Raw genomic sequence first — 56,794 nt, forward strand, 5'->3', positions numbered from 1 at the left:
GGGCGGACGCGGGGTGGGGCTCCCGGCAGGGCGGGCGAGATCGCACGAACCGTCGCTCGACAGGCGCTCTTGAGTGCCAGACCGCCTCGGTTGCACCACGCAACTTTCGTGCGTGACGCGCCGCTCGATTCCGGCGGAATCATGCATCACGCGGCGGGCCCGTGCATTACAGCGGTGTAAACAAATCGCCCCCGGTTCGTTCTGTTCCGTGACAGGGTGATACCAATGAGCGTTCCTGGCCGGGCACACAGACGTTCCACCCTCCGGCTCAGGACTCTTGCAATCATGACCAGAGAGGCAGCGGACATGGCATCCGTGACCAAGTGGGGCAAGCGCGGCATCGCGCTCGGCGCCGGTGCAGCAGCGACGGCGCTGGTGCTGACCGGCTGCGCGAGCAGCAGCGTGAGTGACACCGAACTGAACGGCCTGAGCATCGGGACGACGGACAAGATCACGTCCCTCGACCCGGCCGGTTCCTACGACAACGGCTCCTTCGCCGTGCAGAACCAGGTGTTCCCGTTCCTGATGAACACGCCCGTGGGGAGCCCGGACGTCGAGCCGGACATCGCCACGAAGGCGGAGTTCACGAACCCGACCACCTACGAGGTCACCCTCAAGGACGGGCTCGAGTTCGCGAACGGCAACAAGCTCACGTCGAGCGACGTGAAGTTCTCGTTCGACCGCGAGCTGAAGATCAACAACGAGAACGGTCCGCAGTCGCTGCTGGCCAACCTCAAGAGCATCGACACCCCGGACGACACCACCGTGGTGTTCAACCTCGACCACGCCGACCAGACCTGGCCGCAGGTGCTCTCGAGCCCCGCGGGTCCGATCGTCGACGAGGACGTCTTCAGCGCGACGAAGCTCACCAGCGCCGACGACATCGTCAAGGGCAAGGCGTTCGCCGGGCAGTACCAGATCAGCTCCTACAAGGAGAACGACACGATCCAGTACAAGACGAACCCGAAGTACGACGGCCTCCTCGGCAAGGCGAAGACCGACGAGGTCACCGCCAGCTACTACACCAAGGAGACCGACCTCAAGCTCGCCGTGCAGAAGGGCGACGTCGACGTGGCGTACCGCTCCCTGACGCCGACCGACATCTCGGACCTGCGCAAGGACGACTCCCTCAAGGTCACCGACGGCCCCGGCGGCGAGATCCGCTACGTGGTCTTCAACTTCAAGACGCAGCCGTTCGGCACCGGGCAGGACGACGCCGACGAGGCGAAGGCCCTGGCCGTGCGTCAGGCCGCGGCCGACGTGGTCGACCGCGCCCAGCTCGCGAAGGAGGTCTACAACGACACCTTCACCCCGCTGTACTCGATGGTGCCGGACGGCCTGACCGGCGCGGTCCAGCCGTTCAAGGAGATGTACGGCGACGGTGACGGCGGCGCGGACGTGTCCAAGGCGAAGAAGACGCTGTCGGACGCCGGCGTCACGGGCAAGGTGCAGCTCGACATCCAGTACGCGCCCGACCACTACGGTTCGGCCTCGGACGACGAGTACGCGCTGCTCAAGCAGCAGCTCGAGGACTCCGGTCTGTTCACCGTCAACATCCAGTCGACGGTCTACACGACCTACGCGCAGGAGCGCACCAAGGACGCCTACCCCGTGTACCAGCTCGGCTGGTTCCCGGACTTCTCCGACGCCGACAACTACCTGTCGCCGTTCTTCACCAAGGAGAACTTCGTCCAGAACCACTACGACGACCCGGAGATCCAGGACCTCATCGCGAAGGAGCAGGCCGAGTCCGACCCGGACAAGCGTGCTGACCTGATCGAGCAGGCCCAGGAGCGCGAGGCCACCCAGATCTCGACGCTGCCGCTGCTGCAGGGCAAGTCCGTCGCGGTCGCCGGCAAGGACGTCAAGGGCCTGACCCTCGACGCCTCGTTCAAGTTCCGGTACGCCACCCTGAGCAAGTAGCACCAAGCCCCACGTGCAGGCCGCGGGCGTTCCCACGAGGGACGCCCGCGTGCCTGTGCAACGGCGACGAAAGGCACACACCCCGTGACCCTCAGCACTCCCGAGGCGACGCAGGACGTGAACGGCACCGATCCCACCAAGCCACAGGCACAACGCAGTGCCAAGAACAGTGGTGGCGGACTCGGCCGGTACATCCTCGTCAGGTTCCTCCTCATCATCCCGACCGTCTTCATCCTGGTGACGCTCGTGTTCTTCCTGATGCGCGTCATCGGGAACCCGATCACCGCATCGGTCGGCGGTCGACTCACGCCGAGCCAGCTGCAGGAACGCCTGCACGCCGCCGGGTACGACCGGCCGGTGCTCGTGCAGTACTTCGAGTACCTCGGCAACATCCTGCGCGGCGACTTCGGCACCTCGTCGACGGACAACCGTCCGATCACCGACATCATCGTCACGTACGGCGGTGCGACCGCGGAGCTCGTGTTCTACGCGCTCATCGTCGCGCTGGTGCTCGGCATCCCGCTCGGCATGCTCGCCGCGTACACGCGTGACAAGTGGCCGGACGTGCTGCTGCGTGCGCTCGCGATCCTGACCTACGCCACGCCGGTGTTCTTCGGCGGTCTGCTGCTCAAGCTCGTCTTCTCGGTGTGGCTCGGCTGGCTGCCCCTCGGCGACCGGGCCTCGACCCGGGTGTCGCTCATCCTCGACGGCATCCCCGGCGCGAGCGGCATCTACATCATCGACGCGCTCCGCACCGGCAACGCCCAGGTCATCGGCGACGTGCTCCAGCACGCCGTCCTGCCCGCGCTGACGCTCGGCCTGCTCACCGCCGGCATCTTCCTGCGCCTGGTGCGCGCGAACATGATCGGGTCGCTCGGCTCCGAGTACGTCGACGCCGCCCGGTCCCGCGGTGTGCGCGAGTCGCGGTTGGTGCGCACCCACGCGTTCCGTCCGGCCCTCGTGCCGATCATCACCGTGATGGGGTTGCAGATCGCGATGCTCCTGGGCGGCTCGGTGCTCACCGAGACGACCTTCGGGTGGCGCGGTCTGGGCTTCGAGCTCAACCAGTACCTGTCGGCCCGTGACTTCGTCGCGGTGCAGGGCATCGTCGCGATGCTGGCGGTGATCGTCGCGGTGACCAACTTCATCGTCGACGTCGTCGCCGCCCTGATCGACCCGAGAGTGAGGTTCTGACGATGGCCGACACCACCCTCGTCGACCGCCACGAGCCGCTCTGGAAGCGGCTCCCCGTGGTGGTCCAGCTGCGCCGGAGCACCGGCTGGCAGCGCGCCATGCTCATCGTCGGCGTGGTCATCTGCGCCCTCTACCTGCTCGTCGCGGTGTTCGCCCCGCTCCTCGCCCCGTACGGCTTCGGCCAGCTGCAGGGCGCGGACGGGCAGAGCTTCCCGCGCACCGGTGCACCGAGTGCCGAGCACATCTGGGGCACGACGGTCGGCGGCTTCGACGTGTTCAGTCGCGTGCTCTACGGCGCCCGCACGGCCGTGCTCGTCGTCATCGTCGCCGTGATCGTCTCGATCATCGTCGGTGTCCTGCTCGGCATGGTCTCCGGGTACCTGGGCGGCTGGCTCGACCGCGTCCTGGTGGTCGTGGCCGACGCCATCTACGCGTTCCCGTCGCTGCTGCTCGCGATCATCGTGTCGATCGTCATCTCCGGCGGCAACTCGAGCTACTCGGGCGGCATCATCGCGGCGGCGATCTCGATCACCGTCGTCTACGTGCCGCAGTACTTCCGCGTGGTCCGTGCCGAGGCCGTCCGGCTGAAGAACGACGCGTTCGTCGAGTCGGCGCGCGTGATGGGCACGAACCCGTGGCGCATCATGACGCGGCACGTCCTGCGGAACTCGACCCGTTCCCTGCCGCTCATCCTGACGCTCAACGCGAGCGACGCGATCCTGACCCTGGCCGGCCTCGGCTTCCTCGGGTTCGGCATCGGTCCGACGTCCGGTGCCGAGTGGGGCTACGACCTGAGCCGCGCGCTCTCGGACGTCGCGAGCGGCGTCTGGTGGACCGGTGTCTACCCGGGTGTCGCGATCGTGGTGCTCGTGCTCGGCGTGACCTTCATCGGCGAGAGCCTGAACGACATCTCCGATCCCCGCCTGCGTGCACGCCGACGCCTGAAGCAGCTCGTGTCCACGCGCGAGACGCGCGAGACGCGCGAGACGCGCGACGCCGGCACACCCCGCGACACGCGCAACCCCGAGGCACCGCGCACCGCCGGGAACGACACGGAAGGGACGGGCGCATGACCCCGACCACCCGCCTGCAACCGGGTGACACCACCACCGAGCCGGTCGTCGTCGTCGACGACCTGACCGTCACCTTCGCGACCGACGGCGGCGCCGTCGACGCGGTCAAGGGCGTCAGCCTCGACGTCCGCCCCGGCGAGGTCCTCGCCCTGGTCGGCGAGTCCGGCTCGGGCAAGTCCGTCACGGCCCGCAGCATGCTGCGGCTCATGCCGGAGACGGCGACACTCGGCGGTGCGGTGCTGCTCGACGGCACCGACGTCGTGTCGGTCGGCTCGCAGAAGCTCCGCGAGCTCCGCGGGACCGCCGGCGCGATGGTGTTCCAGGAGCCGTCGACCGCGCTCAACCCGGTCTTCACCGTCGGGTGGCAGATCGCCGAGGGGCTCCGTGCCCACGGCGGCGTGTCCAAGAAGCAAGCACGGGCGAAGGCCATCGACTACCTCGGTCGCGTCGGCATCCCCGACCCCGAGACCCGCGTCGACCACTACCCGCACCAGTTCTCCGGCGGGCAGAAGCAGCGCGTGGTCATCGCGAGCGCACTGGCCCTCGAGCCGAGCGTCATCATCGCGGACGAACCGACGACGGCACTCGACGTGACGGTGCAGGCCGAGATCCTCGACCTGCTGCGCCGCTGCCGCGACGAGTTCGGCACCGCGATCGTCGTCATCACGCACAACATGGGCGTCGTCGCCGACCTGGCCGACCGCGTCGCCGTGATGTACCAGGGCGAGATCGTCGAAGAGGCCACGGCGACGGCACTGTTCGCGACGCCGCAGGCCGACTACACCAAGCGGCTGCTCGCGGCGGTGCCCCGGCTCGAGGCGTCCACCGGGGTGGCCCGGCGCGCCGCGATCTCCGAGGACGTCACCCCGCTGGTGGAGGCGAAGGGGCTCGAGATCGAGTACCCCGGGCGGCTCGGTTCGCCGGCGTTCAAGGCGGTCAAGGGCGTCGACCTGGCGATCCGTCCGGGCGAGGTCCTCGGTCTGGTGGGGGAGTCCGGCTCGGGCAAGACCACCATCGGCCGGGCCATGGCGGGCCTGACGAAGGTCACCGGCGGCTCGCTCAAGGTGCTCGGCGCCGAGATGCTCGGGTACCGCGAACGCGACTTCAAGCACCTGCGCAAGGACATCGGGTTCGTGTTCCAGGACCCGGCGACCTCGTTCAACCCGCTGCTGACGATCGCCGAGTGCGTCGCCGAGCCGCTGGTCGTGCACAAGGAGGTCTCGAGCCCCCGTGCCGCGCGCAAGCGGGTGGACGAGCTGCTCGAGGCCGTGCAGCTGCCGGCCGCGTACGGCGACCGCTACCCGCACGAGCTCTCCGGCGGGCAGCGCCAGCGTGCATCGCTCGCCCGGTCGCTCGCGCTCCGGCCGAAGCTGCTCATCGCCGACGAGCCGACGAGTGCGTTGGACGTCTCCGTGCAGGCCCGGGTGCTCGAGCTCTTCCTCGAGCTGCAGCAGGACCTCGGCTTCGCCTCGCTGTTCATCAGCCACGACCTCGCGGTCGTCGGCGCGCTGTCCGACCGGATCGCGGTGCTGTACCGCGGTGACCTGGTCGAGACGGGCACGACGGCGCAGGTCCTCGGCGCGCCGCAGCACCCCTACACGCAGCGGCTCCTCGCGTCGCTGCCGGTGCCGGACCCAGCCGAGCAGGCGGAGCGACGGCGTACGCTGGAGCGACTGGAGAACGTCGGGTCCTGACCCGAGGTGACCCGCCCTGGAGGCCCGGCCAGCGTCGTCGACGCACGCCGGGCCTCCAGGGCGGTCGTCTCCACTGCTGCACGCACGACGGACCTGCCAGGGCGGCCCGTCGCGAACCGCCGCCAGGGGGCGGCGTGGAAGGGGACCCATGATCGCGGTCAACGGACCGGCGGTCGTCGCGGACGACGTGTCGATCGAGTACCGGGGCGGACGCGGGGGCGAGTCCATCCGGGCCGTCGACGGCGTGAGCCTCACGGTCCGGCAGGGGGAGATCCTCGCCCTGCTCGGTGAGTCGGGATCGGGCAAGTCGACCTTCGCCGCCGCCATCGCTGGCCAGCTCGGATCCCACGGCGAGGGCGAGGGCGCCCTCCGTCGGCACATCGTCGGCGGCGAGCTGACCGTGCTCGGCCAGAAGACCCGGGGCCTCCGTCCCTCGTCGCGCAAGCTCGAACGGCTGAGCGGCCGGATCGGGTACCTGCCGCAGGACGGCGCCGACCGGCTCAGCCCGGACCTGACCGTCGGCGAGGCCGTCGCCGAACCGATCTACGCCCGCGACCGCCGGTTCGACCGGCGCGAGGCCGGGCTCATCGTCGCCCGGCTGCTCGACGCGGTGCACCTGCCGCTCGGGGCGATGCGCCTGAACACCTGGGAGCTCTCGAGCGGGCAGCGTCAGCGTGTCGCCCTGGCGAAGGCGCTCGTGCTCGAGCCCCAGCTGCTGGTCGCGGACGAACCGGCGCGTGGCGTCGACGTACTCGTGCGGCAGTCCGTGCTCGAGGCCCTGGCGACCCTGCAGCGCGGCCGGCAGTTCTCGGCCGTCGTCGTGTCCAGCGACCTGCGCGAGGCCCGCGCCCTCGCCGACCGCGTCGCCGTGATGGCCGACGCCCGGCTCGTCGGGCTCGGCACCTTCGACGAGGTCCTCGACAACCCCGTCGACCCCTACGTCAAGACCCTCGCCTCGACCGCGGCCCGCGGCGTGAAGCGTCGTCCGGCACCGACCGCGGCCCGCCGTTCGTCGGCGCCGCGTCGTCCGCTCGCCGCCGGCACCGGCCCGCGCACCGACCGTCAGGAGAACGCGTGAGCGCCACAACCAAGGGCCCCCGCGGCCACCGCGCCGTCGTCCCCACGTCGGGTGCACCGCTGCCGATCGACGCCCCGCAGCCCGGGCCGGTCGCCGTGCTGCCGGAACCGACGGACCTGCACGTGGACGCCGTGACCGAGGCCGGCGGCACCGTCGCGCCGCTCGACGCCGACACCCGCGGGATCGTCTGGCTCGACCCCCGCGACCCGGCCGGACTCGCCGACGCGCTGTCGTCGGCACCGGGTGTGGGCTGGGTGCAGCTGCCGTTCGCCGGCGTCGACGCCTTCGCGCACCTGATCCAGGAGCACGGCGACCGCGTGCTGTTCACCTCGGCCAAGGGCGCCTACGCGGAGCCGGTCGCCGAGCACGCGCTCGCGTTGACCCTCGGCACGCTCCGGGTCCTGCAGAAGCGCGCTCGTGCGTCGTCGTGGGCGACCGAGCCCGAGGGTGTCTCGCTGTACGGGCGGAACGTCGTCGTGATCGGTGCGGGCGGGATCGCCCTCGAGTACCTCCGGCTGCTCGCGCCGTTCGACGTCGACGTCACGGTCGTGCGCCGCTCGCCCGAGCCCGTGCCGGGAGCCGCGCGGACCGTCACCACCGACGAGCTCGACCGGGTCCTGCCCGACGCCGACGTCGTGATGATCGCGGCGGCGATGACCTCGGGCACAGCGAAGCTCTTCGGTGAGCAGCAGTTCCGGATCATGAAGCCGTCCGCCCGGCTCGTGAACATCGCCCGCGGCGGACTCGTGGACACCGACGCACTGGTCGCCGCCCTGCGCGCGGGGGAGATCGCCGCGGTCGGCCTCGACGTCACCGACCCCGAGCCGCTGCCCGACGGGCACCCGCTCTGGTCGGAGCCCGGCGCGGTCATCACCCCGCACCAGGCCGACACCCCGGAGATGGTCGCACCGCTGCTCGCCGAGCGCGTCTGGCTCAACGCCGCGGCGTTCCTCGGGGGCGACGGCGAGGGCTTCGTCGGCGTCGTCGACCCGGTCGCCGGGTACTGACACGGGGGCCTCGAAGCGCGGCGCGCCCGGGCGGCGTGTCCGATGCGGTGGAGGGCCTCGGCGTCCTGCTATGCTGTTACCCGTTGTTCGCACGTCATTCGCCAGCGGACAGTGATCCTCGATAGCTCAATTGGCAGAGCAGCCGGCTGTTAACCGGCAGGTTGTTGGTTCGAGTCCAACTCGGGGAGCGACAGGTCCTCATCCCTTCGGGGTGGGGACCTTTTGCGTTGCTGTCGTCGTGCGCGTTCGGTGCTCCCTGTACGATCGTTCCGTCATGACGAACACTCGGGAGTCCCGCCGCGGACGTTCGGAGCGAACGGAGCGGCGGTCCGTCGTGCAGGCGGTGGACGTCGCACTGTCGTCACGAGCGTCGTTCGTGGTGGTGCTGACGGTCTTCGTCGTCATGGGGTTCGCCTTCGCCGGGTGGTTCCACGTCCACGTGGCCGCGGCCCCGGACGAGCGAGGGCACGTCTGGAACATCCTGCTCTACGCCGAGCGCCCCGTGCTCGCGGGCCCCTACCTGCAGCAGGTCGACCCGTCGCAGCTCTGGATGGGCGAGGTCGTCCGGTCGCCGCTGTACCTGTACCACTACCTGATGTCGTTCCCCGCGCGCGGAGCACTCGCAATCGGGCTCGACTACGAGCAAGTCGTCTTCGTTCTCCGTGCCGTGAACGTGCTGTGGGCAGCTTCGGGGCTCATCGCGCTCCGGTCGCTGTTCCAGCACGCTCGCGTCCCCGCGTCGATCGGGCTGCTCGCGATCGTGGCGACGGCGTTCACGGGGCGGTTCACCTGGCAGGCCGCGTCGGTGAGCTACGACGCCCCGGCCATGGCAGCGCTCTTCGTGTTCGCCGCCGTCGCGGTCCGTTTCGTCCGCGGTGGGGGACTGCGCACGCTGGCCTGGATGGCCGTCGCAGCGCTGTTCGCCCTCCTGATGAAGTACTCGCAGGCACCGTTCGTGCTCGCGGGAGGGTTCTTCGCCATCCTGCTGCGGTACCGCGCCGCCGGCTGGTCGTGGTTGCGGCACCCGGTGCAGCGAGCCGTCGGGGGACTCCGCGCGCGACCCGGACAGTCGATCGTGCTGCTCGTGATCGGCGGTGTGCTGACCGCTCTCGCGATCGAGCGCTTCGGTCTGAACCTGTTGCAGTTCCACGCGGTGAACCCCGCCTGTACTGCCCTGCACAGTCGTGCCGATTGCATGGACTACGCGATCTTCCGCCGGAACTACGCGGCTTCCCGTGCCCACGACCTGGCCGAGGTGAACGGAACGCTGCCGGCATTCGCGCCGCTGTCCTTCCTGTGGTCATGGGTGACGATCTACTTCCAGTCACTGTTCTTCTTCTGGGGCGCCTCGTTCCCGTGGCGTCCGAACCCGTCGGTCGTCGTGTTCGGAGCCTCGAGCGCCGTCGTCGGCATCGGGATCGCGCTGACGCAGGCCCGACGGATCCTGCACGATGCGGCGCTCACCTGGTGCGCCGCGGTCGCGGCGACCTACACGTTCGCCGTCCTCTGCTTCAACGCCGCCACGATGGTCAACTTGGGGGAGTCGTACGCGTTCTCCGGTCGCTACCTGCTGCCAGCGATGCCGTTGGCCGTGGTCGTCGTCCTGGTCGGTGTCCGGACGTGGCTCCGACGTCTCCGACCGCGAACGCGTTCCGTCGCGACGGCCGTGGTCGGCGTGGTGCTCGCCGCGCTCTTCGTGTTGTACAACCCTCTGAGCGCGTTCTTCCCCTACGCACACTCCGCCGCGTGGTACTCCGATTGGGGGCTCGACGTCCTGCCGAGATGGCTGACCGGGGTCGAGTCGTGAGCGCGTCCCGTCGCGCCCGTGGGGTGAGCGTCGGAGTCGCCTCAGCTGCCTTCGTCGTGGTGATCGGTGTCGCAGCCTTCCTCAGGCCGGGCGACGATGGGGGTACGAGTCACGATGTCGACGGTTGTGCGGTGGTGTCCGAGCCGGGGCCGGCCACGGCGACGGCGTGCCCCGGAGCCGACCTGTCATCGGTCGATCTCTCGACGGCCGACCTCCGGCTCGCAGACCTGCGTGGTGCTGACCTCCATGACGCAGACCTCTCCGAGACCGTGTTCTTCGGAGCCGACCTGCGCTCGACCGACCTGCGCGGCGCGGACCTCCGGGAGGCTGATCTGCACGCCGCCGATCTGCGCGGTGCTGATCTGCGCGGAGCCCGGCTCGCGGACGCTGATCTTTCCTCCGCCCGGATCGACGGTGCAGACGTCTCCGGTGCCGACCTGTCGGGCGCTCGGATCGAGCAGATGAGCGTCCGGGGCACAGCACTGGAACCCGGAGCGCTCTCGGTCCGGAGCACCGACGGCACAGCAGTCCGCGTCGTGCTCCGACTGGAACTGCCACTCGGACTGACTTCTCCGAACTGCAGTGACCGTGTGGTCACCGCGCCGGTCGGCACGACGACCGTCCGGTGCCAGATCCGCACGGACGCACGACACGGCGGTCGTCTCGAGGCGCCGGTGGACGTCGTCGTCGCCGGACAGGACAGCTGAACCTCGATCGCGGTCAGCGAGCGTCGGGCTCGACCCTGAGCGTGCCGTCCCGGTTGTTGTCCTCGATGATCCCCTGTCGGGGCACGTAGACGTCGAGGTAGTCGAGCCGGAAGTGCTGGAGTTCTGCAGCGTGTTCGTCGAGGAACGTCCGGACCTGCTCGGGCATGGTCCGCCGGGTGTCCGAGCCGACGACGACGGCGTCGAACGGTCCGTTCTCCGGGCGCATGGAGCCACGGTCCCCGAAGTAGATGCGCCAGGTGTTGGCGCTGAACTGGCTGAAGAGGACGCCTTCGGAGTCGTGTCCGCGGACCTTCAGAGCATCCGAGAGCAGAGCGATCCCGCTCGGACGGGTCTGCACGACGGCGACGCCGAGCCGGGCGACGGGGATGAGCAGCGCGGCGACGAGCACTGCCGCCGTGATGCGTCCGACGGGCGGCCGGACGGTCGCCAGTCGCCCGTACCCGATCGCCGCCAAGGCGATGATGAACGGCATCCACGCGTCGTAGTAGTACGGCAGCGAGACGTTGGCGACGATGACGTAGAAGACGAGGAAGACACCGAGGGCGATGCCGAGGTACGCGACCAGGCGGTCCGGTCGGACGACGAGGGCGGCGACCACACCGATGGTCAGGACGGTGAGCAGCAACCAGCCCGTGCCGTCGGCGAGGAAGGCGAAGTTCGCCCACCACGGTGCCGCCGGGTAGATCGTCCCGAGGATGGTCGTCGGGTGCCCGTGGGCGTTCTGCTGCGCCTGGAACCGGAGCATCTGCCCGATGGCCCCGAAGAGCCCGACCGGCAGGTAGACGACCACGAACACGACCACGAACGCGATGCCGCCGTACAGCGCACCGACCCCCAGGTCGCGCCACCGACGGAACAGCAGGGGGAGTGCTCCCGCGGCGAGGACGAGCACTGCCGTCGACACCTTCGAGGTCACGGACAGTGCGAGCAGCGCACCCGATGCGGCCACCCACCACCGGTTGCCGGTCCGCATCCAGCGCCAGGCCGCGGCGAGCGAGGCGACGGCGAAGAAGACCATGAGGGGTTCGAGCATCGCGAACCGGTCGATGCGGACACCGATGACCGACCCGGCTTCCGCCCAGGACGAGCCCGAGCCACGCGGCGTCAGCCACCACGTCGCCGCCGCGGTCAGGCCGGTCCAGAAGCCGACCTCGCGTCGCAGCCAGAGGAACAGGACGACACCCGTGCCGAGCATCGCGGTCGCAGCCACCAGCCTCGGCCCGAGCGGCCCCTGTCCCACCAGGAGCTGCGCCACGCCGTACACGTACTTCGCGAGCGGCGGGTGCTCGAGGTTGAGCGAGAAGTTCCCGTGCACGTAGGCCCAGCTCGCGCGGAGGTACACGAACTCGTCGTTCACGATGGTCGGACGGCCGAGGTGCCAGTAGGCGACGAACACAGCAGCCAGGGCGACGACCACGAGGGCCGTCGCACGGACGGGGCGGGAGTGCAGGCGGGGGATGAGGACCTCCAGGACAGGGCGATGCCGGACCATCATCGCAGGAGCCGCCGTACGGGTCGTCCGCAGCGCTTGCTGTTAGCGTTCACAGGTGCACCGTTCCCGTTCGCCTCGACTCACGCTCCTCGGCGTCGTCGTCGCCGTGACGGCGGTGCTCACCGGCTGCAGCAGCGTCGGCCCGGACACCGACGCGTCCGAGGACCCGACGAGCTCGGACACCGGCCTGGGCTCGGGCGCGTCGCCCGTGGTCTTCGCGTTCGTCTGCGCCGCCGACGGATCGGACAGCGAGACCTACACCACCTACTCGGCGGTGTGGGAGGCCGAGCGCGCCGACTGCTCGGCGAAGCGCCTGACCGGGTCGGTGCCGTCGAGCCAGCAGCAGGCCGCGGTGGCGGCGGCGCGCGGTGACGCGACCCTGGTCGAGCTCGCGAGCACGTGCGCGGTCCGCGGCTCGGCGCCGTGGACGTCGGCGGTCGCCGACGCGCGCGGTGCGCACGTGGCCGCCGGGCTCCTGCGGTACTGCCCGGGGCACCCGGAGACCGACCGCCTGCGGGACGCACTGGCTGCCTACCGGGGCTGAGCCGGGCCTCCAGGCCGCCCGCCGGACCAGCGACGGGCTGGACGGCACCGGGTGCCGACACTGACCGGCGTCAGTCAGCCCTCGGGGTGGTCGCGACCCGGCAACCAGGACTGGCCGGGGCCGCCCCAACTGCTCTTGCGGATCGCCTTGGCGACCTGCTTGCCGTAGGGGCGCACCAGGCGGTCGGCGTAGAGCCAGCCGTCCAGGTGGTCGTACTCGTGCTGGAAGATCCGGGCCAGCCAGCCGTGCGCCTCGACCTCGAACGGGGTGCCGTGCTCGTCGAAGGCCCGCAGCAGGGCGCCCTCGGAGCGGCGGAGCGGGAACCGCTCGCCCGGGATCGACAGGCAGCCCTCGGACTCCTCGTCCTCGTCGAGCTCCTCGACGGACTCGGGCACCGGGGGCGTGATCCACAGGACGGGGTTCACGGCGGCGCCCCGGTGCAGGACGTCGTCGTCGTCGGTGTAGGAGTACACGAACAGGCGCTTGCCGACGCCCACCTGCGGACCGGCCAGGCCGACGCCCGGTGCCAGGTCCATGGTCTCGAGCATGTCGGCGACGAGGGTGCGGAGGTCGTCATCGAACGCGGTGACCTCGGCTGCACGCTCGTGCAGGACGGGTTCGCCGGTGATGCGGATCGGGAGAACGGCCATTCACCCAGGTTATCCGGCGGGGGACGGTAGCCTCGACGCGTGACGACGGACCTCCAGCTGCCCGACGCCGTGAGCAACCTCACGCCGTTCCAGGCGCTGATGATCCCGGTGGCGCTGATCGGTGCGGTGTTCCTGTCGCTCGGGGCGCAGTTCCAGAGCCGCGGGGTCCAGCGGGTCGAGGCGCGTCTCGGTCGGCAGTCGAAGGGGCTGAGCGTCCGGCACGTCGTCGGGCTCGTCTCGAGTGGCTACTGGGTGCTCGGCACGCTCATGCTCGGCATCGCGGTGGTGCTCCAGCTGATCAGCATCACGTTCGCGCCCCTGATCGTCGTGCAGCCGTTGGGTGCCGTCGCCCTCGTCATCACGACGTGGTTCTCGTCGCGGTCGTCCGGTGTGCCACTCGGTCGCCGTGCCCGGCGGGCCGTGTGGACGTGCATCATCGGTGTCGGCATCTTCGTCGGGATCGCCGCGTTCGTCGGGCACGAGAGCGCGATCACCCGTCAGCAGCTCGTCACCGTACTGGTGATCCTGGCCGTCGTGCTGGTGCTCGTGCTGGTGTCGTTCCGCCTGGTCGCCAAGCACCGCAGTGCGCTGTACTACATCGTCGGGGCGGGAGTGCTCTACGGGTTCGTGGCGACGCTGGCCAAGGTGGTGCTGAACCGCTTCGTGAACGGCACCTTCGACTGGCTGACCGTGCTCGCCATCGTCGGGGTGGTCGTGGCGGCATCGCTCGGCGGGTACTTCGTGCAGAACGCGTACTCGAGCGGCTCGGCCGACCTCGTGATCGCGGGGTTGACGGTGATCGACCCGATCGTCGCGGTCGGCATCGGCGTGATCGTGCTCGGCGAGGCCTCGGGGGCGCCGTGGTTCGCGGTGGCGGGGTTCGTGGTGGCCGCGGGCATCGCCATCACCGGGGTGTTCCTGCTCGCCAAGCACCACCCGCAGACCCGGGCCTGACGCCGGCCGACGCGGGCGACCGGCGCGCACGCGGCGGTGCACTCGCCGCGCACCCCGGGTGGTCGCCGCCCTCATCCGCGCGGCTGACGCGACCGTCGATCCGGGTGCGATAGCGTCACTGCCGACCAGCCATCGCCCACGAGAGGACGAACTCAGCCGTGTCAGGAGACGCCACCACCGCCACCGCCGGACCGACGGAAGCGACGGGCGGTCACCGGCCGTTGCGCGTGCTGATCGCAGCGGACACCTTCGCCCCCGACGTCAACGGCGCCGCCACCTTCGCCGAGCAGCTCGCCGTCGGCCTGGCCGAGCGCGGGCACGAGGTGCACGTCGTGGCCCCGGCCTCGAGCCGCCACTACGGCACCTTCGACGAGGAGCACCACGGCGTCACGCTCGTCGTGCACCGCCTGAAGTCGTACAAGTGGCCGCTGCACCCGTGGCTGCGCTTCGTGTGGCCGTGGAGCGTCCGGAAGTGGACCGGACCGATCCTCGACGCCGTCAAGCCCGACGTGCTGCACATCCAGTCGCACGTGGTCATCGGCCGCGGCATCGTGCACGAGGCGAACGACCGCGGCATCCGGGTCATCGCGACGAACCACTTCATGCCGGAGAACCTGCTCGAGTACACACCGTTCGGCAAGTGGACGCTGCCCCTCGCGCTGAAGATCGCGTGGAGCGACGCCGCCAAGACCTACCGGCTGGCCGACACCATCACGACGCCGACGAACCTGGCCGCCGACTACCTGCGGAAGGCCATCGCCGGCCAGCAGGTCCTCGCGATCTCGTGCGGCATCGACGCGTCCCGGTACGTGGCGCGCGAAGGACGCCCGGTCAACAACGACATCGTCTTCGTCGGTCGCGTGGCCCCCGAGAAGAACCTCGACGTGCTCGTCCGCGCGGTGGCGCTGCTGCCCGCCGAGCTGTCCGCGACGCTGACCATCGTCGGCGACGGCGAGATGATCCCGAAGCTCACCGCGTTGGCGAAGGAGCTCGGGCTCGAGGACCGCGTGCGGTTCCTGGGGTTCGTCTCCGACGAGCGCAAGCAGGAGGCCCTGACCAACGCGACGGTGTTCGCGATGCCGTCGACGGCGGAACTGCAGAGCATCTCGTCGCTCGAGGGGATGGCCTCGGGGCTGCCCGTCGTCGCCGCCGACTCGATGGCGCTCCCGCACCTGATCGACGGCAACGGGTACCTGTTCACCCCGGGCGACGTGGACGACCTGGCGGCGAAGCTCACGACGGTGCTCACCGCGCCCGAGTCGGAGTACGTCGCGATGCGGGATCGCAGTCTGACCATGATCGAGGCACACGACATCAACCGCACGCTGTCGACGTTCGAGTCGCTGTATCGTGGTGAGCCGGTGGCCTGAGGGTCTCCGGCGAGGGGCGGTAGCCAAGCTGGTCAAGGCAGTCGGCTCATAACCGAACGATCCGCGGGTTCGAGTCCCGCCCGCCCTACGTGCACATGCCAAGGAAGCGCGACACGTCGCAGGACGACCACGCACCGACACCGAACGTCACCTTCGAGGTGACCCGTGGCGGTACCGGCGTGCGCGTGAACGCCTTCCGCCTCGGGTTCATGGGCGCCATCGGGGTGCTCGTCGCGCTGCTCGCCGGTGCGATCATCAACGAGCTCAGCACGGTGCTGGTCTACATCGGGGTCGCGCTGTTCCTGGCACTCGGCATCGACCCGCTCGTGTCGTTCCTGGAGCGGATCATCCCGCGCTGGTCCGCCATCACGATCGTCGTGGTCGCGGTCCTCGGGGCCTTCGCCGGCATCGTGTTCGCCGTGGTGCCGATCCTGGTGGAGCAGGCGTCGAACCTGATCCAGAACTTCCCCGACATCGTGCAGGACATCTCGCAGCAGCAGTGGGTGCAGGACCTGTCGAAGCAGTTCGCCGGGTCGTTCGACATCGACCACGCCCTGCAGTCGCTGCAGTCGTTCGTCGAGAAGCCGGGCAACCTGCTCAGCGTCGGCGGCGGGATCCTGGCGGTCGGCAGCGGCATCCTGTCCGGCGTCACCGGGGCGCTCATCGTCATCATCCTGATGCTCTACTTCCTCGCGTCGATGCGGGGCATGAAGCGTGCGACCTACCGGTTCGTGCCGGCGTCGCGCCGCCAGAACTTCATCGACGTGAGCGAGCAGATCACGCAGGCCGTCGGCCGCTACGTCGTCGGGCAGGTGTCGCAGGCACTGATCAACGGCATCCTGAGCTTCATCTTCCTGCTCATCATCGGGGCGCCGCTGCCGGTGCTGCTCGCGTCGTTCGCGTTCCTCGGTTCGCTCATCCCGCTCGTCGGCACGCTCGCCGCCGCGATCGTCATCTCGCTGCTCTGCTTCTTCGCGTCGCCGGCCACCGCCCTCGCCGCCGCCATCTACTACCTCGTCTACATGCAGGTCGAGGCCTACCTGATCTCCCCGCGCATCATGTCGCGTGCGGTCCAGGTGCCCGGCGCGCTCGTGGTCATCGCGGCGGTCGCGGGCGGCACGATCGGCGGCGTGCTCGGTGCGCTCGTGGCGCTGCCCGTCGCGGCGTCGGTCATCATCATCGTGCAGAAGGTCATCTACCCCCGCCAGGAGCAGGCGTGACGAGCGGCACCGGCGCACCCGACGACGCGGTCGTCGCCGCCTTCGCCGAGCACGTCCACGACCGTGACCGCTGGGCGCGCAGTGCCCGTGGGCCGCTCGCCCTGGTGAACGCCCAGCACGTCGATCATCCGCAGCCGGTCTGGCCGGTCCCCGGGACGTGGGCCCCGGCCGTCGGCGGACTCACCGTGACGGCCGAGGCCTCCGACGGCGTCGTCGTCGACGGCGTCCCGGTCGACGGCACGGTCCTGGTGGCCGGGGACACCGCCGTCGTGCCGTCGACCGTCGCGCTGCCGGACGGCTTCGCCGGCACCGTCAGCGGTGACACCCTGCGCGTCTGGGACCCGTCGTCCGAGGCGATCGCCCGCTTCGCACAGATCGCCCGCTTCGCGTGGTCCGGCGACTGGGTGACGTCCGGCACGTACGTCCCGCTGGTGGGAGACGACCTGGAGGCCCGTGGCAGCGTCCGCGACGCCGCCGGCGACGCCCTGCCGGTCGCCGGACACGTCGAGACCGTCGTGGGTGGTGCCACGGTGCGGTTCGTCGCCGTCAGGTCGGCGGCCCACCGCGGAGCCCCGCGGCTGCAGCTCATCGTGCAGGACGCCACGAGCGCCCTGCCCGAGGACGACCCGGGCAGCACCTACTCGATGGGTCGGTTCCTGTACCTCGACGACCCCGGCACGGAGGCCACGGTCGAGCTCGACTGGAACCGGCTGGTCCTGCCGCCGTGCGCGTTCTCGTACCAGTACGCGTGCCCGATCCCACCGGAGGACAACCGCGTCCCGGTGCCGATCACGGCGGGGGAGCGACACCCGGTCGACGCGGACGGTGCCGTCCTGCACTGATCGGGGTCGGTTCCTTGCCGTTCCCAGCCGCGGCGCTGCATAATGGGCGTGTCCCGTCGGGACATCACAATCGCATACCGATGGTTCCGTGGCCCCTCGGGTCAGGATCCTCCGCACCAGGTCGATGGGGAAGTCGCACCTGACGTATCGGAGGAACCGTGAACGGAACGACGACAGGAGTGCTCTACGTGCACTCCTCACCCCGCGCGCTCTGCCCGCACGTCGAATGGGCAGCAGGTCGCGCGATGAACCGCGCCGTGAACTTCTCGTGGCTCGACCAGCCCACACAGGACGGTGCGCGCCGGACCGAGTACACGTGGACCGGTGCGGTGGGCGCCGGCGCCGCGATCGCGTCGGCCCTGCGCGGATGGGAACACCTGCGGTACGAGGTCACCGAGGAGCCGACGAGCGCCTCGGACGGCGGTCGCTGGATGCACACGCCCGACCTCGGCGTGTTCTACGCGCAGACCGACGTCACGGGCAACATGGTCATCCCCGAGGACCGGGTGCGCTACGCGATGGAGGTCGCGGGCAGCAACGCCCTCGAGCTGCACCGTGAGCTCCGGCTCGCCCTCGGGCAGGCCTGGGACGACGAGCTCGAGCCCTTCCGCCACGCGGCCGAGGGCAACCCGGTCGTCTGGCTGCACCGCGTCGGCTGACCCGACTCGCAACACGCCGGCGTCTCGGTGCGCCGGACGCCGACGTCGGGTGCGCAACACGCCGGCGTGCTGTCCTGACGCCGCCGAAGACTCGAGACGCCGCCGAATACGGCGGCGTCTCGTCGTTTCCGGGGCGCCTCAGCGACACGTCGGCGTGTTGCCGGGACTCCGACCGGCACCGGAACGACGGAAGCCCGCCCCGACGACGCGGGACGGGCCTCCTGGCAGGGTGGGACGGATCAGACGCTGCGGAACGCGACCACGGCGTTGTGGCCGCCGAAGCCGAACGAGTTGCTGACCGCGAGCAGGTCGCCCTCGGGCAGTGCACGCGGCTCGCGGGCGACGTCCATGACGATCTCCGGGTCCTGGTCGTGCAGGTTGATCGTCGGCGGGGCGACGCGGTTGTGCAGCGCGAGGACGGTGAAGACCGCCTCGATCGCACCGGCACCACCGAGCAGGTGACCCGTCGAGGCCTTGGTCGCGGACACCACGACGTCGTCCAGGTGGTCGCCGAAGACCCGACGCATCGCGTGGTACTCGGCGACGTCCCCGACGGGGGTCGAGGTGGCGTGCGCGTTGACGTGCACGACGTCCTCGATGCTCGCGTCGGCGTGCTCGAGGGCCTGCAGGACCGCACGGGCGGCGGCGCTGCCCTCGGGGTCCGGCGCGGTGATGTGGAAGGCGTCCGAGGTGATGCCGGAGCCGGCGACCTCGGCGTAGATCGTCGCGCCGCGGGCTTCCGCGTGCTCCTTCGACTCGAGGATGAGCGCCGCTGCGCCGTCACCGAGCACGAAGCCGTCACGCGTGACGTCGTAGGGACGTGACGCGGTCTCGGGGGAGTCGTTGCGGCGCGACAGGGCCTGCATCGCGGCGAACGCGGCCAGCGGGAGCGGGTGCAGCGCGGCCTCGGCGCCACCGGTGATGACGATGTCGGCGTCGCCGTCGGCGATGTGCCGGTACGCCTCGGCCAGCGACTCGGTCGACGACGCGCAGGCGGACAGGTAGGTGCGGGCACCACCACGGGCGCCGAACTCCATCTCGATGGCGGCGGCGGGGCCGTTCGCCATGAGCATCGGGACCGTCATCGGCAGGACGCGACGCGGGCCCTTCTCGCGCAGGGTGTCCCAGGCGTCGAGCAGCGTGTTCACGCCGCCGATGCCGGTCGCCCAGTCGACGATGAGGCGCTCGGGCACGACCGACTCGTCGTCGATGCCGGCGTCGGCCCAGGCCTCGCGTGCCGCGACGAGCGACAGCTGCGACGAGGGGTCGAGGCGCTTCGACTCGGGGCGGGTGAGCTGGTCGGTGAGGAACCGGCGCGCCTGGCCGGCGAACTCCACCGGGAGTTCGAGCTCGGCGTAGCGGGGGTCCTCGATGCGGGTGATGCCGGACTTGCCGGCGAGCAGCGCGTCCCAGGTGTCCGGGGCGGTCGCGGCGAGGGGTGAGATCGCACCGATCCCGGTGACGACGACGGTCTTCTTGGTCATGGGACGACGTGTTCTTTCGTTGGGGTGAACAAGATGAGCGCCACGGCCCGCAGGGGTCCGCGGGCCGCGGCGCTCAGGAAGCTCGTGTCAGGCCTGGGCCTTGACGATGTAGTCGACCGCGTTGCCCACGGTCTTGAGGTTCTTGACCTCTTCGTCCGGGATCTTCACGTCGAACTTCTCCTCGGCGTTGACCACGATGGTCATCATCGAGATGGAGTCGATGTCGAGGTCGTCCGTGAAGGACTTGTCGGCGGCGACGGTGTCGGTGGCGATACCGGTCTCGTCGTTGATCAGCTCGGCCAGGCCGGCGAGGACTTCTTCGTTGGACAGGGCCATGAGTGTTCTCCTTGAAGGGGGGTGTCGTTTGACCGTTGACCAGCCTAGGGCACGCGGGGTCCGGGTGCGCGGAGGCTCGTCGGGATGGGGACCGGGCGCGCGGGTGCGCGACCGGACGGGGATCAGGGGAGGACGACCACCTGGGCACCGAACACGAGTCCGGCGCCGAAGCCGATCTGCAGGGCGAGGCCGCCCGACAGGTCCGGGTGCTCCTCGAGCAGGCGGTGCGTGGCGAGCGGGATGCTCGCGGCGGAGGTGTTGCCGGTGGTGGTGATGTCGCGGGCGATCGTCACCGTCTCGGGCAGGCCGAGCTGCTTGGCGAACTCGTCGATGATGCGGATGTTCGCCTGGTGCGGCACGAACGCGGCGAGGTCCTCGGGGCGGACGCCGGCGGTCTCGAGCGCCTGGCGGGCGACCTTGACCATCTCCCAGACGGCCCAGCGGAACACCGTCTGCCCGGCCTGGCGCATGGTCGGACGCGGTGCCCCGGCCTCCCACTCGTTGTAGGTCGCGGTCATGCCGATGGCGTCCCACTTCGAGCCGTCGGAACCCCAGATGGTGGGGGCGATGCCCGGGAAGTCGCTCGGGCCGATCACGGCGGCGCCGGCACCGTCCCCGAGCAGGAACGAGATCGAGCGGTCCGTCGGGTCGACGACGTCGCTGAGCTTCTCGGCCCCGACGACCAGCACGTGGTCGGCGAGCCCGGACTTGATGAACGAGTCGGCCTGGGCGATGCCGTAGGCGTACCCGGCACAGGCGGCGCTGATGTCGTACGCGGCGGCCGGGGTGGCGCCGATGCGCTCGGCGAGCAGCGACGCCATCGACGGGGTCGCCACGGTGTGCGTGACGGTGCTCACGAGCACGACGCCGATCTGGGACGGCTCGATGCCGGCCTTCTCGATGGCCTCGCGTGCGGCGGCCTCGGCGAGGTCGACGGCCTCGACGTCCTTGCCCGCGCGCTTGCGGGTGATGATGCCGGTGCGCTGGCGGATCCACTCGTCGGACGAGTCGATCGGGCCGACGAGGTCGTCGTTCGGCACGACGTTCTCGCCGCGGGCGGCGCCGAACGCCAGGATCCGGGTGAACTCGTGGCCGCGGCGCTGCTGGAGCAGCGGGCGCGCGGATCCGGTCGGGAGGCCCGTGGGGGCGTCCGTCGGGGTGGTCGGGTCGGTCATGCGGTTGCGTCTGCTTCCTGGCCCGCGCGCTGCAGCAGGTCGATCGCTGTAGGCAGGTCGTCGGGGGTCTTGATGGCGACGGTCGGCGTGCCGCGGAGGCCGCGCTTCGCCAGGCCGACGAGGGCACCGGCGGGTGCGAGCTCGATGATGCCGGTCACGCCGGCGGCGGAGAAGGACTCCATGACCGCGTCCCAGTGCACGGGGCTCGCGATCTGCTGGACCATCAGGTCGACGAAGCGGCGCCCGTCGTCGACGCGGGAGCCGTCGGCGTTGGTCCAGATCGGCAGGGTCGGGTCCTGCACGGTGGCGGCGGCCGCGACCGGAGCGACTCGCTCGACGGCGGGGGCCATGTACCGGGTGTGGAACGCACCGGCCACGGCGAGCGGGATCACCCGGGCCTTGGCGGGCGGGTCGGCCGCGAGGGCCGCGATGGCGTCTGCGGCACCCGCGACGACGGTCTGGCCGCCACCGTTGTGGTTCGCGGGCACGAGGCCGTGCTCGGCGAGGGCTGCGGCGACCGCGTCGGCGTCGCCACCGAGGACGGCGGCCATCGAGGTCGGCTCGAGCGCTGCGGCGTCTGCCATGGCCCGGCCGCGCTCGGCGACCAGGGCGACGGCGTCGGTCGGCTCGAGGATCCCGGCGACGGCGGCGGCGGTGAACTCGCCCACCGAGTGTCCGGCGACCCCGCCCACCAGTGCACGACGGCCCTCGGCGAGCAGGGCGTCGGCGGTCACCAGGCCGGCGGCGACGATGAGGGGCTGTGCGAGCGCGGTGTCCTTGATGGTGTCCGCGTCGGAGTTCGTGCCGTGCTCGGCGAGGTCGACGCCGATCGACTCCGACCACTGCCCGACTCGTTCACGAACGGTGGCGTCCTGGAGCCAGGGGGCGAGGAAGCCGGGGGTCTGGGAGCCCTGTCCGGGCGCGACGACGACGATCACCGGACAATCCTCGCGTTCTCACCCCGCGGGGCCCGTGTAGACTTCCCACACGAATCCCCGCGGGACATTGTCGGTTCTCTACCGTCCGGAGCGCTCTAGCGTCCGGAGCGCTCTAGCGCCGGGGCGTGATGCGGCGGCGGCCGGTCGCGGATTCGGACATGGCGCCGAGGATGAGCGCCGACTGCACGATCAGGGCGTCCCGGGCGTGCGTGGCGTCCCACCCGATGATGTCGGCGACCCGGCGCAGGCGGTAGCGCACGGTGTTCGGGTGCACGAAGAGCTCGCGCGCCGTGGCCTCGAGCGACCGGCCGGTGTCCAGGTAGCACCAGAGCGTCTGCAGGAGCTCGGTGGACTGGTCCTTGAGCGGGACGTAGATGCGCTGCACCAGGGCCGACCGTGCGAGCGGGTCGCCGGCCAGTGCACGTTCGGGCAGCAGGTCGTCGGCCAGGGCCGGGCGGGGCACGCCGCGCCAGGCACGCGCGACGGCGAACCCGGCGAGGGCGGCCTTCGCGCTGGTCGAGGCGTCGACGACCCCGGGGACCTCGTTGCCGAGCACCAGGTGGCCCTCACCGAACAGCGGTTCGAGGGCCTGCGCGATGGTCGTGAAGGAGACGGGCTCCTCGCCCTCGGGGACGTCGTCGCGCGGGGTGGCGCGGCCGATCACCACGACGAGCCGCGATCCCTGCACCCCGACGAGCACGTCGGCGTCCATGTGCCGTGCGGTGCGCCGGACCTGGTCGACCTCGAGCTGCTTCGGTGCGGTGCCGACGAGCACCGCGACCTCGCCGTGGCCGTGCCATCCGAGGGCGGCGATGCGGGACGGCAGTTCGTCGTCGTACTCGCCGGAGAGGATCGAGTCGACCACGAGCGCTTCGAGCCGGGCATCCCACAGACCGCGGGCCTCGGCCGCGCGAGCGTAGACGTCGGCGGCGGCGAACGCGATGTCGCGGGAGTACTTGAGGATCGCCTCCTGCAGCATCTCGTCGTCGGCGGCGCGTTCCTCGACCACGGTCACCACGACGCGGATGAGCTGCAGGGTCTGCTGCAGGCTCACCGAGCGCAGGAGTTCCCGCGGGGCCGATCCGAAGACGTCGGCCGCGGCGATCCACGGCGTCGACGCGGTGCCCTCGAGCCAGCTGATGAACGAGGTGATGCCGGCCTGGGCGACGAGGCCCACGGCGGAGCGGCGCCCCGGCGGCATCTCGCTGTACCAGGGGAGCGTGTCCTCGAGCCGCTTGATCGTGGCGGTGGAGAGTTCTCCGGACACCTGACGGAGCCAGGAGAGCGCACGCTCGCGCGCGCTCTCCTGGCTCTCGTGGTCCGGGCGGACCGTCGTCACGGGTTGATCAGCTCTCGCCGCCCGCGCTGCCGGTGGTGCCGGCGGTCACGTCGTGCAGGCGGTACTTGTCGATCGCCTGCTGGACGAGCGCGCCGTCGACCTTGCCCTGGCGAGCGAGCTGCTGCAGCGTCCGCACGACGACCGAGGGGCCGTCGATGTGGAAGAAGCGGCGAGCGGCCGGACGGGTGTCCGAGAAGCCGAAGCCGTCGGCGCCGAGCGTGGCGTAGTCGGTCGGCACGAACGGGCGGATCTGCTCCTGCACCAGGTGCATGAAGTCGCTCACGGCGACGACCGGGCCCTCGGTGCCGAGCAGCCGCTCGGTGACGAACGGCGTGCGGGCCGGCTCGTTCGGGTTGAGGAACGCCTGCTGCTCGGCGGCCACACCGTCGCGGTACAGCTCACCCCAGCTCGTGACGCTCCAGACATCGGCCGACACGCCCCAGTCCTCGGCGAGGAGCTGCTGCGCCTCGAGGATCCACGGCACGGCGACACCGGACGCGAGCAGCTGGGCCTTCGGGCCGTCGTGCTCGCTCGCCTTGAGCAGGTACATCCCCTTGAGGATGCCCTCGACGTCGACGCCCTCGGGCTCGGCTGGCTGCACCAGCGGCTCGTTGTAGACCGTCAGGTAGTACATGACGTTCGGGTCGGCGTGCTTCGGCGAGCCGTCCTCGTTCGTGCCGTACATGCGGTCGAGGCCGGCCTTGACGATGTGGCCGATCTCGTAGCCGTACGCCGGGTCGTACGAGACGACGGCCGGGTTCGTCGTGGCGAGGAGCGGCGACTGACCGTCCGCGTGCTGCAGGCCCTCGCCCGTCAGCGTGGTGCGGCCGGCGGTCGCGCCGATCATGAAGCCACGGGTCATCTGGTCGCCGGCGGCCCAGATGGCGTCGCCGGTGCGCTGGAACCCGAACATCGAGTAGAAGACGTAGACCGGGATGAGCGGCTCGCCCTGCGTCGAGTACGAGGTGCCGACCGCGGTGAAGGCCGCGAGGGCGCCCGCCTCGTTGATGCCGACGTGGATGATCTGGCCCTGCGGGCTCTCCTTGTAGGCCAACAGGAGCTCGCGGTCGACCGACGTGTAGTGCTGGCCGTTCGGGTTGTAGATCTTCGCCGACGGGAAGTAGGCGTCCATGCCGAACGTGCGTGCTTCGTCCGGGATGATCGGGACCACGCGGTCGCCGAAGTCGGGCGAGCGCAGCAGGTCCTTCAGCAGGCGTGCGAACGCCATGGTGGTGGCGACCTCCTGCTTGCCGGAGCCCTTCTTGACGACCTGGTACTTCGAGTCGTCCGGCAGCGTGAACTGCGTGTACTTCGTGCGACGTTCCGGCACGTAGCCACCGAGCGCCCGACGACGCTCGTGCATGTACTGGATCGCCTCGTCGTCGTTGCCCGGGTGGTAGTACGGCGGCGTGTACGGGTTCTCTTCCAGCTGCGCGTCGGAGATCGGGATGCGCATCTCGTCGCGGAACTGCTTGAGGTTGTCGAGCGTGAGCTTCTTCATCTGGTGGGTCGCGTTGCGCCCCTCGAAGCTCGGGCCGAGGCCGTAGCCCTTGACCGTCTTCGCCAGGATGACGGTCGGCTGGCCCTTGTGCTCGGTCGCTGCCTTGAACGCGGCGTAGACCTTGCGGTAGTCGTGGCCACCGCGCTTGAGGTTCCAGATCTGGTCGTCGGTGTAGTCCTTGACGAGCTCGAGCGCCTTCGGGTCGCGCCCGAAGAAGTTCTCGCGCACGTAGGCACCGTTCTCGGCCTTGTACGTCTGGTAGTCGCCGTCCGGCGTCTGGTTCATCAGGTTGAGGAGCGCGCCCTCGGTGTCGCGGGCGAGCAGGTCGTCCCACTCGCGGCCCCAGACGACCTTGATGACGTTCCAGCCCGCACCGCGGAAGAACGCCTCGAGCTCCTGGATGATCTTGCCGTTGCCACGGACCGGACCGTCGAGTCGCTGCAGGTTGCAGTTGATGACGAAGTTCAGGTTGTCGAGGCCGTCGTTCGCGGCGACCTGGAGCTGCCCGCGGGACTCGACCTCGTCCATCTCGCCGTCGCCCAGGAACGCCCAGACCTGCTGGTCCATGGCGTCCTTGATGCCGCGGTTCGACAGGTACTTGGCCTGCTGCGCCTGGTAGATCGCGTTGATCGGGCCGATGCCCATCGACACGGTCGGGAACTGCCAGAAGTGCGGCATGAGGCGCGGGTGCGGGTACGACGACAGGCCGCCGCCGGCGTGCGACTTCTCCTGCCGGAACCCGTCGAGCTGGTCCTCGGAGAGGCGACCTTCCATGTACGCGCGGGCGTACATGCCGGGGGAGGCGTGGCCCTGGAAGAAGACCTGGTCGCCACCGGAGGGGTGGTCCTGCGCGCGGAAGAAGTGGTTGTAGCCGACCTCGTACATCGCAGCGCTCGACGCGTACGTCGAGATGTGCCCGCCGACCCCGATGCCGGGACGCTGTGCACGGTGCACCGTGATGGCCGCGTTCCAGCGGATCCAGCGGCGGTACCGGCGCTCCAGCTCTTCGTCGCCGGGGAACTCCGGCTCGTTCTCCGGCGCGATGGTGTTCACGTAGTCCGTCGTCGGGACCATCGGCACACCGAGGTGCAGTTCCTTGGACCGCTTGAGCAGGCTCAGCATGATCTCGCGACCGCGCTGGTGTCCGTGGGTCTGGACCAGCCCGTCGAGGGACTCACGCCATTCGGCGGTCTCCTGCGGATCCTGGTCGTTCGCCCCGGCGCTGTACGGGTCCTGGTCGTTCACCGTCACCCTTGACCTCGTTCGTTCTCGTGGTGGTGGACATGGTGGCTCCGGTGGTCGGGTCGCGACCGGCTGGGGCCCCGTCCACTCTAGGCCCCAGGACCGACGCTGATGCTGATGGTGACGTGCAGGTGGACGGGTGCTTGCATTCGCGTGTCGTCGGCGTAGCATGGCCGATCGTGCACACGCGATCCGCGGCGCACGGACCCGACGGGCACACCCCACGCCCGAGGAAGAAGCACACGTAGCGATGGCACTGGAGATCGGCTCACTCGCGCCGGACTTCGAGCTCCCGAACCAGTTCGGTGAGCACGTCCGACTCAGCGACTTCCGTGGCAACCGCCCGGTCGCACTCGTCTTCTTCCCGCTGGCGTTCTCGTCCGGGTGCACGAACGAGCTCTGCACCCTGCAGGACAACATCACGATGTTCCAGGACCAGCGCATCGAGCTGCTCGGCATCTCGGTCGACTCGAAGGCGACGCTCCGGTCGTTCGCCGAGACGAACGGCTACGACTTCGAGCTGCTCGCCGACTTCTGGCCGCACGGCGCAGTCTCGAAGGAGTACGGCGTGTTCCTCGAGAACAAGGGCTTCGCCACCCGCGCGACCTTCGTCATCGACGTGCAGGGCCGCATCAAGGCCTCGATCATCACCGAGCCCGGCCTGCAGCGCGACGTCGCCGAGTACAAGGCGGCCCTCGACCGGCTCGCCGCCTGCTCGGCACCCGTCCCCGTCGGCTAGCGTTCCGAATCCCTCCTGACGGACGCGTCCGCGTCGACGGTCGGACAGGAGGCCCGGTGCACGCCATCGACACCGACCCACGTGGTCACGGGGTCACCGCTGATGCGTACGCCCCGTACCCGGTGCGCGTCACGCCCGGCGCCTGGGGGCTGACCCGCACGGTCGTGGAGGCCCCGACCGGCCCCGTCGTGGTGCACCACCGCGCCGGTCCGGACCCGCTCCTGCTGCTGCACGGCGTCGCCGGCTCCTGGTCCACGTGGACACCCTTGCTGCACGCCGCACAGGGCGTCGGCGACCGCGGCCTGGTGCTCGTCGACCTGCCCGGCTGGGGGTCCTCGCCCGCTCCGGACGGTCCGCTCGGTCTCGACGCCGTCACGGGTGCCGTGTCGGCGGTCCTCGTTGCGCTGGGCGTCGGCGCGGTCGACGTGGTCGGGCACTCCATGGGCGCGTTCGTCGGGTTGCACCTGGCGGTCGTGGCGCCCGAGCGGGTGCGGTCGCTCGCCCTGGTGTCCGGCACCACGGTCGCGACCGCCGGCGCGGCTCGGCACCCGGTGCGGGCGCTCGGCACCCTGCCGGCGTTCACCCTGCTGCGCGCGGGCCTGACGGTGACCGGTGGCGCCGCTCGTCCGCTGCTCCGGGGGATCGCGCGGATCGGCCTGTTGCCGCTCGTCGCGGCGCCGGTGTTCACGCACGTGCGACGCCTGGACCCGAGCGTGCTCGAGGCCTTCGTCGAGGAGCTCCGGCCGGAGCAGTTCACCGAGGCGGCACGGTCGGCGGCTGTGTACGACGTCGACCGGTGGCGTGCGATCACCTGCCCGGTGACGGCGATCGCCGGGCGCGACGACGTGTTCGCCCGGGTCTCGGACCTCGAGGCGCTGCGGGTGCTCGTGCCGCAGGTCCGGACGGTGCTGCTCGACGACTGCGGGCACTTCGCCCACGTCGAGCGTCCCGACGCCGTCGCGCGGGAGCTCAGCCTGCGCTGAGCCGGTCGGGGCGCGTCAGGTGTGGACGGGGAACGTCGCCGCGACGCGGGAGCGCACCTCGGCGACGACGGCCTCGCGCATCGTCGGGGAGAACAGCGAGTGGTCGCCGTCCTCGACGCGGACGACGGACACCGATCCGCGGCGGTCGTCGCCGGGCCAGCGCCGGACGGCCTTCTGCCCACCGAGTCGGTCGAACAGGGCGGCGTCCTCGGGAGCGACGATCACGACGACGTCGGTGCCGTGCTCGACGAGCGGGCGGACGTGGCCGACGACCCCGCCCATCCGGTCGCGACGGGCGATCCGGTCGCGGACGGCCTTCGGCACGAAGCGGTTGTAGCGTTCACGCACCCACATCCGTGCGGGCGACGGGGCGTCGATGGCCCGGACCCCGTCGGCGTACGAGCCGGGCTCGGCCGGGACGCGACGGTAGTCGTTCGGGCTGATCTCGACGACCAGGCGCGGGGCCTCCTCGACGGCGCGGCCCGCGACCCAGGCGCCGGCGCACATGCCGACGAGCACGAGCCGGTCCGAGGGCGTGGCGAGTGCGGTGACGACGGCGGACTGGTCCTCCACCCACTCCTGCGCGAACAGGAAGCTCCGCTCGTCCTCGTGCACGCCGGTGCTCTCGCCGGTGGCACGGCGGTCGACCCGGACGACCCGGGCGCCGTCGCGGGCGAGGGCGCGGGCGAGTTCGACCTGGTAGTCCGTGGCACCCACCCGGTGCTCGGCGCCGCCGCTGTGGAGCACGACGACCGGGGCGTCGTGGTGCTGGGCGGACGAGACGGTCTCGATCCCGAACAGCCCCTGATCGCCGAGGTGGACGATGCGCTCCGACACGCGGCCGTCGACGTCGAGGACCTCGTCGAGGACGGGCGTGCGGACGGGCACCGCCGTCTCGGGCGCCCAGGTGTCGAGCCAGGCCACGACGGTGTCCACGGCGGCTCCGGGGATGCGGGCGTGGATGCTCGTGCCGTCGAGGAGCTCGGCGCTGCCGGTGACCTCGGTCACCTCGACGCCACCGAGGGGCTTCGGCGGCCGGGCACCCGGACGGACGAGGGCGACGGTGGGGCCGGTGCGCGGGGAGAAGGCGAGGTCCGCGAGTGCGGCGGCCTCGTCGGGCTCGACGTCGAACCCGATCAGGCTCTCGACGCCGTCGACCACGCGGTCGGCGCCGATCGTGATGGTCGCGAGGGCGCGCTGCCGACGGAGCCACCCCTTGCCCGATGCCGGGGCGTCCCAGACGACGAGGCCGTCGGTGTCCGCGGCCGCGTTCGCCGCGACGAGGGCCGCCGAGGCCAGCCCGACGAAGGCGACGTGCTGCACCCCCGTCGTGCGGAGCACGGCGGCGGCGTGGCGTGCGGACCGGACCTGCGCGTCGGGCGTGGTGTCGGGTGCGCCGTCACCACGTCCGGACGGGTCGTAGCGCACCGAGGCGATGCCACGGGCCTCCAGGCGGTCGGCCAGCAGACGGAGCGTGCGGTACGCGATGACGCCCTCCTGCCCGAGCGGCGGGCAGATCACGACGCCGGCGCGCGCGGCGGCGGGGAGCTGGACCGCGGCGCGGATCGCCGGCGATCCGGACCAGCCGTGCAGCGTGGTCACAGGGCGAGGGCGGCGCGGGCGGACGCCGGCCAGGCGTCGAGGTCCGTGCCGTGGGCGGCGAACAGGGCGATGGTGATGCGTTCCAGGCCGAACGCGATGCAGGCGCTGTGCGCGACCTGTCCGTCCTCGGTGCGGAGGCCGAACGAGGTGCCGAAGTGGTCCTCGTGCAGGTTCGCGGAGCTGATCGCGGTGGCGTCGTGGTCGGGACCGTAGACCTTCGTCACGAACTCGAACTTGAGCGCCTGCTCGACCTGGTTGCGGGCGAGCATCTGCCCGACGCGGCCGAAGAAGGGGTCGTTGGCGGGGACGACGTCGATCTCGAGCCCGAACGACTCGAGCAGCGCGCGCATCACCGGGATGCTGCCGTCCCGGTGGGCCGCCGCGGACGCGGGGGTGCCGACGTGCACGAACTCGTGCATGTGGAAGGCCTGCAGGCGCATCGGGTCGAGCGAGGGCTCACGGCGGAAGGAGTCGCCGAGGACGTCGAAGAACCGGCCCTGCTGCGGCACGGTGTCGCCGATCAGGCCGTAGACCGGGTGGCAGACCGCGGGGGTGAGCATGAGGTCGGCCGGCTCGAGGAACCCCTCCCAGCGCTCACCGCGCTCGCGGGCGGCGAGCAGCGCGCGGTGGGTGCGGTCGTCGCCGGTGAACCCGGAGATCGACGCGGCGAGGTCCGGGAACGACGCGATGTAGTCGGTGCGCTCGAAGGACGCGAGCGGCTCGACCGGCGGGAAGCGCAGGACCTCGGCGCCGAGGTGCTGCTGGCTGCGGACCGCTGCGGCGTCGACCGCGGCGTACACGCGCTCGAAGACCCCGGTGCGGCCGTAGAGCCCGGGCGTGCCGAGGTCGAGGAGGACGCCGTCGGTGAGCAGGCGGGCGCGGAGGGCGGCGCGGGCGGCGTCGAGCGCCGCGGTGGTGTCCGCGGCGGCGCTGTCCGCGGTGGTGGTGTCGGTGGTGTGCGTGGTGGTGTCCGTGATCGTCACAGGATCACTCCCGTCATGATGGCCAGGTCGGCGTCGTTCTTGAGGAGACGGTCGTTGCTCACCATGACGGCGGCCCCGTGGGCGTCTCGGAGGTGTCGGGCGATGCTCATCGGACCCGAGGCGGCGTAGCCCGCGATCCCGACGATGCGCAGCGCCTTCGTGACGATGTCGGTGACGCGTTCGGACGCACCGATCTTCAGGGCGTTCGCGGCGAGGGCGTACGCGCTCGAGGCCAGCACGTCCGGGTCATCGGCGGCGGCGTCGAACCGTTCGGCGGCGTGGCGCACCGAGTCGGCCAGGGCCTGCAGGTCGACCAGGAGCTCGGCGAGCCGGAGGGCACCGGGCGGGGTCGTCCCGACGGCGGCGCGGGCCTGCTTCCGGACGGCGCTGCGGGCACGTTCGGCGGACGAGACCGCGATGCCGAGCCAGACCGAGGCCCAGAGCACGTGCGACACCGGCAGGACGGTCTGGGCGGAGATCGCGGCGTAGTCGTCGCGGAACACCCGGTCGGTCGTCGTCTCGGTGTCGAGGATCCACCCGTTGCTGCACGTACCGCGGAGCCCCATGGTGTCCCAGGTGGACGTCTGCGACAGGACCATCGTGTCGGTGCGGCAGATGAGCAGTCGCTGGTCCGACGCCGGGGCGTCCGGGTCGCGGCGGGCGGTGACGAACACCGCGTCGGCCTCGGTGGCGTACGAGATCACCGGCGCGTCCTTGCGCAGGCGGATCCGGCCGTCGTCGGTCGGCTCGATGGAACAGGTGGACCGCCGGGCATCGCCGCCGACGCCGCGCTCGGTGGTGGCCGACGCGACGAGTGCCCCGCCCCGGACGGCCTCGATCGTCTCGAGTACGCCGGCACCGTCGCCGCCGTGCCGCCAGAGCGCCATGACCTGGCCCTGGTGCATCGCGAACACCATGCCGGTCGCGGCGCAGGCGCGGCCGAGTTCGGTCGCGATCGCGGAGAGCTCCGCCACGGAGGCACCCTCGCCACCGTGCTCGGTCGGCACCGCGGCCGCGAGCAGGCCGTACTCCCGCATCGCGGCGATGGCCTCGCGCGGGGGCCGGGCGTCGCGGTCGACCTCGTCGGCGAACTGTGCGGCGACCTCGGCCACCGCGCTCGCACGCTCGGCGAACCGGTCGACGACCGACGGGGCCGGCAGGACCAGGGTCACGAGGCGAGCTCCGCGGCGAGCTCCGCCGCGGCGACGATCGACTCGACGCTCGCGAAGGTGGACCGGTTCAGCACGGAGTCGGGGAACTCGACGTCGAGGTCCGACTCCACCGCGAGCATCACGTTGACGGTGGCGTGCGAGGTCAGGCCGAGGGCGTAGAGGTCGGCGATCGACGCGACGTCCCACGCGTCGACCGTCAGCCTGCCGTGCTCGGCGAGGGCGCGACGGACGGCCCGGTCGGTGGCCGGGTCGGCGATCGTCGCGGTGGTGCTGGAGGGGTTCGGGTCCTGTTCCATGACTGCAACCGTAAAGAGGAACGGCCCTCGGGAAACCGCCGTGCCGGTGCGGGAAACCGCACCCCTGTCCGGAGCGCCGGGTCAGCGCTCCGAGAGGGCCACCGCCGTCGCCACCGCGAGCCCCCGTTCGTGTGCCAACGAGACCGCGATCGGGCCGCACCCGATCGACTCCGCCAGGGCCGCGGCCGCCCCGGACAGCTCGACCGTGGGGGCGCCGCCGGCGTCGAGCACGACGGCGACGTCACGCAGCGGGATCGCCTGGTCCGGAGCCGGCCGGAGCAGTTTCACGACGGCCTCCTTGCCCGCGAACCGGGCAGCGAGGCGCTCCGGGTCGTCGCCGGTGTCGGTGCGCTCCCGCAGGGTGAACACCCGGTCCAGGTACCGCTCGCCGTGCGCCGTCACGGCGTCGACGACGTCCTCGACCGCTGCGAGGTCGGTGCCGGTGCGGATGGTCATCACGAGGAGCAGGCTACGCACCGGTTGTCCAGAGTGCATGCCCTGACCGGCATGGGGCACGTCGGGGGTTCGTATGATCGTCGCCAGGGACCACCGAGGGGGAACGATGGCATCACCGTGGACGGGCATCATCGAGGACGCGCGGCACTACCCGTCGCCGCACAACTCGCAACCGATCGTCGTGCGCGTCGAGGACGACCGCACCGCGACCGTGTTCTACGACCTGCGACGGGGGTTGCCGGCGGAGTCGTTCGGCATCCCGTTCGGCCACGTCTGCGCCGGGGTGTTCCTGGCCGGGCTCGACGTGGTGGCACGAGCGCACGGGTTCACCGTGCAGGAACGGCTCGACCACGCCGAGATGGACTTCGGTCGGCTCGACTCTGGTCCGGGGCACGACGCGACGGCGGACGACCACCTGCACCGGCTGGGCACGGTGACGTTGCGTCCGCACGTGGTCACCGCGGACGACCGGGAGGCCCTGTCCGGCTTCCTCGCACGGCGCACCTCACGCAGGCCCTACGACGCAACGCTCGTCGACGCCACTGCGATCGAGGCCGCGTCCGCCATCGCGTCGGCTGCCGGGCAGCGCTTCCGCACCACCGACGACCGGGCCACCGTCGACGAGATCGTGCGCGTCAACCAGGAGACCCTGTTCGACGACCTGCAGCACGACGCCGTGCACGACGAGATCCTGCACTGGCTGCGGTTCTCGAAGCGACAGGCAGCGGCCACCGGTGACGGGCTGTCCGCCGAGACGATGCTCATGCCCGGCCCGGTGCTCCGGTTCGCCATGGAGCACCGCGGACTCTGGCAGGCCCCGGGCATCGGCGGGGTCTTCCGCAAGGTGTACCTGTCCACCATGCGGGGCGTCCGACAGCTCGCCTGGCTCGAGGGACCGTTCAGCACCCCGGCCGAGTACTTCGAGGCCGGACGGGTCTTCATGCGCATCTGGCTGGAGTTCTCCGCCCGCGGCATCGCCATGCACCCCTTCGGCACCGTCATCACCAACCCGCGGTCTCACGCCGCGTTCGTGGAACGTGCGGGCGTCGACGAGTCCGACGGGCGGATGGCCTGGATGCTGTTCCGCTTCGGACACAGCGACCCACCACCCCTGGCACACCGCCGACCCGCAGCAGCGATGACCGTGGGCGGTGCCCGGTGAAGCGCGCAGCGGTGTTCTCGGTGGTGTGGGTGGTCGAGACCTTCGTCGCACTGTTCATGCCCCGCGTCGGCACCCACAAGCTCCTGCTCACGCCCGGCATCGAGCCGCTCCGCTGGACCCTCGGACGCTGGCGCGCCTGGCGGACCGCGGAACGGGCTGCGAAGCGGGTCCCCGCGTACCGGGCGTTCCTGGCGGAGTCCGGACGGGCCTCCAGGCTCGACACCCGTGGCGGGATCGCCGCGGCGATCTCGGGACTGCCCGAGATGGACAAGGACTCCTACGTCAAGCGCTGGAGCATCCCCGAGCGCTGCATCGACGGACGCCTGCCCCGACGCGGCGTCGTCGTCGACGAGTCCAGCGGGTCGAGCGGCACCCCGACCAGCTGGGTGCGCGGCCCCGACGAACGCCAGGCCACGCGACAGCTGCTGCAACTCGGGTTCTCTCGCACCGCCAAGGACCTGTCCAAGCAGCCGTTCGTGCTCAACGCCTTCTCGCTCGGCGCCTGGGCCACCGGGATGAACGTGACCGCCTCGCTCACCGAGTCCTCCATGATCAAGTCGATCGGCCCGGACCGCGACAAGATCGTCCAGACGATGCGCGAGTTCGGCACCGACTTCACCTACATCATCTGCAGCTACCCACCGTTCCTGAAGGCCCTGTTCGAGGACGACCGGCTCGACTGGAGCCAGTACACGATCGTCGCCGCGTTCGGGGGCGAGGGCATCAGCGAGAACATGCGCGCCCACATCGAGCAGTACGCGCAGGCCGTGCTCGGCTCCTACGGGGCGAGCGACCTCGAGATCAACCTCGGCATCGAGACCCCGTTCAGCGTGCAGCTGCGCCGGGCGATCGCCGCCTCACCGGAACTCTCCGCCGCCCTGACCAAGCAGGGCGAGTACGGGGTGCTGCCGATGGTGTTCCAGTTCAACCCGTTCGGCTACCTGATGGAGACGAACGACCTCGGCGAACTCGTCGTGACCATCGCCCGCTCCGAGAACATCAGCCCCCGCATCCGGTACAACATCCACGACCGCGGACACGTGGTGCGGATGAAGGAACTCCGGTCCGTGCTGCGGGCGACGGGGCACGCGGCGCTCGCCGCCGAGGCCGAGCTCGACCTGCCGCTGCTGTTCCACTACGGCCGGTCCGACCTGTCCGTCGACTACAACGGGGCCGTCGTCGCACCGGACGTGGTGCGGGACGTCGTGTACGGCGACCCGGAGCTGCTCGAGGCCGTCGAGAACCACCGGCTGATCAGCTACGAGGACGACCAGGGCGACCGGCAGCTGCACATCGCGTTCCAGCTCGCCTCGGGTGCCGGCGGGTTCGACGCGGACGCCGCCCGGGGCGACGTGATCGCCGAGCTGCGGCGGTTGAACAAGGACTTCTCGAACGCGATCCGTACGGCGCCGCCGGGCACGCTGCCGACGGTCGCGTTCTACCCGTACCGGACGGGGCCGTTCCGCGAGGACGGCAAGAAGCTCAAGAACGAGTACGTGTGGCAGCTGCCGGCCGGGTCGGTCGAGCAGTGGGACCTGGACCTGTCGTGGGTCGCGGCGACGGAGGCCTGAGTCGAGCCGCCTCCGGCGCTAGTCGTACTGCGGGGGCCAGTCGAAGGGGGCCGGCAGGTGCGGGACCTCGCCGACGGTCGTGACGACGAGGACGACCTGGCGCAGGTCCGTGAGCTCGATCGAGCGCGGATTGCCGATCCTCCGGTGCCCGTCGACCCACACCGTCAGTTCGCCACGCAGGCCACCCACGTGCTCCGGACCGAGCGAGACGCCCCACTCGTCGAAGAACTGCCCGAGCGTGAACGTCTGCTCCGTCGGGGACTCGACGTGCACGATGCCCGACGTGTCGTGCGTGTGGATCTCCGCGGCGAACTTCCGCTCGTCGGAGTGCCCGATGTTCGCCGGGACGGTCACCGGTTCGTCGCCGTCCAGGATCGTCAGGTGCGTGTGCACGTGCTCGGCCAGCCGTTCGCCCCAGACGTTCCGGAGCCCGGCGGACTCGGCGCGGGCCGTCAGGTCCGTCGGCCGTGGCCAGGGCGGAGCGTCGCGGGCGGTGGCCGGTCCGGATGCGGCGCACCCGGACAGCAGCAGGAGTGCGGCCACCGCGACCGCGACGCTCCGCAGGTTCACCAGCGGTCGTGGACGCTCGCGCGGAACCACGTGTCGTACAGGTCGTGCACGGTGGCGTCGAGGCCCTCGATCGGCGGCAGGTCGCCGGCCGCGGCGTTCGAGCGCGCCTGCTCCGGGTTGCGCGCGCCCGGGATCGCCGCGGTGACGCCGTCCTGCGCGAGGATCCACGCGAGTGCCGCCTGCGGGACCGAGACGGCGTCCGGCAGGGACGCCGCGAAGGTCTGCGCTGCACGCACGCCGTCGTCGTAGTCGACGCCGCTGAAGGTCTCGCCCTGGTCGAAGGCCTCGCCGTGGCGGTTGTAGTTGCGGTGGTCGCCCTCGGCGAACGACGTGTCGGTCGTGTACTTGCCCGAGAGCAGCCCCGAGGCCAACGGGACGCGCGCCAGGATGCCGACCCCTGCCTCCCGGGCTGCCGGCAGCACGCGGTCGAGCGGCTTGAGACGGAACGCGTTGAGGATGATCTGGACGCTCGCGACGCCGGGCCGGGCGATCGCGGTGAGGGCCTGGTCGGCGGTCTCGACGCTGACGCCGTAGGCAGCGATCGAGCCGTCGGCGACCAGCGCGTCGAGGGCGTCGTAGACGGCGTCGTCCTCGTAGACCGGGGTCGGCGGGCAGTGCAACTGCACGAGGTCGAGGGTGTCCTGCCCAAGGTTCTTCCGCGAGCGGTCCACCCACTCGCGGAAGTTCGCGGCGACGTAGTTCTCGGGGACCTGGTCGGCGCGACGGCCCATCTTCGTGGTGATCGTCAGCGGCACGTCGGGGTTCGCGGCACGCCACGCGCCGATGAGCTGCTCGCTCCGGCCGTCGCCGTAGACGTCGGCGGTGTCGAACAGGGTGACACCCGACTCGACGGAGGCGTCCATGACGGCGTTGGCGTCGGCTTCGGAGACGGGGCCCCAGTCACCGCCGAACTGCCAGGTGCCGAGGCCGATGGGGGAGACGGAGCGGCCGGTGCGGCCGAGGGTGCGACTCTGCATGGGTCCGAGCGTAGTCAGACGTGCGCGGGCGGGGTTCAGCCGATCGTCGAGACGCCGCGGCGCAGGAGCGCTCGCGCTGCCCGCGCGCGGGGGATGACCCAGACGGCTGCCCACAGGGCCATCGCGCTCCAGAGCAGGATGAGCATCGTCGTGATGAGCGTGCCGTGCTGGTCGCGCATCGACCAGGTCATCGCGATCCACAGCACGCCGAGGACGACCTTGCCCCAGCCGGCGCCCTCGCGGTCGGCCTGCGCCTGGACGAGCGGGATCCACTGGTCCGCCGGCACACCCGCGGGCACCTGCCCGTCGGCGATCCACTCGCGCACGACGATCGACCGCTCGTAGCCGCCCTCGGCACGCCAGGCGCGGCGCTGCAGGACGACGGCGATCGCGGCACCAGCCACGGCGGTCGGGATGCCGGCCGAGACCAGGACGGTGGTGGTCGCCTCGGTCCACGAGGACAGGACCAGCATGACCAGGACGACGGCGAAGGCCGCGCCCGTCACACCGGCGCCGAGCAGGCGGAGCCGCCCGGCTTCGTCGAGGACACCGACTCCGACACCGTTCACGGGGGAGAGCGTACCTGCGGTGAACGGGGGCCGGGGGCGTTCGTCAGCCCAGTGCCAGCAACCAGCACATGCCGGCGGCGGCGAAGGCCATCGCCCAGCTCACCAGGCTGCCGATCAGGAAGTACTCGGCCTGGTACCCGGTCGTCTCGCGGCGGATCTCGGGGAACCGGACGATCCCCTTCGCGGCGATCAGCGCGGCGACGACGGGGAAGGCGCCGGCCAACGAGAACCCGGCCAGCAGGAGGCGCTCGATCGGGCCGATCATGCGGCCGCCCTTGAGGGTGACCGTGCGGTCTCCGGGTTGGTCGTCGTCTTCGTCCGACGCCCTGCCGGTGCGTCGTCGGCCGAAGCGTTTCGGTCGGCCGGCTGCTGCTGCTGCCGCCGCCGCTGTGCGCTGGGCGTCCGGGGAGAGTTCTGCTGGCAGCGCCTGGGCGACGACCACGTTGGCCGAGTCGACCAGGAACAGTGCGGACCCGATGCCGGCGACGAGCGCCGCGAGCGGTACCGCTCCGACGAACGCTGGGCCGGCGTCACGGTGCCAGTCGACCACGAAGCCGGACGCGTCGGCAGCCGGTGCCCAGAGCAGCAGCACGGCGACGGCGACCGCGAGCAGGACGGCCGGCCAGGACCCCGAGCGACGGAGCCAGGGGAGTGCTCGATCGCGACCGCCGGGCGCGCCACCGGAGCGCACCGGGATCGTCGTCGCGACCCACAGGGCCGCGAGGACGACCGCGACCAGCACCGACCAGACGGCGAGGCCGAGGCCGAGCACCGCCACAGTCGCCACGGCGGCCCAGAGCAGGACGATCACCGTGGTGGTCAGCACGCGCCGAGGTGCCGCGTCGGTCCCGGTCCGTGCGCGGACGACGTCGGCGAGCCCGACGAGGGTCAGGAGGACTCCGGCGAGCATCAGCGGCCCCCGTCCCCGAGGACACGCAGGCCCTCGACCAGGGCGGCGACGCCCGACTTCTGCACGGACTGGGACACCGCCGACGGGGTGATGCCCTCGTCCGCGGCGATCTGCGCCTGCGTCCGGCCCTGCACCAGACCGAGTGCGATCCGGCGGGCGCGGGGTGCGAGTCGCGAGACGACGTGGTCGCGGCTGAGGAAGTAGGCGTTCACGAGTCGCTCCGTCGTTCCGTGGCGGTCGTCGGCGTCGTGGTACCAGGACCGCAGGAACGCGGTCCGGCCGTCCTCGCGCCGGTGGGTCTCGTTGATGGCGTCCCGCGCCGACCACCAGCCCGGACCGTCCTGCAGCGGGCCCGCGCCGCCGGTGCCGATCGTCCGGACCTGCCCGCGGCCGATGCCGAGGCGGATCTGCACGGTCTGGGGGAGTGCGAGGGTCGCGGCCGTCGTCGCCACGAGGGCGTCGGTGAGCGTGGCGTAGATGACCTGGAACTCGTCGCCGACCGTCGCGCGCAGGGGGTCGAGCGCGGTGACGTCCGCGGTACTGTCGAAGGCGTGCTCGACGTCCTGCTGGGCTGCGGAGCGGTCCTCGAGCGTGCGGGAGTCGACCAGGTCGACGATCACGGCGATCACGGGCTCGGACTGCATGGGTTAAGCGTAGAGCTTCATATCGTCGAAAGTAAGCCTGGGGCTAAACTTCATCGACTGCCGTGACGCTCTAGGATCGTCGTGAGGGCCTTTAGCTCAGCTGGTAGAGCGCCACGTTTACACCGTGGATGTCGTCGGTTCGATCCCGGCAGGGCCCACCGAGAAGACTCGGATTCAGTGCGTGGCAGGTCCTCCACCGGGACCGGCCAACGACCCGTCAGTCGCCGAGGGGCCACAGCCATTCGGCTTCGAGGTGGCCTTCGACGAGGTCCGCGAGCTTGCCGAAGTAGTTGCGCCTACGACGTCTCGCCCACGGCGGCTGTCTACTGCGGCACGAAGGTCGCAGCACGGGCGATCACCGAGGGGCTTCACCAGGAGTCACCGCGCGGGATCCGTGTCACCACCGTGTCACCACCGTGTCACCAGGAGTCACGGAGTCCGAGCTCGCCGAAACGATCACCGACGCCTCCGCCGCCGCCGCGATGGTCGTCTACCGTGCCGAGTCGATCTCCGCCGACGCCATCGCCCGCGCCGTTTCCTACGCGGTGGCCGAGCGACCCGACGTCGACGTGAACGAGATCGTCGTGCGGCCTGCGGCCCAGCGTTGAGTTGCTCCGCAGTGTCGTAGCGAGCCGCCGGGCGAGGCGTAGCGGGTGGCCGTCACCCCGGATGGGCTACGCCACAGGTCACGAGTGCAACAGCGCTCAGGGCGAGGAGGGCGATCGCTCACCGGCGTGAGGCTGTTCGACGTGTCATCGGGTCACGGTAGCGGTCCTCGGCGATCACCCCGGCGTCCGGTAGCGTCAGCGCCATGACCGAGATGCAGCGACGCAGTCTGCTGGAACGGCTGATCGGCAAGCCCCTGCCGTGGCTCGCCTGGGGGTGGGCGGTCATCGCGCTGGTCTGGCTCGTCCTGGCCGTCGTCGAACCGTCCCGGTTCCACATGCAGATGGCGGTCCTCTGGATCATCCTCGCCGCCGTGCAGATCGGCTCGGTGTCCTACGCCCGCGCGCAGGCGCGGAAGCGTGCTCGGAACGCAGGCGACGACTCGTAGCCGGCCCGACGCCGGCGCCCAGAGCACGTCCGCGCCCGGAGCACGCCCGCGTCCGCCCAGTGCATGAGCGTGCGCAGAGCTCGGCGAGATGCTTGTGCGCTGCGTGAGAGCATGCGGTCGTGACAGACGAACCCCTGCTCGAGATCCGGTCGGCGTCCGAGACGGACGCGGCGTGCGTGGCTGCGGTCGTCGTCCGTGCGTACGCCAACCAACAGGGTTGGGTCAGCGACGCCGAGCTGGTGACCGGGGAGCGGACGACCCCGGACCAGGTGCGTGCGATGATCCGTGCCCCGCGGTCGGTGGTGCTCGTCGCGGTCCACGACGCCACCATCGTCGCGACCTGTCACCTGCGGGCCTCCGACCAGGCGACCGCGCACCTGGGGATGCTCGCTGTGGACCCGGCGTGGCAGTCCCGAGGCATCTCCCGGCGGCTCCGGACCGCGGCGATCGCGTACGCCGAGGAAGCCTTGGCGTGCGATTCCGTCGAGCTCGAGGTGCTCAGCGTGCACGAGGGACTGCGACGCGTGTACGAGCGAAGCGGGTTCATCGCGACGGGGGAGACCCGACCGTTCCCGGCACACGTCGCTCGCGTCGCGGGGCTGCACTTCGTCGTGCTCCGGAGATCGCTCGGCGCGTCTGGACAGACCCCGGACGTGTGACCCGAGCGGCGCGCTGCCGGCGGGACCCGTAGGCTCCAGGCGGACCCACCGGTGCACGGGGCGCACGGCGGGATCCGAGGGGGAACCACATGTCCATCACATCCAGGATCACCACCGCGGGGACGGCGACCGTGATCGTCGTGCTCGCGCTCTCCGGCTGCGCCGGGACCGGCACCACGGCACCGGGGACGGAGCGGGCGGCAACGCAGTCGTCAACACCGACACAAGCGCCGACCCAGGCACCGACGGAGACGCCGACCGCTCCGGCCACCGTCGACTCGGCCACGAAGGACCTCACGTTCGAGGACGGCGACGCGCTCTCGGCGAGCACGCTGCCCGCCTTCGGGCTCCAGGTCTCGGCACTCGACGGCTGGGAGCAGACCGGCGAGGACCAGACCACCGGGTCGCGGGAGTACACGAACACGGACGGCTCCGTGGCGACGATCACGCAGCAGCGGCTCACCGACCTCGACCCGACGATCGGGGACCGTGCCGCCACCGAGCAGCTGTTCACGGCTGCGGGGCTGCCGGCCGACCGGCTCGAGGAGCAGCTCCTGCCGACGATCACCGGCGGCACCGCGCAGTTCCTGTCGATCGCCGGGCACAACACGGACGGGTCCTGGTCGGCGACGGTCGCGCGTGCCTTCGCGAAGCCGGGAGCGGCGCTCATCGTGAAGGTCCGGACGACCTCGCAGGATGCGCTCCGTCCCGACCTGCACGACATCCTGGTCAACGCGCAGGTGGTCGTCGCATAGCGAGTCGAGCCGGTGCGTCGGGGCGCCGCGTCGGGGCGCCCCGACGGGTCCCTATGCTGAGTCCTCGTGCGCCGCTCCGTCCGTCTCCTGACCGTCATCGTGATCGTCGCCCTGTTCGCCGTCGGGGTCCTTGCGGCAGTGGTGTTCATCCAGCGTGTGCTGGCGGATCCGGCGAGCGACGTCGCGTGGGTCGGCACCGTCCGGGCGATGGGGCTCATCGTCATCGGGGTCATGCTGACACTGCTCGGACGGCGAGGGCTGCCCGCGGCCGTCGACGCGATCAACTTGCTCGCCGACGCCGGTCCGGTGCGGCCGCTCACGGTCGTGGTGTGGGTCGTCCTCGGCGCCACCATCTACTCGATCCTGCGCGGCTGGACGGTGATCGTCCCCGTCGCGGCCGTCATCGGTGCGATCGTGGTGGCGTTGCCGTTCGTCGAACGCTTCCTGGACGCGGCGCTGGCCCGACAGGCTGCGCGAGCCGACGCCGACGCCGACGGCGACGCCGCGACGCCGGTCACACCGGTGGCACCCACCGGGACCGCCGCCGACGCGTGAGACGACGAGCGAGACGGCACGCGGGACGGACGTGAGACGGTCACGAGACGGGACGGGAGGCCCGGTGCCAGCTGGCACCGGGCCTCCCGTCCGTCGTGGACGCGGCCTGACCGCCCCTGCCGACCCACGCGGGTCGGCCCGCCTCAGCGCTCCGCGCGCCCGGCGAAGCGGTACCGGAACCCGGGCACACCGTCGGCGGTGACGACCACGTCGTAGTACCCCCACTCGTCGAGCGGCCAGTGCATCGTCTTGTGCCCGGAGCCGCGGACGTGTGCGGTCTCGCGGTGCTCCACGAAGTCGTTCGCCACCAGCACGAAGCGGAGCACGCCCCTGCCGGTGTTCTCGAGCAGGAGCTGCAGGGTGCGCCGACCGCGGGTGTCCCGGACGACCGAGACGTGCGGGACGCCGCCGGTCGCCGGACCACCGACGGCGACGGTGCCGGCGAAGCGCCGGAGGAACCGGTCGGGTCCGTAGACGCTGACGTCGTAGGTACCGGCAGTCGTCGTGGTGTCCCACTCCCAGTCGGCGGTGGCGCCCACCGGGACGGTCTTCGGGTGGGCGGCGAACGGCATCGCGGTGTTCGGGTACACCAGGAAGTTGACCCCCTGGCGACCGTCGTTCGCGAGCGTCACGGTGACCCGACCGGTGCTCCGGTCGACGGTCGCGTCCGCGTGCTGCCGGTAGGGCAGGCTCCGGCGGCGGACGGTGCCGGGCTCCTGGACGGGCACGGTCTGCGCGCCGATCGCGGGTTCCTCGACGGGCGGCTTCGCCTGGTCGGCGTCGGCGGCCGCGACCAGCGCGCGGGTCTGCTCGATGCCGGGGACCACGTCGGCGCCGGGGATGCTCGCGTCGGGGGCGCTGAAGTCGAAGCAGCTCGTCAGGTCCCCGGAGACGGTCCGCCGCCAGTCGGAGATGTTCGGCTCGCGGACGCCCGTGACGTGCTCGAGGAACTGGATCACGGACGTGTGGTCCGCCACCTGCGAGTTGACCCACCCGCCACGGCTCCACGGGGACACCACGGTCATCGGCACGCGGGCGCCCATGCCGATGGGCAGGCCGTCGACGTACTCGTCGGGGGTGCCGGGTTCGGCGAACGGGGGGACGACGTGGTCGAAGTACCCGTCGTTCTCGTCGTAGTTGATGAGCAGGACGGTCGAGGCCCAGGTGTCCGGGTTGCTGAAGAGCGCCTGCACGACGGCGTTCGTGTAGTGGGCACCGTAGTCCGGGCTGGCGGCCGGGTGCTCGCTCCAGCCGTAGGGGGCGACGACGTACGACACGGTCGGCAGGCTGTTGGTCGCGCAGTCCTGCCCGAACTGGCTGAGCAGGTGGGTGACGTCGAGGCCCTTGCCGGAGTTCGGCTTCCACCCGTCGTGCAGCCCGGCGCGCGCGGCGAGCTCCTGCTGGGCGGGGTCGGAGGACGCGAGCGCGCGGTGGTACTGCTCGAACAGCCAGAGCGGGTTGTCGCCGTAGTCGCCGACGTACGGGTCGGCGGAGCTGTCGCCGACCTCGTCGTTGGCGTAGGTCTTCCAGGTGACCCCGGCCGCCTGCAGTCGCTCGGCGTAGGTGGTCCAGGCGAACACCGGTTCGTAGTCCGCCGGGTTGTCGGTCGCCGGTCCGCCCTGGGTGCCGCGGGGGTCGATGGTGCCGGACCACTGGTACAGGCGGTTCGGCGTGGTCGGACCGTTGAGCGAGCAGTGGTAGTCGTCGCAGACCGTGAACGCTCCGGCGAGTGCGCGCTGGTACGGGATGTCCTCGCTGGTGAAGTAGCCCATCGTCTGGGCGCTCTTCGCGTCGACCCACCGGTTCCAGGCTCCGCCGTTCCACGCGGTGTGCCCACCGCCCCAGGAGTGGTCGAGGCCGTCGGCGTTCTGCGCGTTGAACCGGGTGGTGTCGAGCCGGAACGGCAGCATGGCGCCACCGTCGGTGCGGGCCGCCGCCGGCTGGTGGAAGACGTCGTGTCCGGTCGGCAGCTCGAGCGCCTGCTTGTCCGAGAACCCGCGGACCCCGGGCATCGTGCCGTAGTAGTGGTCGAAGGACCGGTTCTCCTGCATGAGCACGACGACGTGCTTGACGTCGGCGATCGTGCCGGTGGGGACGGCACGAGCGGTTGCGGCGCTGGCGCGGTCGGCCGCGCCCGGTCCGAACGCGGACCCTGCGGCGACGCCGGCCATGATCGCTGCTGCGCCGCCGACCAGGACCGTCCGGCGGCTCAGGCCGGGGCGGACCGCTGCGGTGTACGCCGCGTCCGGGGTCAGCGGTGGTGCGGCGTCCAGGCTGACGTCGGGTGCGCCGTGTTCGGGCTTCCTCGTGCTCATCGCGGGCCTTCCAGGTCGGTGGGAGTGCGGGCGCTGCGGGGGAGGAGCGCCCGTCAGCATGACAACGAGGTGCGCTGAACCGTGCCTTGCCCGGCCGTGGCGGCGGGGTGAACGCGTCCGGTGGAGTCGGGATCGACCTGTCCAGGTGCGCTGCGGCTGGGCCCTGTGGTTCCGGTGTCGATCCCGCGAGGACTCCGACGCACCTGGACAGCTCGGGCTGCAGCGGGGGAGGATCACCGGGTGCGACCACTGTTCCGGGACATCGCCGAGGACCTCGCCGACCGGGTGCTCCGCGGTGAGTTCGACGCCACGGGTGTCCTGCCGGCCGAGCACGACCTGGCGGCCGACTACGCCGTCGCGCGGGGCACCGTGCGGAACGCCCTCGGGCTCCTCCGCGACCGGCAGGTCCTGACGGCACGTGCCGGCTCCCGCTGGCGCGTCCGCACCACGACGCTCGGCCACGACGCCGGTGCGCTCGAGTCGTTCGGTCAGCTGGCCAGGGCCAGGGGACACGAGCCCGGCGGGCGGGTCGTGGCGGTCGAGGAACGGCCGGCCACCGTGCGCGAGCGGCGCCTGTTCCGCGCCGCGCACGACGAGCCCGTCCTGCACGTCGTGCGGGTGCGCTCCCTCGACGGTGTGGACGTCATGCTCGAGCGCACCGCCTACGCGCCGTGGGTCGCCGCCGTCATCCGGACGATCCCGGGCGGGCAGACGTCGGTGTCGGCGACCCTGGAGGACCGGTTCGGCATCCGGGTCGGTGCCGCCGTCACCACCGTGGACGCGCTGCTGGCCGACGACGCCGACGCCGCGCTCCTCGGGGTCCGGCCCGGCGCGGCCCTCCTGCAGGTGCGCCGGTCCAGCACCGCCGAGGACGGCCGCTCGCTCGAGGCCGGCGACGACCGGTACGTCGCCGGGACGGTGCCGCTCCGGATCCGGACGGCGTCCGCAACGGAACCGGCACCGCGGACCGGCACCGGGCACGACGACGCGGGATGAGCCGGACGGGAGGCCCGGTGCCAGCTGGCACCGGGCCTCCCGTCCGTCTCCACGCGACCCCACGACGTGGGCCGGCAGGCGGGGTCAGCGTCGCTGTGCGCCGTCCGCGGCGACGGCCGCCGCCAAACCGGCCTCGATGTCGTCGACGGGGTCCGGCAGGGCCGCGATCGACGCCGCGACCTGACGACTGCGGGCGCGGTGGGTCGGCGTCGTCAGGACCTCGCGGACGGCCCGACGGATCGCCGCCGGCCGTGGCGTCCCGGAGCGCAGGTTCCGCCCGCACCCGGCCCACGCGACCCGGGTGGCGACCTCCGGCTTGTCCTCGGTCGACCCTGCGACCACGAGCGGCACGCCGTGTGCGAGGGCACGCTGCACGCCGCCGAACCCGCCGTTCGTGACGACGACGCTGCACCGCGGCAGCAGCTGGTCGTAGGGCAGGAAGGTCGCCACCCGGGCGTTGGCGGGCAGTGCCGTGCCGAGCGCGCGGTCGACCTGGTCGACGGGGCGGCCACCGGTGGTCGCGACGACGAGGACGTCCTCGTCCGCCAGGGCGCGGAGTGTCGGCGCGATGAGCCGGCCGAGGTCGACGGTGTCGATCGTGCCCTGGGTCACGAGCACCACCGGAGTGTCGGTGTCCAGGTCGTCCCACCACGCGGGCAGGTCGGCCGCGGGCGTCGGTGCCGCGCGGGCCACGACCGGACCGACGAACCGGTCCGAGTTGGGGAGCTCGCGCCGGGGGTACTCGAGCTCCGCGACGCTCAGCTGGAACAGGGTGTCGAACGCGCGGTACGCGAAGTCGAAGGTGTCGATCGTCGACGGCGGTGCCCCCACCTCGGCGAGCACGGCGTCCACCGCTCGACGCAGCGGCCGGGTGAGCACGGGGTGGATCGCGGCGGTGAGCAGTCGGTTGCGCGCGCGAGCCACCGGCCCGCGTCCCGGGGAGAGCGCAGTGCCGAAGGGTGCCGCGTCGACGCTGGTGAGCGTCACCGGGGTGGTCGCGATCCCGAGCACGGGCAGACGCTCCGCGGACGGCAGGGCCAGGTACGGCGCGAGCCCGGTGAACGACGCCTCGCCGAGCACCGCGTCGAAGCGCCCCGCTGCCAGCAGCGCCGTCAGCGCGCGGTACTGGGACGGGATCGCGCGGACGAACATGGCGATGATGCCCTCGCGGACGACGGCGATCCCGCGTGCCGCACTGGCGTCGGCGAGCCGCTCCTGCAGATCGGCGTCGTCGAAGTCGACGTCGACAGGCAGCGCCACGAACCGGAGCCCGGCGCCGACGACGAGGTCGCGGTACTTGGACCCCGTCAGCACGGTGATCTCGTGGCCGCGTTCGGCGAGGTCGCGGCCCACGTCGACGAGGGGCGCGAGGTGGCCGTAGACGGGCGGGGCGCAGAGCAGGTACGAGGACACGGGTGCCGCTTCCGTCGGGGGATGGCCGGACGTTCGGAGCGTAGGCGCGGCGAGCAGGCGCGTGGCGCGGCACGGACTGGGAGTGGGTGAGAGTCCTCGAGCATCGGCACCCGGACGCTAGGGTCGCTGCATGACCACACCCGCGGGGGCGAGTTCGGGCAACGGCTACTGGCGCGGCCAGATCGGGGCGACGGCCCTGTTCGGCGTCGGCCTGGTGGCGTGCAGCGTGGTGCTCTTCCGGGTGGACCCCGACGAGCCGGGGCGAGCGGTCCTGCTCGCGTTCGGTGGCCTGCTCTTCCTCACCACGCTCGGTTGGGCGGTCGACGCCGCGACCCGCTCGGACCCCAGACAGCGCGCGCTCTTCGCGTGGGCCGTCGCCCAGCACGAGGCCGCGGGGCACGGCAACGACGCCCTCGCGCTGGCCGATGCCGCCCGTGCCCGCGACGGTGCACTCGACGCCGAACGGATCCGCGCGCTGCAGGCGCTCCGCCCCGACAACCCGTACCCGGGCGGCCCGCTCGACGACGACTCGGACGGCGGGACCGCCGAGACCGCCGGGGCGAACCGGCTCGGGATCGCCCTGCTCGCGCTGTTCCTCGCGTTGACCGGGCTCTACAGCAGCTGCTGGCCGTCGGTGTTCGTGCTCGGGTGGCCGTTCCAGTTCGTCGCGTCGATCCTCGCGGTGGTCGCGATCGTGCGGCCCGGTCGCGGACGCCGACTCGGCGTCGTCGCGGCGATCGTCTCGGTGCTCGGCACCCTCGTGACGGTCGGCATGCTCGTGTGGCGCGTGGTCGAGGCGAGCGGCAGCTAGCTGCCCGCGGTCGCGCGTGCGGCCCGCGACGTGGGCGGGTGACGGACTGGAGGGTCGGTGCCAGCTGGCACCGGGCCTCCAGTCCGGTGTTGTGACGCCCCACGGGGTGGGCTGGTCCCCGGCGCCGCTGCGGGTGCGGCGGGTGCTAGATCCAGCAGGATCCTCAGCGGGAGGTCGCCGTTCACCGGCGGCTGCAGGCTGCCGTCCACGATGATCCGAGGGTGCCTCGTCGTCGTGCTGCCGTCCGGACCGCCGTGGTGGTCGTGATCGTGCTGCTGGTCGGTGCCGTTCTCGGCGCCGTCTTCGTCGCCGCTCCGTGGCTCGGTTTCGGGCGGGCTCCGGTGCTCGCCGCCGTGTTGCCGGCCCGGTCCCTCGTGAGCGCGGGACTGGTCGCCGCCGATCTCGCCCTGGTGCTCGTCGCCGTCGTCCTGCGACGCACGCGACTCGTGCGGCTGGTTGCAGCGTCGCTCGGTGCGCTCCTGCTCGTCGTCGCCGTGGCGAACACGGCGGTGCTCGGCGTGCGGGGATGGGACGTGCGGCCGGTCGACGGTGCCCGCGGTGCGCTCCGGGTGTTCGAGTGGAACACCAACGGAGGACTCGTCGGTGCGGAGGGCGTCGCCAGTGCGGCACTGACCGCGCGGGCGGACGTCGTCGTGCTCCCCGACGCGGGGGACCGACGCGCTGCCGCCGCGGTGGCGCGGGCGATGGGGCAGCACGGTCGGCCAGTGCGGCTGTTCATGGGTGGTGACGACACGCAGGTGGCGGTGCTCGTCGGGGCCGACCGCGCGTCCGGCGCGTCGATGTCGCCCGGCGTCGATCCGGTGAAGACGATGACGGTGTCCGGGCCGTCGATCCCGACGATCGTCGCCGTGCACGCTCCGCAACCGATCGGGCGGGGCCTGGCGGGCTGGCGGACCGATCTGCGGTGGGTCGGCGAGCAGTGCGGCCGCGGCGCTGACGTGGTCGTGTCGGGGGACTTCAACGGATCGGTCGACAGCTTCGACGGCGGGAGTCTCGGTTCGTGCCGGGACGCCGCGTCCACCGTGCACGCCGCGGCGCTCGGTACGTGGCCGACGTGGCTCGATCCGCGGCTGGCGATGCCCATCGACCACACCCTGGTCGGTCCGTCGGTCGGAGTCGTCCGGTCGTGGAGCGTGCTGACGAGCCAGGACGAGTCCGGTGCTCGGCACCGGCCGACCCTGACGGTCGTCGGCGGCAGCTGACCCCTGTTCCGGTGGGCGTTCGGCCCTGTTTCGGTGGGCGTGCGGCCCTGTTTCGGTGGACGTGCGGCCCTGTTTCGGTGGACGTGCGAGGCGGCAGGTGGGAACAGACTCGCAACGTCGTCGAAACACGCGCGCGGTGGGGTGGATGCATGGACGTCACCACCACGGATCGTGCTCCCGCCCGCTGGTACCACTCGCTGTTCGTGCAGATCGCGATCGGCGTGGCCCTCGGCATCGCCGTCGGGGTCTGCTTCCCCTCGGCGGCGCCGGTGCTGAACGTCGTCGGGCAGGGGTTCATCCGGCTGATCGAGATGGTGATCGCGCCGCTCGTGTTCATCGTCGTGGTGACGGGCATCGTGCACGTCGGCGACCTGCGCTCCGTGGGACGGATCGCCGGCAAGGCGATGATCTACTTCCTGCTCGCGTCGTCGTGCGCGCTCGTGTTCGGCCTGCTGGTCGGCAACCTCGTGCGCCCCGGGGCCGGCCTGCGGATCGACCCGTCGTCGCTCGACGCCTCGGCCGTGGCGGCGAAGACCGCGGGCGGCACGGCTCCGGACGCGGGGACGTTCATCCTCGACCTCATCCCGTCGAGCGTCGTGAACGCGTTCGCGACGAACGACATCCTGCAGGTGCTCGTCTTCGCGGTGTTCGTCGGCGCGGCGATCGCCGCGATCGGCAGTGACCGTGCGCGGCCGCTCGTGCGGGGCCTCGACCTGTGCCTCGAGGTCGTCTACCGGATCCTGGGCTGGGTGATGCGTCTGTCGCCGCTCGGTGCGTTCGGGGCGATGGCGTACGTGGTCGGGCAGTATGGCATCGACACCCTGGGTTCGTACGGGCTGCTGATCGCCGCCTGCTACGGCGCAGCGGCGGTGTTCATCGTGGCGCTGCTCGTCGGCGGACGACTGCTGTCCGGGGTGCCGATCTGGCGGTTCGTGTGGCACACCCGCGCCGAGTTCGGGCTGGCTCTGGGCACGGCGTCGACCGAGGCCGTGCTGCCGCGGATGATCACCCGGCTCACCGAGGTCGGCGTCTCACGGAGCGTCGCCGGGCTCGTCGTGCCGACGGGGTACTCGTTCAACCTCGACGGGGCGGCGATCTACCTGTCGATCTCGCTGCTGTTCCTGACCCAGGCGTTCGGGGTGCCGCTGACGCTCGAGCAGCAGGTGGCCGCACTCGGGGTGCTGCTGCTGACGTCGAAGGGCATGGCCGGGGTGCCGGGATCGTCGTTCCTGGCGCTGTCCGCGACGGCGACCAGCCTCGGGCTGTTCCCGGTCGCGGGCGTCGCGCTGCTGCTCGGTGCCGACCGGATCATGGACGCGATGCGGGTGAGCGTCAACCTGCTCGGCAACTGCGTCGCGACGCTCGTGGTGGCGCGGTGGCAGGGCGAGCTCGACCGTGAGCGGGTGGACGCGGTGCTGCGGCCCGGGCGCGGGGTGCGGCCGTCGTCGGAGCCGGAACCTGCTGCGGGTGCTGCGGGTGCAGCCGCGGTGTCGGCACCGGTTCGGTGAGGGCTCTCGGCGCGGTCAGCGTTCGAGGACGGCGCGCTGCTGGTCGTACTGCTGGCGGGTCCGGTGTCCGCCCATCTTGCGGACGACGGCGCCCGAGGGGTCACGCGTGATCCGCCACCAGATCGCGATGCAGAGCGCGTCGACCGGCAGAGCCGTGCCGAGTCCGACCAGGAGCTGCCTGCCGAGGTCCGTCCGCCACGGCAGACCCGAGACCTCGAGCGCGGTGAAGACGAGCAGACAAACCACGATGGTGATCGGGCTGAGCCAGAGCTTCCGCACGGTGCGTTGACGTGCCACGTCGATCTCCGCCAGCTGCGCCAACGGCAGCGTCGAACCGACGTGCTCGCGGGGCTCGCTACCGACGATGACGGCGGCAGGGCCGGGGGTGGTCGCTGTGTCGTCCGCGTCCGTGGCGGGTCGCCACACCACGTCGTCCAGGTGCTCCAGGTCGTCGTCGACGCGGAACCAGCCGCCTTCGAAGCCGTCGGCAGCGGCGTCGGGATCGGCGCGAGGCGTGGTCGTGGTCACGTCGGTCATCTTGGCAGCAACAGGCGCCGCTGGGACACCACCGCTTCGGGGGTGGGGCGAAGGCGTCGCCCGCGGACCCGGGGCGCGTTCTGCTGGCAGGATGGTCCCCGAGACCACGGGGGCGGGGGCCGGCATGGGCACGGAACAGCAGGACTGGCGTGACCAGGGGACGGGCCCGACGACGGGGCGAGGGAACGCGATCGCCATCGCACTCGTGCTGCCGGTGCTGCTCGTCGTGAGCTGGGCGGTCCAGATCGGGGCGTACCTGGCGCGCGACTTCGGGTCGATGGACGACCGGCTCGGTGCCGGGGGCGTGTTGGCACGGCTGGTGATCGGCGCCGTGCTCGCCGTGGGGATCCCCGTGGTCGTGCTCGTCGTGCAGGTCCGGGCTCGTCGGCGCGAACCGCGGCACTCGCTGGCCGCCGTGGTCGCGGCGATCGTCGTGCTGGTCATCGCCGTACCGTGGAACGGCCTGGTCCTGACGTCGCAGGTGCGGAGCATGGTCGCCGACGCCCGGCAGTGGGCGCAGCCTACGACCGCCGCCGAGCGGCACTTCGCCGACGGCGACGCACGGGCCACACTCGAGCGGATCGGGGACCGCACCGTGCGGATCCTCGGCGGCGACCGGAAGTCCGCCTACCGCGATGGTGAGCGAGCCGGTGGTGCGTACAGCGAGGAGTGCCAGCTGTCGAACGCCCACCAGGGGGTGCGGTGGATGTACTGGTACGACCCGGGGGAGTACACCGACGAGCAGGGCAACGAGTTGCTGCCCGAGGACCACACCGTGATCGAGGGTGCGAACCGCGACGTGGACGGAGTCCGGGAGTACTGGGCGTCCGAGGGCATCGACGCGCGGTCGGAAGAGGACATGGTGCCCGACCAGATCGCGCCGACCGCCGACTGGCTCGAGAGCGGCTCGTCGTACACACGGCCCGGTCCGGACGTCGACTTCCGCACGATCTGCCTCGTGCGCTGACCCGAGAGTCGTCGGGTCGTCGCTCCGGCGCAGTGGATCGACAGCTCAGGTGGGTCGGTTGTTCTGGCCGTAGCCGGTTCGTGACCCCTCGATTGCGCTGTCGAGCATCCGGGTCCAGGTGGCCCTGGACTCTGTGCTGAGGTCCCCGCCCTCGTTCAGGAGCCAGTGGCTCGAGGCGACCGTGACGCCGCTCATGAGCGATCCAACGAGCAGATCGACTTCGAGACGGCTCCAACTCGGGTAGCGGGTGGAGAGATGCTCGGCCAGGTGCAGCGAGGTTCGGTCCATGACCTGTCGGAGCAGGGCTTCGTGCCGGGGTGACGCTTCGTCGCCTCGCCCGACGACTGCTCCGACGGACACGATCACGTCGGGCATGCTCGTGGCGCGCAATGACCGAGACACCTCGTCAAAGACAGCGGCACGAGAACCGTCGGTCCCTGGCGCGGCCGCACTCACTTCGTCGAACGTCGCCCACGCAGTCTCGAACTGCTCGACACTCGCCGTCACCAAGACGTCTGACACCGAAGGGAAGTAGTTGAACACCGTCGCCCGAGACATGTCAGCACGCTCGGCGAGTTCTTCGACGGTGAAGGCGGGGCCACCCCGCTCGGCGACCAACGCGATGGCCGCGTCGAGGATCGCGCGTCGTGAGCGGGCCTTCAACATCTCGCGGCGTCCGCGCGGGATTGCAGGGGAACTCATACGCCGAGTGTAACGCCCAAACGCTAGACGGCGTCGATGTTTAGACGTAGTCTCGATTCACCACGTCGGCTTGCATGAAGGGCACCATGAGCACGAACGAGCAGTCACCCCAGTCCCTACCTCCGCAGGACGAGCGGACTGGCAGAGACCGTCCGGCGCGTTTCCGGTGGGCGCGGACCGTCGCTGCCGTGGTCGGCGCCGTCCTGGGGGGCCTTGTTGTCGTCCTCGCTGCCGGGAACCTCGTTCCCGCGACGAGCAACATCGTGACGCTCGGCGGCTCGATGGCCTGGGGCTATTTCGCGCCACACCTGGTGATCGTCAGTGTCATCGCTGTTCTTCTCTGCGTTCCCCTCTGGCGGGCACGGCGACGACCCGTGATCCGGGGCATCGCCTCTGTTCTCGCCCTTGGGGCGCTGGTCGCCTCGACCGGCATCACCGCAGCCCTGGTGCATTCGGCGACGGCGAACGGCGGTTCCGTGAACTTCGCCCGCACTCTGGCGCTGACGAACACGCCCGTGACCCCGACCAAGATCACGACCTACGTCACGGCTGGCGGCAAGGCCCAGCAAGCGCGCATCTACGAACCCAAGGGCGGCCCGAAGGGCGCGCCGGTGATGATGTACATCCATGGCGGCGGCTGGTACGGCGGTACTGCGGAAGAGTCCGACAGTCTCGCGCAGCGGTGGGCCGATCGGGGTTGGTACGTCGTCAACGTCGACTACCGGCTCGCGGACGCCACGCACGCAACATGGGACGAAGCCCCCGCCGACGTCGCCTGCGCCCTGACCTGGACGGACAAGCTGGCGAAGGACGTCGGCGCTGACACCGGCAAGCTGACCGTCATGGGTGACTCCGCAGGCGGCCACCTCGCCATGCTCCTCGGCTGGTCCGCCGCCGCGGGTGCCGCCCCCTCCACGTGCCCCGGAGCTGGCAAGGTCCCCGTTCCCGACGCCGTCGTGGCCGGGTATCCCGTGAGCAACATCGACTACACGTACGACCACGGCGCCTCACCCCTGCCGAGCTTCAACCCGCAGGAGTTCACGCGGTTCTTCCTCGGTGGCGCACCTGCTGATGTCCCCGACCACGTCCGAGCAGTGTCGCCCTCGACCTACCTCAGCGCCGCGATCCCGGCGACTCTCGTCCTGCAGCCCGAAAGAGATGACTTCATCCCCGCCGAGGGCAACGACGAGGTGATGAAACAGGCGAAACAAGCGGGCGCCGACGCGACGATCGTGCAGGTCCCCTTCGCTTGGCACGGATTCGACGCCACAGAGGACAGCATCGGCGGCCAGGTCAAGATGACCGTCACCGAGAACTGGCTGGAGAAGCGCAACCTCGCCCCCTAGGCCACGCCCCGTAACCCGCCTGCTACTGAGGCGGCGGAGCCGCAGGTGTGCCGCGGCTCGTGCGCCCTAGCGGGCTAGCCGCGTTGGAGTTGCGCAGCGACGCGAGACCACTGGTCGTGCTCCCACTGCGCGCACGCGTGCCGGCGCCCTGAGGAACCGAAGTCGTTCTCGACGTTCGCGCTGGCCGTCATGATCGTCTGGCCGTCGATAGCGCGGACCAGGAAGTCGATGTTCAGCACCGAGCCGGTGCCACCGATGTTCTTGTCCGTCACCGTCGAGATCATTCCCGAGTTCAGGCCGGGCTTCGCCGTTGGGTTGGTGAAGTTGTAGAGGGTGGTCACGCGAAGGCTGTCCAAGGAGGCGGATGCCCGGACGCTGCCGCTTTCGGTGTTTGAGCTTGGTTCGGTCCTCCTCGGTCGATCGCCCGCATGGTCGTCGGCTCACTGATCCTCCGGCTGGTTGTCCGGCATCCATGGGACAGGAGCGCTGAAGGTCACGAGATCGCGAACAGGGTGTCGAGTGCGTCGTCGAGGTTCGTGTCCCAGTCGAAGGCACGCGACTCGTCGACACTGCGCCAGTGGTGCTCCTTGCTGAAAGCGACGATGGGAGCGGTGACAGCGGCGTGGTTGAGCAACCAAGCGAGGGCGAGTCCGGCAGGTGAGATGCCGTGGTCGGCGGCGAGTGTGTCGAAGCGACGTACGGTGTCCATCAGCTCGGCGTCGCCGAGGCGCCGTTCCGCGTGGGGCGCAGTGCTGGCGCGGCTGCCGGTCTGTGGTCGCTGCCCATCGCTGTAGCGTCCCGCCAGGATGCCGTTCGCGAGTGGGGAGAACGGCGTGTACGCGAGGCCTTCTGCTGTGACCAGAGGCAGGACGTCCCGGTCGTCGCTCCGGTCGAGCAGGGAGTAGGAGTTTTGCACGATCTCGGGTCGGTGGAGTCCGAGGCGATCTGCGGTCGCGAGTGCGTCGGCTAGTTGGATGGCGTTCACGTTGGACAGGCCGTACGCGCGGATCCTGCCGTCGTCGACGGCGTCGCTGAACACCGGGAGCGATCGTTCCCAGGGGGTGGAGGGATCGGTGGTGTGCGCGAGGTAGAGGTCGACGTGCCCGAGGGTCTTCGTGCTGTTTGCGAGTTGCCTCCGGATCCGTTCCGGGTCCAGATCCGGCCCGTTCGCGGTCACACCGGTCTTCGTCTGGGTGAGGGTGGAGCTGTCCGGATGCGTCCGGTTCCACTGTCCGATGACGCGCTCGCTCGTGCCTCCTGTGTAGGCGTCAGCGGTGTCGAACGCCGTGAACCCTTCTGCGACCGCTCGATCGAGCAGGGCGAGTCCCTCGTCTTCGGACAATCCGATGCCGGGGCCTGTCGACATGGCGACGCCGCCGATGTTGCCGGTGCCGAGGATGAACGGTCCGAGTTGTTCGCGGCGGCCGGAGTGGGTGGATTCGATCCACGTCATCAGTGTTCCTTTCGCGGCGGCGTCGGGCTCGAGGTCCGGTCGCTCGCCTGTTGCTGGTCTCATCGGTCCCTACGTACGTGCGAGCGCCGCAGCGGAGGCGCTGACGTGCGGGGCCAGCGGCGCGGAGCGGCATCTTGTGGTGCTGTCCGCGCCGCTGTTCGCAGTGCTCAGTCCACGAGGGTGAACGTCATCTTCGGCTCGACCTTGAGGAACCGTGAGATGAGGCACCCCCGTGCCGCGGTGATCGCGAGTCCCTGGAACTGGCCGGGTTCGATGCCGGGCACCTTCGCGCGCATCGTGATCGTGATCGGTCCCGCCTGGGTGATGTCGAGGCTCAGCTCGTTGTCGACGTCGACGGTCGTCTCGATGAACTCCGCGGTGAAGTTACCCCACCCGAACACGTTCGCGAAGGCCTGGTTCAGGCAGCCGGCGTAGGCGACCGCGAGGAGTTCCTCCGGGATCGCTCCGTCTGCGCCCTCGAAACGGCTGGCGAAGTCGTACGGGACATCAGCGAGGGTGTCTGTGCCGGTCGACAACGACCCACGTCCTTCCTTCCACGACCCGCTCCACTGAGCCGTGCCTGCCGCGATCATCGTGCGCCTCGTGCGGACGCCGGCATCGTGGCGTCGTGCAGCTGGTGGTTCATCGCTGTGCCTGGGTGGCGAGCTCGGCGCTGACAGCGCCCATGACCGCCGGCAGGTCCAGGTCGGTCTGCGTGTCCTGTGCCCAGCCGCGAGCGACGAGCAGTCCGAAGCGCTCCTGGGTCTCGGGGCGAGGGATCGCGTCGAGGATCTCGCGGAACGACTGCAGGAGGTCTCCCGCCGAAGGCGGCGCGACGCGCTCGTTCACCAGACGCTTCACGGTCGCGAGCGCGTGCTTGTCGAAGCTCGCGAGCCGTCCGGCCAGGCGATCGACGAAACCATCGAGTTCGGCGTCAGGGAGCGCTCGGTTGATCCACCCGTACTCCGCTGCGGTGACAGCGTCGTAGTCGTTGCCGGATGCCAGGACCTCAAGCGCTCGGGAACGTCCGACCAGCTGCGGCAGCCAGTCGAAGCCCCCTCCGCCCGGGACGGCACCGGAGCCGATCTCCGGCTGTGCGAACACGCCCTTCTCGATGCTTGCGAAGCGCATGTCGAGGGCAAGCGCGAACTCGTCCCCGATCCCGCGAGTGCGGCCACGCACCGAGCCGATGGTGATGACCGGGGCGTGTGCCATCCGTGTGACGAAGTCGTGCCAGGTCTCCGGCAGGGACGCGGCACCGGGCACGTCAGGCACGTCGGACATGTTCTGGACGTCGAGCTGCGAGAGGAAGTAGTCAGGATCCGCGCTGTCGAAGACGACGACCTTGAGAGCAGGGTCCGTCTCCATGCGCTCGACAAGGAGACGCAGTGCCGCGTAGACGCTGGGGCCGAGCATGTTCATGGGCGGGTTCGCGAACGTCGCGCGGACGAAGCCCGGGCTCTCCTCGGTGATGTGCAACGGGACGGTGAAACCGGAGTGGTCGTATCGCGGCGTCAGGGTGACGGCTTCAGTCATGGTTCTGCTCCTCGGGATGGCGAAGTACACCGATCGGTGTGCAACCCCACGAACGTACACAAGCTGGAGCCAAACCACAA

General features: G+C 71.0%; 55 protein-coding genes and 3 tRNA genes. 32 read left to right on the forward strand and 26 right to left on the reverse strand.

What is annotated here, in order from left to right; translation table 11 throughout:
- Nucleotides 1-306: 306 nt before the first annotated feature.
- The 9 genes from DEJ01_RS12745 to DEJ01_RS18530 all read left to right on the forward strand — a co-directional run bounded on the left by DEJ01_RS12745 (nt 307) and on the right by DEJ01_RS18530 (nt 10,483).
- Nucleotides 307-1,923 carry an ABC transporter substrate-binding protein gene (locus DEJ01_RS12745; protein ID WP_111093200.1) on the forward strand — a complete coding sequence of 539 codons (1,617 nt, stop codon included), beginning with the start codon at nt 307-309 and terminating at the stop codon, nt 1,921-1,923.
- Between the two features lie 84 nt (nt 1,924-2,007).
- The gene (locus DEJ01_RS12750) at nt 2,008-3,117 is read left to right on the forward strand and encodes an ABC transporter permease (protein WP_372439454.1); all 1,110 of its coding nucleotides are present in this window, start codon (nt 2,008-2,010) and stop codon (nt 3,115-3,117) included.
- A 2-nt stretch (nt 3,118-3,119) separates the two neighbouring features.
- Entirely contained in the window at nt 3,120-4,190 is a 1,071-nt protein-coding gene (locus DEJ01_RS12755; RefSeq protein WP_111093201.1) for an ABC transporter permease, read from the forward strand.
- Nucleotides 4,187-5,884, forward strand: a complete 1,698-nt coding sequence (locus DEJ01_RS12760) for an ABC transporter ATP-binding protein (protein WP_111093202.1) — start codon at nt 4,187-4,189, stop codon at nt 5,882-5,884. Before DEJ01_RS12755 ends, DEJ01_RS12760 begins: the two co-directional genes overlap by 4 nt.
- Nucleotides 5,885-6,032: 148 nt before the next feature.
- Entirely contained in the window at nt 6,033-6,962 is a 930-nt protein-coding gene (locus tag DEJ01_RS12765; protein ID WP_071405352.1) for an ATP-binding cassette domain-containing protein, read from the forward strand.
- Entirely contained in the window at nt 6,959-7,969 is a 1,011-nt protein-coding gene (locus DEJ01_RS12770; RefSeq protein ID WP_258375715.1) for a D-isomer specific 2-hydroxyacid dehydrogenase family protein, read from the forward strand. Before DEJ01_RS12765 ends, DEJ01_RS12770 begins: the two co-directional genes overlap by 4 nt.
- Nucleotides 7,970-8,084: 115 nt before the next feature.
- Nucleotides 8,085-8,157: transfer RNA gene (locus DEJ01_RS12775), tRNA-Asn, on the forward strand.
- Nucleotides 8,158-8,243: 86 nt separating this feature from the next.
- Complete coding sequence (locus DEJ01_RS18315) at nt 8,244-9,776, forward strand: hypothetical protein (protein ID WP_220038692.1); 1,533 nt, start codon at nt 8,244-8,246, stop codon at nt 9,774-9,776.
- Nucleotides 9,777-9,907: 131 nt separating this feature from the next.
- A complete protein-coding gene (locus DEJ01_RS18530) occupies nt 9,908-10,483 on the forward strand; it encodes a pentapeptide repeat-containing protein (RefSeq protein ID WP_309147063.1) in 576 nt (191 codons plus the stop codon).
- A gap of 13 nt (nt 10,484-10,496) precedes the next feature.
- Here the strand turns inward: DEJ01_RS18530 and DEJ01_RS12785 are convergent, their stop codons facing one another.
- Nucleotides 10,497-11,999 (reverse strand): glycosyltransferase family 39 protein, encoded by a 1,503-nt coding sequence (locus tag DEJ01_RS12785; RefSeq protein ID WP_111093203.1) that lies wholly within the window; start codon nt 11,997-11,999, stop codon nt 10,497-10,499.
- 52 nt (nt 12,000-12,051) lie between these two features.
- On the opposite strand from DEJ01_RS12785, the gene DEJ01_RS12790 reads away from it, so the two are divergent.
- Nucleotides 12,052-12,540 carry a hypothetical protein gene (locus DEJ01_RS12790; protein ID WP_071405350.1) on the forward strand — a complete coding sequence of 163 codons (489 nt, stop codon included), beginning with the start codon at nt 12,052-12,054 and terminating at the stop codon, nt 12,538-12,540.
- Nucleotides 12,541-12,614: 74 nt separating this feature from the next.
- Here DEJ01_RS12790 and def read toward each other — a convergent pair whose 3' ends face one another.
- Nucleotides 12,615-13,190, reverse strand: coding sequence for a peptide deformylase (def, locus tag DEJ01_RS12795; protein WP_111093204.1), 576 nt, complete (start codon nt 13,188-13,190; stop codon nt 12,615-12,617).
- Nucleotides 13,191-13,229: 39 nt separating this feature from the next.
- Between def and DEJ01_RS12800 the strand changes: the two genes are divergently transcribed.
- From DEJ01_RS12800 to DEJ01_RS12825, 6 genes are all read left to right on the forward strand, one after another.
- A complete protein-coding gene (locus DEJ01_RS12800; RefSeq protein WP_171907811.1) occupies nt 13,230-14,144 on the forward strand; it encodes a DMT family transporter in 915 nt (304 codons plus the stop codon).
- Nucleotides 14,145-14,302: 158 nt separating this feature from the next.
- Entirely contained in the window at nt 14,303-15,514 is a 1,212-nt protein-coding gene (locus tag DEJ01_RS12805) for a glycosyltransferase (RefSeq protein WP_110864667.1), read from the forward strand.
- Between the two features lie 13 nt (nt 15,515-15,527).
- Nucleotides 15,528-15,602: transfer RNA gene (locus DEJ01_RS12810), tRNA-Ile, on the forward strand.
- Nucleotides 15,603-15,609: 7 nt separating this feature from the next.
- Nucleotides 15,610-16,734 carry an AI-2E family transporter gene (locus DEJ01_RS12815; protein ID WP_171907810.1) on the forward strand — a complete coding sequence of 375 codons (1,125 nt, stop codon included), beginning with the start codon at nt 15,610-15,612 and terminating at the stop codon, nt 16,732-16,734.
- Entirely contained in the window at nt 16,731-17,576 is an 846-nt protein-coding gene (locus DEJ01_RS12820; protein WP_111093205.1) for a DUF1684 domain-containing protein, read from the forward strand. The genes DEJ01_RS12815 and DEJ01_RS12820 overlap by 4 nt, the downstream gene beginning before the upstream one ends.
- Nucleotides 17,577-17,734: 158 nt before the next feature.
- On the forward strand, nt 17,735-18,235 hold the full coding sequence (locus tag DEJ01_RS12825; protein WP_258375716.1) for a DUF3145 domain-containing protein: 501 nt from the start codon (nt 17,735-17,737) through the stop codon (nt 18,233-18,235).
- Between the two features lie 239 nt (nt 18,236-18,474).
- Here DEJ01_RS12825 and DEJ01_RS12830 read toward each other — a convergent pair whose 3' ends face one another.
- The 6 genes from DEJ01_RS12830 to aceE form a co-directional block, all read right to left on the reverse strand.
- Nucleotides 18,475-19,719, reverse strand: a complete 1,245-nt coding sequence (locus DEJ01_RS12830) for a beta-ketoacyl synthase (protein ID WP_027465338.1) — start codon at nt 19,717-19,719, stop codon at nt 18,475-18,477.
- An 87-nt stretch (nt 19,720-19,806) separates the two neighbouring features.
- On the reverse strand, nt 19,807-20,055 hold the full coding sequence (locus tag DEJ01_RS12835) for an acyl carrier protein (protein ID WP_017886710.1): 249 nt from the start codon (nt 20,053-20,055) through the stop codon (nt 19,807-19,809).
- Between the two features lie 122 nt (nt 20,056-20,177).
- Nucleotides 20,178-21,230, reverse strand: a complete 1,053-nt coding sequence (locus DEJ01_RS12840; RefSeq protein WP_071405345.1) for a beta-ketoacyl-ACP synthase III — start codon at nt 21,228-21,230, stop codon at nt 20,178-20,180.
- Nucleotides 21,227-22,168 (reverse strand): ACP S-malonyltransferase, encoded by a 942-nt coding sequence (locus DEJ01_RS12845; protein WP_111093207.1) that lies wholly within the window; start codon nt 22,166-22,168, stop codon nt 21,227-21,229. Before DEJ01_RS12845 ends, DEJ01_RS12840 begins: the two co-directional genes overlap by 4 nt.
- Before the next feature lie 112 nt (nt 22,169-22,280).
- Complete coding sequence (locus tag DEJ01_RS12850; RefSeq protein ID WP_027465341.1) at nt 22,281-23,507, reverse strand: CdaR family transcriptional regulator; 1,227 nt, start codon at nt 23,505-23,507, stop codon at nt 22,281-22,283.
- A gap of 7 nt (nt 23,508-23,514) precedes the next feature.
- The gene (aceE, locus tag DEJ01_RS12855; protein WP_111093208.1) at nt 23,515-26,259 is read right to left on the reverse strand and encodes a pyruvate dehydrogenase (acetyl-transferring), homodimeric type; all 2,745 of its coding nucleotides are present in this window, start codon (nt 26,257-26,259) and stop codon (nt 23,515-23,517) included.
- Nucleotides 26,260-26,500: 241 nt separating this feature from the next.
- On the opposite strand from aceE, the gene DEJ01_RS12860 reads away from it, so the two are divergent.
- Together DEJ01_RS12860 and DEJ01_RS12865 are read left to right on the forward strand one after the other, a co-directional pair.
- Nucleotides 26,501-26,989 (forward strand): peroxiredoxin, encoded by a 489-nt coding sequence (locus DEJ01_RS12860; protein WP_071248033.1) that lies wholly within the window; start codon nt 26,501-26,503, stop codon nt 26,987-26,989.
- Nucleotides 26,990-27,045: 56 nt separating this feature from the next.
- Nucleotides 27,046-27,972 carry an alpha/beta fold hydrolase gene (locus DEJ01_RS12865; RefSeq protein WP_181438447.1) on the forward strand — a complete coding sequence of 309 codons (927 nt, stop codon included), beginning with the start codon at nt 27,046-27,048 and terminating at the stop codon, nt 27,970-27,972.
- A 15-nt stretch (nt 27,973-27,987) separates the two neighbouring features.
- On the opposite strand, the gene DEJ01_RS12870 is transcribed toward DEJ01_RS12865, so the two are convergent.
- The 5 genes from DEJ01_RS12870 to DEJ01_RS12890 all read right to left on the reverse strand — a co-directional run bounded on the left by DEJ01_RS12870 (nt 27,988) and on the right by DEJ01_RS12890 (nt 32,481).
- Entirely contained in the window at nt 27,988-29,574 is a 1,587-nt protein-coding gene (locus DEJ01_RS12870) for an alpha/beta fold hydrolase (protein ID WP_111093209.1), read from the reverse strand.
- Nucleotides 29,571-30,557 carry an amino acid--[acyl-carrier-protein] ligase gene (locus tag DEJ01_RS12875; protein WP_220038694.1) on the reverse strand — a complete coding sequence of 329 codons (987 nt, stop codon included), beginning with the start codon at nt 30,555-30,557 and terminating at the stop codon, nt 29,571-29,573. Before DEJ01_RS12875 ends, DEJ01_RS12870 begins: the two co-directional genes overlap by 4 nt.
- Complete coding sequence (locus tag DEJ01_RS12880; protein WP_071405339.1) at nt 30,554-31,729, reverse strand: acyl-CoA dehydrogenase family protein; 1,176 nt, start codon at nt 31,727-31,729, stop codon at nt 30,554-30,556. The genes DEJ01_RS12875 and DEJ01_RS12880 overlap by 4 nt, the downstream gene beginning before the upstream one ends.
- Nucleotides 31,726-32,025 (reverse strand): acyl carrier protein, encoded by a 300-nt coding sequence (locus DEJ01_RS12885; RefSeq protein WP_111055374.1) that lies wholly within the window; start codon nt 32,023-32,025, stop codon nt 31,726-31,728. Before DEJ01_RS12885 ends, DEJ01_RS12880 begins: the two co-directional genes overlap by 4 nt.
- Nucleotides 32,026-32,106: 81 nt before the next feature.
- Nucleotides 32,107-32,481, reverse strand: a complete 375-nt coding sequence (locus DEJ01_RS12890) for a holo-ACP synthase (RefSeq protein WP_171907809.1) — start codon at nt 32,479-32,481, stop codon at nt 32,107-32,109.
- Between the two features lie 106 nt (nt 32,482-32,587).
- Here DEJ01_RS12890 and DEJ01_RS12895 point away from each other — a divergent pair, with 106 nt between their 5' ends.
- Both DEJ01_RS12895 and DEJ01_RS12900 read left to right on the forward strand, forming a co-directional pair.
- On the forward strand, nt 32,588-33,643 hold the full coding sequence (locus DEJ01_RS12895; RefSeq protein ID WP_111093210.1) for a hypothetical protein: 1,056 nt from the start codon (nt 32,588-32,590) through the stop codon (nt 33,641-33,643).
- Complete coding sequence (locus DEJ01_RS12900; RefSeq protein ID WP_258375717.1) at nt 33,640-35,214, forward strand: CoF synthetase; 1,575 nt, start codon at nt 33,640-33,642, stop codon at nt 35,212-35,214. The genes DEJ01_RS12895 and DEJ01_RS12900 overlap by 4 nt, the downstream gene beginning before the upstream one ends.
- Nucleotides 35,215-35,232: 18 nt before the next feature.
- Here DEJ01_RS12900 and DEJ01_RS12905 read toward each other — a convergent pair whose 3' ends face one another.
- Genes DEJ01_RS12905 through DEJ01_RS12925 form a run of 5 tightly spaced genes read right to left on the reverse strand, consistent with a single transcriptional unit; the run spans nt 35,233 to nt 38,884 of the window.
- A complete protein-coding gene (locus DEJ01_RS12905; RefSeq protein ID WP_111093211.1) occupies nt 35,233-35,784 on the reverse strand; it encodes a hypothetical protein in 552 nt (183 codons plus the stop codon).
- Entirely contained in the window at nt 35,781-36,761 is a 981-nt protein-coding gene (locus DEJ01_RS12910; RefSeq protein ID WP_071405334.1) for an aldo/keto reductase, read from the reverse strand. Before DEJ01_RS12910 ends, DEJ01_RS12905 begins: the two co-directional genes overlap by 4 nt.
- A 35-nt stretch (nt 36,762-36,796) precedes the next feature.
- Entirely contained in the window at nt 36,797-37,330 is a 534-nt protein-coding gene (locus DEJ01_RS12915; RefSeq protein ID WP_071405333.1) for a hypothetical protein, read from the reverse strand.
- 43 nt (nt 37,331-37,373) lie between these two features.
- Nucleotides 37,374-38,240 (reverse strand): hypothetical protein, encoded by an 867-nt coding sequence (locus tag DEJ01_RS12920; protein WP_111093212.1) that lies wholly within the window; start codon nt 38,238-38,240, stop codon nt 37,374-37,376.
- Nucleotides 38,240-38,884, reverse strand: a complete 645-nt coding sequence (locus DEJ01_RS12925; protein WP_111093213.1) for a SatD family protein — start codon at nt 38,882-38,884, stop codon at nt 38,240-38,242. The genes DEJ01_RS12920 and DEJ01_RS12925 overlap by 1 nt, the downstream gene beginning before the upstream one ends.
- An 85-nt stretch (nt 38,885-38,969) precedes the next feature.
- Here DEJ01_RS12925 and DEJ01_RS12930 point away from each other — a divergent pair.
- From DEJ01_RS12930 to DEJ01_RS12955, 6 genes are all read left to right on the forward strand, one after another.
- Nucleotides 38,970-39,042: transfer RNA gene (locus DEJ01_RS12930), tRNA-Val, on the forward strand.
- Nucleotides 39,043-39,300: 258 nt separating this feature from the next.
- A complete protein-coding gene (locus DEJ01_RS18325) occupies nt 39,301-39,492 on the forward strand; it encodes a hypothetical protein (RefSeq protein WP_220035561.1) in 192 nt (63 codons plus the stop codon).
- A gap of 203 nt (nt 39,493-39,695) precedes the next feature.
- Nucleotides 39,696-39,938 (forward strand): hypothetical protein, encoded by a 243-nt coding sequence (locus DEJ01_RS12940; RefSeq protein ID WP_111093214.1) that lies wholly within the window; start codon nt 39,696-39,698, stop codon nt 39,936-39,938.
- Nucleotides 39,939-40,057: 119 nt separating this feature from the next.
- A complete protein-coding gene (locus tag DEJ01_RS12945; RefSeq protein ID WP_111093215.1) occupies nt 40,058-40,597 on the forward strand; it encodes a GNAT family N-acetyltransferase in 540 nt (179 codons plus the stop codon).
- Nucleotides 40,598-40,686: 89 nt separating this feature from the next.
- Nucleotides 40,687-41,352, forward strand: a complete 666-nt coding sequence (locus tag DEJ01_RS12950; RefSeq protein WP_111093216.1) for a hypothetical protein — start codon at nt 40,687-40,689, stop codon at nt 41,350-41,352.
- A 66-nt stretch (nt 41,353-41,418) separates the two neighbouring features.
- The gene (locus DEJ01_RS12955) at nt 41,419-41,907 is read left to right on the forward strand and encodes a hypothetical protein (protein WP_111093217.1); all 489 of its coding nucleotides are present in this window, start codon (nt 41,419-41,421) and stop codon (nt 41,905-41,907) included.
- A 143-nt stretch (nt 41,908-42,050) separates the two neighbouring features.
- Here the strand turns inward: DEJ01_RS12955 and DEJ01_RS12960 are convergent, their stop codons facing one another.
- Nucleotides 42,051-44,222 (reverse strand): phosphocholine-specific phospholipase C, encoded by a 2,172-nt coding sequence (locus DEJ01_RS12960; RefSeq protein WP_111093218.1) that lies wholly within the window; start codon nt 44,220-44,222, stop codon nt 42,051-42,053.
- A gap of 240 nt (nt 44,223-44,462) precedes the next feature.
- Between DEJ01_RS12960 and DEJ01_RS12965 the strand changes: the two genes are divergently transcribed.
- Nucleotides 44,463-45,218 carry a GntR family transcriptional regulator gene (locus DEJ01_RS12965; protein ID WP_111093219.1) on the forward strand — a complete coding sequence of 252 codons (756 nt, stop codon included), beginning with the start codon at nt 44,463-44,465 and terminating at the stop codon, nt 45,216-45,218.
- A gap of 84 nt (nt 45,219-45,302) precedes the next feature.
- On the opposite strand, the gene DEJ01_RS12970 is transcribed toward DEJ01_RS12965, so the two are convergent.
- On the reverse strand, nt 45,303-46,631 hold the full coding sequence (locus DEJ01_RS12970) for a glycosyltransferase (RefSeq protein ID WP_111093220.1): 1,329 nt from the start codon (nt 46,629-46,631) through the stop codon (nt 45,303-45,305).
- A 130-nt stretch (nt 46,632-46,761) separates the two neighbouring features.
- Between DEJ01_RS12970 and DEJ01_RS12975 the strand changes: the two genes are divergently transcribed.
- The 3 genes from DEJ01_RS12975 to DEJ01_RS12985 all read left to right on the forward strand — a co-directional run bounded on the left by DEJ01_RS12975 (nt 46,762) and on the right by DEJ01_RS12985 (nt 50,173).
- Nucleotides 46,762-47,442, forward strand: a complete 681-nt coding sequence (locus DEJ01_RS12975; RefSeq protein WP_111093221.1) for a hypothetical protein — start codon at nt 46,762-46,764, stop codon at nt 47,440-47,442.
- Nucleotides 47,443-47,663: 221 nt separating this feature from the next.
- Nucleotides 47,664-48,665 (forward strand): endonuclease/exonuclease/phosphatase family protein, encoded by a 1,002-nt coding sequence (locus DEJ01_RS12980; protein WP_111093222.1) that lies wholly within the window; start codon nt 47,664-47,666, stop codon nt 48,663-48,665.
- 149 nt (nt 48,666-48,814) lie between these two features.
- A complete protein-coding gene (locus tag DEJ01_RS12985) occupies nt 48,815-50,173 on the forward strand; it encodes a cation:dicarboxylate symporter family transporter (RefSeq protein WP_111093223.1) in 1,359 nt (452 codons plus the stop codon).
- A 15-nt stretch (nt 50,174-50,188) separates the two neighbouring features.
- Here DEJ01_RS12985 and DEJ01_RS12990 read toward each other — a convergent pair whose 3' ends face one another.
- Nucleotides 50,189-50,701 (reverse strand): hypothetical protein, encoded by a 513-nt coding sequence (locus DEJ01_RS12990; RefSeq protein WP_146247619.1) that lies wholly within the window; start codon nt 50,699-50,701, stop codon nt 50,189-50,191.
- A gap of 100 nt (nt 50,702-50,801) precedes the next feature.
- Between DEJ01_RS12990 and DEJ01_RS12995 the strand changes: the two genes are divergently transcribed.
- Nucleotides 50,802-51,677 (forward strand): hypothetical protein, encoded by an 876-nt coding sequence (locus DEJ01_RS12995; RefSeq protein WP_146247620.1) that lies wholly within the window; start codon nt 50,802-50,804, stop codon nt 51,675-51,677.
- Between the two features lie 45 nt (nt 51,678-51,722).
- Here DEJ01_RS12995 and DEJ01_RS13000 read toward each other — a convergent pair whose 3' ends face one another.
- Entirely contained in the window at nt 51,723-52,379 is a 657-nt protein-coding gene (locus tag DEJ01_RS13000; RefSeq protein WP_111039631.1) for a TetR/AcrR family transcriptional regulator, read from the reverse strand.
- Between the two features lie 188 nt (nt 52,380-52,567).
- Between DEJ01_RS13000 and DEJ01_RS13005 the strand changes: the two genes are divergently transcribed.
- A complete protein-coding gene (locus DEJ01_RS13005; protein WP_181438448.1) occupies nt 52,568-53,725 on the forward strand; it encodes an alpha/beta hydrolase in 1,158 nt (385 codons plus the stop codon).
- Between the two features lie 74 nt (nt 53,726-53,799).
- On the opposite strand, the gene DEJ01_RS13010 is transcribed toward DEJ01_RS13005, so the two are convergent.
- The 4 genes from DEJ01_RS13010 to DEJ01_RS13025 form a co-directional block, all read right to left on the reverse strand.
- Nucleotides 53,800-54,066, reverse strand: coding sequence for a hypothetical protein (locus DEJ01_RS13010; RefSeq protein WP_111046934.1), 267 nt, complete (start codon nt 54,064-54,066; stop codon nt 53,800-53,802).
- A gap of 152 nt (nt 54,067-54,218) precedes the next feature.
- Nucleotides 54,219-55,178 (reverse strand): aldo/keto reductase, encoded by a 960-nt coding sequence (locus tag DEJ01_RS13015; RefSeq protein ID WP_181437785.1) that lies wholly within the window; start codon nt 55,176-55,178, stop codon nt 54,219-54,221.
- A 167-nt stretch (nt 55,179-55,345) separates the two neighbouring features.
- Nucleotides 55,346-55,771 (reverse strand): OsmC family peroxiredoxin, encoded by a 426-nt coding sequence (locus DEJ01_RS13020; RefSeq protein ID WP_111093227.1) that lies wholly within the window; start codon nt 55,769-55,771, stop codon nt 55,346-55,348.
- A gap of 49 nt (nt 55,772-55,820) precedes the next feature.
- Nucleotides 55,821-56,714, reverse strand: coding sequence for an enoyl-CoA hydratase/isomerase family protein (locus DEJ01_RS13025; RefSeq protein ID WP_111046932.1), 894 nt, complete (start codon nt 56,712-56,714; stop codon nt 55,821-55,823).
- Nucleotides 56,715-56,794 lie beyond the last annotated feature (80 nt).

The organism is Curtobacterium sp. MCLR17_040 (assembly GCF_003234735.1).
In the GTDB taxonomy this organism is placed as follows: Bacteria; Actinomycetota; Actinomycetes; order Actinomycetales; family Microbacteriaceae; genus Curtobacterium; species Curtobacterium flaccumfaciens.

Coding starts and splice junctions, on each gene's coding strand:
- DEJ01_RS12745 (WP_111093200.1), top strand. CDS start 307: ATGGCATCCGTGACCAAGTGGGGCAAGCGCGGCATCGCGCTCGGCGCC.
- DEJ01_RS12755 (WP_111093201.1), top strand. CDS start 3,120: ATGGCCGACACCACCCTCGTCGACCGCCACGAGCCGCTCTGGAAGCGG.
- DEJ01_RS12760 (WP_111093202.1), top strand. CDS start 4,187: ATGACCCCGACCACCCGCCTGCAACCGGGTGACACCACCACCGAGCCG.
- DEJ01_RS12765 (WP_071405352.1), top strand. CDS start 6,033: ATGATCGCGGTCAACGGACCGGCGGTCGTCGCGGACGACGTGTCGATC.
- DEJ01_RS18315 (WP_220038692.1), top strand. CDS start 8,244: ATGACGAACACTCGGGAGTCCCGCCGCGGACGTTCGGAGCGAACGGAG.
- DEJ01_RS12785 (WP_111093203.1), bottom strand. CDS start 11,999: ATGATGGTCCGGCATCGCCCTGTCCTGGAGGTCCTCATCCCCCGCCTG.
- def (WP_111093204.1), bottom strand. CDS start 13,190: ATGGCCGTTCTCCCGATCCGCATCACCGGCGAACCCGTCCTGCACGAG.
- DEJ01_RS12815 (WP_171907810.1), top strand. CDS start 15,610: ATGCCAAGGAAGCGCGACACGTCGCAGGACGACCACGCACCGACACCG.
- DEJ01_RS12830 (WP_027465338.1), bottom strand. CDS start 19,719: ATGACCAAGAAGACCGTCGTCGTCACCGGGATCGGTGCGATCTCACCC.
- DEJ01_RS12835 (WP_017886710.1), bottom strand. CDS start 20,055: ATGGCCCTGTCCAACGAAGAAGTCCTCGCCGGCCTGGCCGAGCTGATC.
- DEJ01_RS12840 (WP_071405345.1), bottom strand. CDS start 21,230: ATGACCGACCCGACCACCCCGACGGACGCCCCCACGGGCCTCCCGACC.
- DEJ01_RS12860 (WP_071248033.1), top strand. CDS start 26,501: ATGGCACTGGAGATCGGCTCACTCGCGCCGGACTTCGAGCTCCCGAAC.
- DEJ01_RS12885 (WP_111055374.1), bottom strand. CDS start 32,025: ATGGAACAGGACCCGAACCCCTCCAGCACCACCGCGACGATCGCCGAC.
- DEJ01_RS12890 (WP_171907809.1), bottom strand. CDS start 32,481: ATGACCATCCGCACCGGCACCGACCTCGCAGCGGTCGAGGACGTCGTC.
- DEJ01_RS12895 (WP_111093210.1), top strand. CDS start 32,588: ATGGCATCACCGTGGACGGGCATCATCGAGGACGCGCGGCACTACCCG.
- DEJ01_RS12910 (WP_071405334.1), bottom strand. CDS start 36,761: ATGCAGAGTCGCACCCTCGGCCGCACCGGCCGCTCCGTCTCCCCCATC.
- DEJ01_RS12920 (WP_111093212.1), bottom strand. CDS start 38,240: ATGCTCGCCGGAGTCCTCCTGACCCTCGTCGGGCTCGCCGACGTCGTC.
- DEJ01_RS12925 (WP_111093213.1), bottom strand. CDS start 38,884: ATGCAGTCCGAGCCCGTGATCGCCGTGATCGTCGACCTGGTCGACTCC.
- DEJ01_RS12940 (WP_111093214.1), top strand. CDS start 39,696: ATGACCGAGATGCAGCGACGCAGTCTGCTGGAACGGCTGATCGGCAAG.
- DEJ01_RS12950 (WP_111093216.1), top strand. CDS start 40,687: ATGTCCATCACATCCAGGATCACCACCGCGGGGACGGCGACCGTGATC.
- DEJ01_RS12960 (WP_111093218.1), bottom strand. CDS start 44,222: ATGAGCACGAGGAAGCCCGAACACGGCGCACCCGACGTCAGCCTGGAC.
- DEJ01_RS12975 (WP_111093221.1), top strand. CDS start 46,762: ATGACCACACCCGCGGGGGCGAGTTCGGGCAACGGCTACTGGCGCGGC.
- DEJ01_RS12985 (WP_111093223.1), top strand. CDS start 48,815: ATGGACGTCACCACCACGGATCGTGCTCCCGCCCGCTGGTACCACTCG.
- DEJ01_RS12995 (WP_146247620.1), top strand. CDS start 50,802: ATGGTCCCCGAGACCACGGGGGCGGGGGCCGGCATGGGCACGGAACAG.
- DEJ01_RS13000 (WP_111039631.1), bottom strand. CDS start 52,379: ATGAGTTCCCCTGCAATCCCGCGCGGACGCCGCGAGATGTTGAAGGCC.
- DEJ01_RS13015 (WP_181437785.1), bottom strand. CDS start 55,178: ATGACGTGGATCGAATCCACCCACTCCGGCCGCCGCGAACAACTCGGA.
- DEJ01_RS13020 (WP_111093227.1), bottom strand. CDS start 55,771: ATGATCGCGGCAGGCACGGCTCAGTGGAGCGGGTCGTGGAAGGAAGGA.
- DEJ01_RS13025 (WP_111046932.1), bottom strand. CDS start 56,714: ATGACTGAAGCCGTCACCCTGACGCCGCGATACGACCACTCCGGTTTC.